The 57,671-nt window shown below is 63.1% G+C and carries 51 protein-coding genes (1 of these 51 running past the window's edge); 21 read left to right on the top strand and 30 right to left on the bottom strand.

Features of this window, described 5'->3' with window-relative positions; genetic code table 11:
• Positions 1-4,248 carry the beginning of an amino acid adenylation domain-containing protein gene (locus ACFQ6H_RS19235; RefSeq protein ID WP_378647936.1) on the bottom strand. 12,444 nt of this gene lie to the left of the window's left edge, so 4,248 of the gene's 16,692 nt are visible here — the first part of the coding sequence; it begins with the start codon at positions 4,246-4,248; its stop codon lies beyond the left edge, outside the window.
• 100 nt (positions 4,249-4,348) lie between these two features.
• Positions 4,349-4,933, bottom strand: coding sequence for a class I SAM-dependent methyltransferase (locus ACFQ6H_RS19230; RefSeq protein WP_378547747.1), 585 nt, complete (start codon positions 4,931-4,933; stop codon positions 4,349-4,351).
• Between the two features lie 159 nt (positions 4,934-5,092).
• Between ACFQ6H_RS19230 and ACFQ6H_RS19225 the strand changes: the two genes are divergently transcribed.
• From ACFQ6H_RS19225 to ACFQ6H_RS19215, 3 genes are all read left to right on the top strand, one after another.
• A complete protein-coding gene (locus ACFQ6H_RS19225) occupies positions 5,093-7,240 on the top strand; it encodes an MMPL family transporter (RefSeq protein WP_378647934.1) in 2,148 nt (715 codons plus the stop codon).
• 116 nt (positions 7,241-7,356) lie between these two features.
• Positions 7,357-7,767: a DUF302 domain-containing protein gene (locus ACFQ6H_RS19220; RefSeq protein ID WP_378647932.1), complete on the top strand. Its 411-nt coding sequence runs from the start codon at positions 7,357-7,359 to the stop codon at positions 7,765-7,767.
• Between the two features lie 90 nt (positions 7,768-7,857).
• Positions 7,858-8,127: a metal-sensitive transcriptional regulator gene (locus ACFQ6H_RS19215; protein ID WP_230814895.1), complete on the top strand. Its 270-nt coding sequence runs from the start codon at positions 7,858-7,860 to the stop codon at positions 8,125-8,127.
• Positions 8,128-8,199: 72 nt separating this feature from the next.
• Here ACFQ6H_RS19215 and ACFQ6H_RS19210 read toward each other — a convergent pair whose 3' ends face one another.
• A complete protein-coding gene (locus ACFQ6H_RS19210; protein ID WP_283306994.1) occupies positions 8,200-9,003 on the bottom strand; it encodes an alpha/beta fold hydrolase in 804 nt (267 codons plus the stop codon).
• A 111-nt stretch (positions 9,004-9,114) separates the two neighbouring features.
• On the opposite strand from ACFQ6H_RS19210, the gene ACFQ6H_RS19205 reads away from it, so the two are divergent.
• Positions 9,115-10,050, top strand: coding sequence for a methionyl-tRNA formyltransferase (locus ACFQ6H_RS19205; RefSeq protein WP_378647930.1), 936 nt, complete (start codon positions 9,115-9,117; stop codon positions 10,048-10,050).
• Positions 10,051-10,064: 14 nt separating this feature from the next.
• On the opposite strand, the gene ACFQ6H_RS19200 is transcribed toward ACFQ6H_RS19205, so the two are convergent.
• Together ACFQ6H_RS19200 and ACFQ6H_RS19195 are read right to left on the bottom strand one after the other, a co-directional pair.
• Positions 10,065-11,831 (bottom strand): ABC transporter ATP-binding protein, encoded by a 1,767-nt coding sequence (locus tag ACFQ6H_RS19200; RefSeq protein ID WP_378647957.1) that lies wholly within the window; start codon positions 11,829-11,831, stop codon positions 10,065-10,067.
• 23 nt (positions 11,832-11,854) lie between these two features.
• The gene (locus ACFQ6H_RS19195; RefSeq protein WP_378647928.1) at positions 11,855-13,609 is read right to left on the bottom strand and encodes an ABC transporter ATP-binding protein; all 1,755 of its coding nucleotides are present in this window, start codon (positions 13,607-13,609) and stop codon (positions 11,855-11,857) included.
• Between the two features lie 156 nt (positions 13,610-13,765).
• Here ACFQ6H_RS19195 and ACFQ6H_RS19190 point away from each other — a divergent pair, with 156 nt between their 5' ends.
• Both ACFQ6H_RS19190 and ACFQ6H_RS19185 read left to right on the top strand, forming a co-directional pair.
• Positions 13,766-13,939, top strand: coding sequence for a hypothetical protein (locus ACFQ6H_RS19190; protein ID WP_214886961.1), 174 nt, complete (start codon positions 13,766-13,768; stop codon positions 13,937-13,939).
• A 103-nt stretch (positions 13,940-14,042) separates the two neighbouring features.
• Positions 14,043-15,506: a trehalose-6-phosphate synthase gene (locus tag ACFQ6H_RS19185; protein ID WP_378647926.1), complete on the top strand. Its 1,464-nt coding sequence runs from the start codon at positions 14,043-14,045 to the stop codon at positions 15,504-15,506.
• An 87-nt stretch (positions 15,507-15,593) separates the two neighbouring features.
• On the opposite strand, the gene ACFQ6H_RS19180 is transcribed toward ACFQ6H_RS19185, so the two are convergent.
• The 12 genes from ACFQ6H_RS19180 to ACFQ6H_RS19125 form a co-directional block, all read right to left on the bottom strand.
• Complete coding sequence (locus ACFQ6H_RS19180) at positions 15,594-16,121, bottom strand: twin-arginine translocation pathway signal (RefSeq protein WP_378647924.1); 528 nt, start codon at positions 16,119-16,121, stop codon at positions 15,594-15,596.
• Positions 16,118-16,921, bottom strand: a complete 804-nt coding sequence (locus ACFQ6H_RS19175) for a hypothetical protein (RefSeq protein ID WP_378647922.1) — start codon at positions 16,919-16,921, stop codon at positions 16,118-16,120. The genes ACFQ6H_RS19180 and ACFQ6H_RS19175 overlap by 4 nt, the downstream gene beginning before the upstream one ends.
• Entirely contained in the window at positions 16,921-18,315 is a 1,395-nt protein-coding gene (locus ACFQ6H_RS19170; RefSeq protein WP_378535246.1) for an MCE family protein, read from the bottom strand. Before ACFQ6H_RS19170 ends, ACFQ6H_RS19175 begins: the two co-directional genes overlap by 1 nt.
• Positions 18,312-19,559, bottom strand: a complete 1,248-nt coding sequence (locus ACFQ6H_RS19165) for an MCE family protein (protein ID WP_378634454.1) — start codon at positions 19,557-19,559, stop codon at positions 18,312-18,314. The genes ACFQ6H_RS19170 and ACFQ6H_RS19165 overlap by 4 nt, the downstream gene beginning before the upstream one ends.
• On the bottom strand, positions 19,559-20,863 hold the full coding sequence (locus ACFQ6H_RS19160) for an MCE family protein (RefSeq protein WP_378448971.1): 1,305 nt from the start codon (positions 20,861-20,863) through the stop codon (positions 19,559-19,561). Before ACFQ6H_RS19160 ends, ACFQ6H_RS19165 begins: the two co-directional genes overlap by 1 nt.
• Positions 20,860-21,918, bottom strand: a complete 1,059-nt coding sequence (locus ACFQ6H_RS19155) for an MCE family protein (protein WP_378535244.1) — start codon at positions 21,916-21,918, stop codon at positions 20,860-20,862. Before ACFQ6H_RS19155 ends, ACFQ6H_RS19160 begins: the two co-directional genes overlap by 4 nt.
• Positions 21,915-22,934 carry an MCE family protein gene (locus tag ACFQ6H_RS19150; protein ID WP_283307096.1) on the bottom strand — a complete coding sequence of 340 codons (1,020 nt, stop codon included), beginning with the start codon at positions 22,932-22,934 and terminating at the stop codon, positions 21,915-21,917. Before ACFQ6H_RS19150 ends, ACFQ6H_RS19155 begins: the two co-directional genes overlap by 4 nt.
• A complete protein-coding gene (locus ACFQ6H_RS19145; protein WP_378448970.1) occupies positions 22,934-24,118 on the bottom strand; it encodes an MCE family protein in 1,185 nt (394 codons plus the stop codon). Before ACFQ6H_RS19145 ends, ACFQ6H_RS19150 begins: the two co-directional genes overlap by 1 nt.
• Before the next feature lie 11 nt (positions 24,119-24,129).
• Complete coding sequence (locus tag ACFQ6H_RS19140) at positions 24,130-24,981, bottom strand: ABC transporter permease (protein WP_283307006.1); 852 nt, start codon at positions 24,979-24,981, stop codon at positions 24,130-24,132.
• Positions 24,982-25,045: 64 nt separating this feature from the next.
• Entirely contained in the window at positions 25,046-25,810 is a 765-nt protein-coding gene (locus ACFQ6H_RS19135; protein WP_003945687.1) for an ABC transporter permease, read from the bottom strand.
• A 489-nt stretch (positions 25,811-26,299) separates the two neighbouring features.
• Complete coding sequence (locus tag ACFQ6H_RS19130; protein ID WP_378647920.1) at positions 26,300-27,217, bottom strand: 3-oxoacyl-ACP reductase; 918 nt, start codon at positions 27,215-27,217, stop codon at positions 26,300-26,302.
• A gap of 109 nt (positions 27,218-27,326) precedes the next feature.
• A complete protein-coding gene (locus ACFQ6H_RS19125) occupies positions 27,327-27,518 on the bottom strand; it encodes a ferredoxin (protein ID WP_007734330.1) in 192 nt (63 codons plus the stop codon).
• Positions 27,519-27,783: 265 nt separating this feature from the next.
• On the opposite strand from ACFQ6H_RS19125, the gene ACFQ6H_RS19120 reads away from it, so the two are divergent.
• From ACFQ6H_RS19120 to ACFQ6H_RS19110, 3 genes are all read left to right on the top strand, one after another.
• The gene (locus tag ACFQ6H_RS19120) at positions 27,784-28,965 is read left to right on the top strand and encodes an acyl-CoA dehydrogenase family protein (RefSeq protein WP_003945878.1); all 1,182 of its coding nucleotides are present in this window, start codon (positions 27,784-27,786) and stop codon (positions 28,963-28,965) included.
• Between the two features lie 12 nt (positions 28,966-28,977).
• Positions 28,978-30,099, top strand: a complete 1,122-nt coding sequence (locus ACFQ6H_RS19115) for an acyl-CoA dehydrogenase family protein (protein WP_378448969.1) — start codon at positions 28,978-28,980, stop codon at positions 30,097-30,099.
• 61 nt (positions 30,100-30,160) lie between these two features.
• A complete protein-coding gene (locus ACFQ6H_RS19110) occupies positions 30,161-31,792 on the top strand; it encodes a long-chain-fatty-acid--CoA ligase (RefSeq protein WP_378647918.1) in 1,632 nt (543 codons plus the stop codon).
• 9 nt (positions 31,793-31,801) lie between these two features.
• On the opposite strand, the gene nagB is transcribed toward ACFQ6H_RS19110, so the two are convergent.
• Genes nagB through ACFQ6H_RS19065 form a run of 9 tightly spaced genes read right to left on the bottom strand, consistent with a single transcriptional unit; the run spans position 31,802 to position 40,163 of the window.
• Positions 31,802-32,581: a glucosamine-6-phosphate deaminase gene (gene nagB, locus ACFQ6H_RS19105; RefSeq protein ID WP_378535238.1), complete on the bottom strand. Its 780-nt coding sequence runs from the start codon at positions 32,579-32,581 to the stop codon at positions 31,802-31,804.
• An 11-nt stretch (positions 32,582-32,592) separates the two neighbouring features.
• Positions 32,593-33,762, bottom strand: a complete 1,170-nt coding sequence (locus ACFQ6H_RS19100; RefSeq protein ID WP_378647916.1) for an N-acetylglucosamine-6-phosphate deacetylase — start codon at positions 33,760-33,762, stop codon at positions 32,593-32,595.
• Positions 33,759-34,442, bottom strand: coding sequence for an SGNH/GDSL hydrolase family protein (locus ACFQ6H_RS19095; RefSeq protein WP_378547784.1), 684 nt, complete (start codon positions 34,440-34,442; stop codon positions 33,759-33,761). Before ACFQ6H_RS19095 ends, ACFQ6H_RS19100 begins: the two co-directional genes overlap by 4 nt.
• A 5-nt stretch (positions 34,443-34,447) precedes the next feature.
• On the bottom strand, positions 34,448-35,155 hold the full coding sequence (locus ACFQ6H_RS19090) for an N-acetylmannosamine-6-phosphate 2-epimerase (RefSeq protein WP_378647914.1): 708 nt from the start codon (positions 35,153-35,155) through the stop codon (positions 34,448-34,450).
• On the bottom strand, positions 35,152-36,081 hold the full coding sequence (locus ACFQ6H_RS19085; protein ID WP_378647912.1) for an ROK family protein: 930 nt from the start codon (positions 36,079-36,081) through the stop codon (positions 35,152-35,154). The genes ACFQ6H_RS19090 and ACFQ6H_RS19085 overlap by 4 nt, the downstream gene beginning before the upstream one ends.
• Position 36,082: 1 nt before the next feature.
• Entirely contained in the window at positions 36,083-37,012 is a 930-nt protein-coding gene (locus tag ACFQ6H_RS19080; protein ID WP_378647910.1) for a dihydrodipicolinate synthase family protein, read from the bottom strand.
• A gap of 45 nt (positions 37,013-37,057) precedes the next feature.
• Positions 37,058-38,116, bottom strand: coding sequence for a Gfo/Idh/MocA family protein (locus tag ACFQ6H_RS19075; protein ID WP_378547796.1), 1,059 nt, complete (start codon positions 38,114-38,116; stop codon positions 37,058-37,060).
• Positions 38,113-39,108 carry a Gfo/Idh/MocA family protein gene (locus tag ACFQ6H_RS19070; RefSeq protein ID WP_378535223.1) on the bottom strand — a complete coding sequence of 332 codons (996 nt, stop codon included), beginning with the start codon at positions 39,106-39,108 and terminating at the stop codon, positions 38,113-38,115. The genes ACFQ6H_RS19075 and ACFQ6H_RS19070 overlap by 4 nt, the downstream gene beginning before the upstream one ends.
• The gene (locus ACFQ6H_RS19065; protein ID WP_378647908.1) at positions 39,105-40,163 is read right to left on the bottom strand and encodes a Gfo/Idh/MocA family protein; all 1,059 of its coding nucleotides are present in this window, start codon (positions 40,161-40,163) and stop codon (positions 39,105-39,107) included. Before ACFQ6H_RS19065 ends, ACFQ6H_RS19070 begins: the two co-directional genes overlap by 4 nt.
• Positions 40,164-40,438: 275 nt before the next feature.
• Here ACFQ6H_RS19065 and ACFQ6H_RS19060 point away from each other — a divergent pair, with 275 nt between their 5' ends.
• The 6 genes from ACFQ6H_RS19060 to ACFQ6H_RS19035 all read left to right on the top strand — a co-directional run bounded on the left by ACFQ6H_RS19060 (position 40,439) and on the right by ACFQ6H_RS19035 (position 46,981).
• Complete coding sequence (locus ACFQ6H_RS19060; protein ID WP_378647906.1) at positions 40,439-42,064, top strand: ABC transporter substrate-binding protein; 1,626 nt, start codon at positions 40,439-40,441, stop codon at positions 42,062-42,064.
• A 43-nt stretch (positions 42,065-42,107) separates the two neighbouring features.
• Positions 42,108-43,067, top strand: coding sequence for an ABC transporter permease (locus ACFQ6H_RS19055; RefSeq protein ID WP_020906304.1), 960 nt, complete (start codon positions 42,108-42,110; stop codon positions 43,065-43,067).
• On the top strand, positions 43,067-45,145 hold the full coding sequence (locus tag ACFQ6H_RS19050) for a dipeptide/oligopeptide/nickel ABC transporter permease/ATP-binding protein (RefSeq protein WP_378647954.1): 2,079 nt from the start codon (positions 43,067-43,069) through the stop codon (positions 45,143-45,145). The genes ACFQ6H_RS19055 and ACFQ6H_RS19050 overlap by 1 nt, the downstream gene beginning before the upstream one ends.
• Positions 45,142-45,960, top strand: a complete 819-nt coding sequence (locus ACFQ6H_RS19045) for an ABC transporter ATP-binding protein (RefSeq protein WP_378647902.1) — start codon at positions 45,142-45,144, stop codon at positions 45,958-45,960. The genes ACFQ6H_RS19050 and ACFQ6H_RS19045 overlap by 4 nt, the downstream gene beginning before the upstream one ends.
• A gap of 60 nt (positions 45,961-46,020) precedes the next feature.
• Complete coding sequence (locus ACFQ6H_RS19040) at positions 46,021-46,758, top strand: FadR/GntR family transcriptional regulator (protein WP_007734278.1); 738 nt, start codon at positions 46,021-46,023, stop codon at positions 46,756-46,758.
• Between the two features lie 67 nt (positions 46,759-46,825).
• Positions 46,826-46,981, top strand: a complete 156-nt coding sequence (locus ACFQ6H_RS19035) for a hypothetical protein (RefSeq protein WP_230814877.1) — start codon at positions 46,826-46,828, stop codon at positions 46,979-46,981.
• A gap of 55 nt (positions 46,982-47,036) precedes the next feature.
• Here ACFQ6H_RS19035 and ACFQ6H_RS19030 read toward each other — a convergent pair whose 3' ends face one another.
• Positions 47,037-48,152, bottom strand: coding sequence for a nitronate monooxygenase family protein (locus ACFQ6H_RS19030; protein WP_003945863.1), 1,116 nt, complete (start codon positions 48,150-48,152; stop codon positions 47,037-47,039).
• A complete protein-coding gene (locus ACFQ6H_RS19025) occupies positions 48,152-49,825 on the bottom strand; it encodes an acyl-CoA synthetase (protein ID WP_378647900.1) in 1,674 nt (557 codons plus the stop codon). Before ACFQ6H_RS19025 ends, ACFQ6H_RS19030 begins: the two co-directional genes overlap by 1 nt.
• 79 nt (positions 49,826-49,904) lie before the next feature.
• Between ACFQ6H_RS19025 and ACFQ6H_RS19020 the strand changes: the two genes are divergently transcribed.
• A complete protein-coding gene (locus ACFQ6H_RS19020) occupies positions 49,905-50,729 on the top strand; it encodes a crotonase/enoyl-CoA hydratase family protein (protein ID WP_378547803.1) in 825 nt (274 codons plus the stop codon).
• Positions 50,730-50,836: 107 nt separating this feature from the next.
• Here ACFQ6H_RS19020 and ACFQ6H_RS19015 read toward each other — a convergent pair whose 3' ends face one another.
• On the bottom strand, positions 50,837-51,811 hold the full coding sequence (locus ACFQ6H_RS19015; protein ID WP_378647898.1) for a hypothetical protein: 975 nt from the start codon (positions 51,809-51,811) through the stop codon (positions 50,837-50,839).
• A 172-nt stretch (positions 51,812-51,983) separates the two neighbouring features.
• The gene (locus tag ACFQ6H_RS19010; protein ID WP_378448954.1) at positions 51,984-53,021 is read right to left on the bottom strand and encodes an LLM class F420-dependent oxidoreductase; all 1,038 of its coding nucleotides are present in this window, start codon (positions 53,019-53,021) and stop codon (positions 51,984-51,986) included.
• A 73-nt stretch (positions 53,022-53,094) separates the two neighbouring features.
• Between ACFQ6H_RS19010 and ACFQ6H_RS19005 the strand changes: the two genes are divergently transcribed.
• From ACFQ6H_RS19005 to ACFQ6H_RS18985, 5 genes are read left to right on the top strand one after another with little or no spacing between them, the layout of a single operon-like run.
• Positions 53,095-54,072: a Zn-ribbon domain-containing OB-fold protein gene (locus ACFQ6H_RS19005; RefSeq protein ID WP_019746979.1), complete on the top strand. Its 978-nt coding sequence runs from the start codon at positions 53,095-53,097 to the stop codon at positions 54,070-54,072.
• Between the two features lie 10 nt (positions 54,073-54,082).
• Positions 54,083-55,153 (top strand): thiolase domain-containing protein, encoded by a 1,071-nt coding sequence (locus ACFQ6H_RS19000; RefSeq protein ID WP_317551508.1) that lies wholly within the window; start codon positions 54,083-54,085, stop codon positions 55,151-55,153.
• The gene (locus ACFQ6H_RS18995; protein ID WP_378535206.1) at positions 55,153-56,334 is read left to right on the top strand and encodes a thiolase domain-containing protein; all 1,182 of its coding nucleotides are present in this window, start codon (positions 55,153-55,155) and stop codon (positions 56,332-56,334) included. Before ACFQ6H_RS19000 ends, ACFQ6H_RS18995 begins: the two co-directional genes overlap by 1 nt.
• 35 nt (positions 56,335-56,369) lie before the next feature.
• Positions 56,370-57,233: a TIGR03619 family F420-dependent LLM class oxidoreductase gene (locus tag ACFQ6H_RS18990; protein ID WP_378535204.1), complete on the top strand. Its 864-nt coding sequence runs from the start codon at positions 56,370-56,372 to the stop codon at positions 57,231-57,233.
• Between the two features lie 9 nt (positions 57,234-57,242).
• Positions 57,243-57,653, top strand: a complete 411-nt coding sequence (locus ACFQ6H_RS18985) for a nuclear transport factor 2 family protein (RefSeq protein ID WP_378535202.1) — start codon at positions 57,243-57,245, stop codon at positions 57,651-57,653.
• The last annotated feature ends 18 nt before the right edge of the window (positions 57,654-57,671 follow it).

The following is a 57,671-nucleotide window of genomic DNA, read 5'->3' as shown; positions in this document are numbered from 1 at the left end:
TGCAAAACTACGCAACTGATCCGAGCCGCCGAGGTATCGCAATGCTCCGTACCCGAAGCCGGCGTTCGGAACCCGTCGAAGTTGCTCCTTGACGCTCTTGAGAACCCCCGCCAGATCGTCGGTCGCGTCGAGATCCGGAGCGGCTGTGCCGATCTCGAGCGCAACCGGGAACACCGTGGTGAACCAACCGACAGTTCGTGTCAGGTCAACGTGCGCAGCGCCGTCGCCGCGAACGATGTCTTCGTCGCGTCCGTGCCCCTCCAGGTCGATCGTCACCGATCCGGCCCCGCTCCAACGGGTCAGCGCCACGGCAAGTGCGGTGACCAGCACTTCGCTCACATCGGCCCCGAACGCCCTTGGGACACTGCCCAACAGCTGATCTGCAAATTCTGGAGGTAAGGTGATCGACCGCGCCGAAGCGGTGCGCGCGATGTCGATCGCCGGGTCGAGTGCCCGACGCCCGAGACGCGACTGTTGTGCGGCCGTCACCGAGTCCCAGAATTCGATCTCGGTGTCCAGTCGCCCTGCTCCAACCGCTTCTGTAACGAGTTCGGCGTATCTCCTCACCGACGTGCCGACCGGAGCAAGTTCGGGTTCGTCGCCATTCATCGCTGCGATGCCGGCGCGCGCGAGGTCCTCGAGAATGATGCGCCAGGAGACTCCGTCGACCACTGCGTGGTGGACGACCAGCAACAGTCGTCCGGGACCGGTCACGGTGCGGAACAGAACAGCACTGACCATCGTGCCGGCGGCCGGACTCAGACGACCGACGGCTCGCTCGGTCTCGGCGAGGATCAACGGTCCGCATTCTTCGAGAGGTGCCGGCAGTACACAGGTCTCGAAGACCACAGCCGCTTCGTTTGCCTCCGGAACAAGCAGCGTTCCTTCGGAAGTCAACGTCGCACGAAGTGCATCGTGGCGCGCCACCAGGGCGTCGAGCGCCGCCTGGACATGCTCGGACGTCAAGGCTGACGGGGTCTGAATCAGCGCACGCTGGTGGAAGGTTCGTACTGCGTCCGACACTCCGAGAACCCTGGCGGCAATCGGCGTCGTGGCTACGTGGCCGATCGGTTGGTCCGCGTGGTCGACGATCTCAGCCGTTCGGCCGGACTGGGCACGCGCCATGGCCTCTGCAGTGCGCAGTTGGAACACCTCGCGTGGACTGATCGACAAACCGGCCGCACGAGCTGCGGTCACGAGTGAGATCGCGACGATGCTGTCGCCGCCCAGTGCAAAGAAGTCGTCGGTCACGCCGACCGAATCGAGTCCGACTGCCGACGCGATCAACGTGCAGAATTGTTGTTCTACTTCGTTTCTCGCGGCGACATGCGCACTCAGTTCGGCGAGATCAGGCTCGGGAAGTGCGCGGCGGTCGAGTTTGCCGTTGGCCGTGAGCGGAAACTCGTCGAGGACGGTGACGGTGGTCGGGACCATGTAGTCGGGGAGCTTGCTCGCCGCCCACTCGCGAATGTCCCGTGAGTCGATCGCGAGGCTCGTCCCCGATGCTGCACTCACGTAAGCGGCGAGATACTTTGCGCCTGTGGGTGCTTGACGCACCAGAACTGCCACGTGACGCACTTGGGGGTGCGAGATCACGGCGGCTTCGACATCCTCGAGTTCCAGACGCATGCCACGGATCTTCACCTGGTTGTCCGTGCGTCCGAGGAAGTCGAGGGTGCCGTCCGCGGTCCATCGGGCCAAGTCACCGGTGCGATACATCCGGGATCCGGCCAGATCACCGGAAACAAAGGGATCCGCGACAAAACGAGACGCGGTCAATGCCGACGCACCCACGTATCCGCGGCCCAGCAGGAAGCCCGCCGCGTAGAGTTCGCCGCCGGTGCCGACCGGAACCGGTTGCAGGTCGCCGTCCAATACGTACAGGCGAGTGTTGGGGTTCGGGCGCCCGATGGATGTGGCGATTCGTTCCGCGTCCTCGCGGTAGATCACATGGGAGACACCGATGGTCGCTTCCGCCGGCCCGTAGCCGTGATACAGCGTCGTGGACAGTTGGGCGCGGAACCGATCGAAGAGTTCAGGCGTGAGAACCTCACCGCCGCACCACACGTGCTTCAACGAATCGAGCTGATCAGTCCCGTTCGCCAGGTCCAGAAGGATGTCGAGCATCGACGAAACGAGGTAGACGAAGGTGACCGATTCTCCGGCGATCAGGTCGAGCAGGTATTGCGGGTCGCGCTCCCCCTCGGGCTTCGCGATCACCAATCGACCGCCGGATACAAGCGGGAGCAGGATCTCGTTGATCGAGATGTCGAACGAGAGTGGAGCTTTGAACAGAGAGGCATCGCCGGACCCGAACCCGAGAATCCGCTCCCGCTGCCACAGCAACCTTGCACAGATTGCCTCGTGGCGGATCATGGCGCCCTTCGGACGACCGGTCGAACCGGACGTGAAGATGACATACGCCAGTTGGGCACCGTGAATACGGACGTCGGGTGTCATGACCTCGGACAGGCGCGAAGGCCCGTCCTCGTACGCCCACGCGGAGAGATCGACCGGAACGGAGTCGTCAGCGCCGTCAGAGGTGAGCACCAGTGTGGCACCGGCATCGGCGAGCACTGATTCGCGGCGCTCTGCGGGCCACGACGGATCCAGCGGCACGAAAGCGCCACCGGCGCACATGGCGGCCAACAACCCCACCACCATCTCGGCGGATCTCGGAAGCCCGATTGCCACAACGGTTTCGGATGCAGCACCGCGAGAGATCAAATGTGCGGCGAGCTGCGATACCCGAGATTCGAGTTCGCCGTACGTCAGCCGGACGTCGCCGTCGACCACGGCGACAGCGCCCCGATCGGCGGAGAAGCTGCTACGCAACAAATCCGGCACCGTCGTGACGGGCTGCGGCTCTGCAGTGTCGTTCCACCCGTGGAGCACGAGTTCTCGCTCGGCCGGCGCCATGGGGTCGAGTGCCGAGATCGGAAGCTGCGGCTCGGCTACGAACCGATCGAGGAACTGTTCGATTCTGGCGGTGTGATCAGCCAGTTCGCGGTCGAATCCGAACGGTGCGCGGACGTCGATTTCGATCGGTTCCCCGTCCTGTCCGCCGCGCACACTCAGATCCAGGTCGCCGACCCGCCCGGTTACCGAATTACGCACGTTCACCGGGCAACCGCCGAAGGTGAGAGTGTGCTCGAACATCATCGAGTTTATGCCGGGGCCGAAGACCTGACGGTCGGGATCGATCGCCCGAATGTCGCGAGCGAGATCCTCGCCCCGGTACCGCCCGTGTTTGAGAATCGAGATCAGGGCGGTGTCGAGACGAGTTGCCAACTGGCCGATGGTTTCCGAGCGCTCGACTCGGATACTCAGCGGCAGAATCGTCGACGCCATCGAGGGAGTGCGACGCATGTCGCGGCCAACCCGAGCGGCCATCGGAACCGAGACGACAACGTCGTGCTGTCCGGTGGTGCGTGCAATGTACGCGATCAGCGCGGCCATGGGCAGGCGAGTTCGTCGAATCCCGGCGTCGGCCGCATAGCGATAGAGCTTCGCTGCGCGATCGGCATCGAGCGTGAGCATCGCCGAGATCGGCGGCAGCGAATCATCCACCTGCCCATGCAGAATCCGCGTCGCTTCCGGTCCTGTTTCAACTCGCTCCACCCAGTACTGACGGTCGAGCAGGAACCGTGGAGAGTTTCGGTATTCCAGATCGGCTGCAACCACCGCATCGAGCGCCCACAGCGGGGCAGAAGTCTCGAGATTCGGATCGTCGTATCGTTCGGCGACGTCGGCGACGATGAGCGAGATTCCATACCCGTCGACCACGCTGTGGTGATAGCGCTGGTGCCAGATGACTCGGTCGTCGGCGGTCAGCAGAAGTACCTGGCGGAAAAGCAGATCGTCCGGACCGAAGACCCGAGCCATGTCGGTGTCCATCCACAATTGCGCAGCCGAATCGGGATCCGGCTCGCCTCGAAGGTCGAGTACTTCCACGTCCCAGTGCGCCTCCGGAATCGGCACCTGAATCAGCCGCTTGTCGGTATCCACCCGGAAGTGCACGAACAGCGCTTCGACGCGGCCGACGGTGGCCTTGATCGCCGCTGCCGCGCGCTCGACGTCGATCGTCCCGTCGACCTCGACGACCAGTCCGATGTTGTAGACCGGACTGCTCGGATCGACGTTCTGAGCAACCCACACCTCACGCTGAGCGGCCGTCGCCGGGAGCGCTGCGTCCAGATGGCCACCGCCCGATACAGCCGGGTGAGCTACCTGAGAGTGGTCAGACATCGAGAATCCGATCATCGTCGTTCATGCTCATCGAACGACGAACACCCTCGCCAGTTTAGGGTAGGCTACCCAGGAACGTGAAGGTGCACTCCCGCCCTGGTCAGACCTGTTCCCACGGACCGAATTCGAGCAGAACGTCGATTGCCGTCTTACCGTCCTGTGGCCGAACCACGTGTTCGAGTGCGTAGACCCTCGATCCCTCCGCTGCCCTGGCGAGATCGGAAATACCGGGCAGAATGGTCGGTTCGGGTGGGCCGCCCACCCCACGGTGGAAGTTCTCGATGGAATGCCCCAGATAGAGGACGCGTCCGCCTGGAGCAACCCACTGTCCGACGCGCTTCAGCGTTTCGGCCAACTCGTCGACCTCGAGGTGCATAAAGCTGACCAAGACCAGGTCGACCGAACCTTCTGGTTGCCACGTGGTCGCATCGCCGACCCGCCAGTCGACGGCCTTGTCCCGGTCACTCGCCCGTGCCAGATCGATCGCCACCGACGAATAGTCGACCGCGGTCACCGACCAACCCTGCCCGGCCATCCACCGCGCGTGACGGCCGTCGCCGCAGGCCAGATCGATCGCGGTGCCCGGCCTCAGGTCGGCAATTCTTGTCGCGACGGTTCCCGCCGGGTCCACTCCCCACGGCTCCGTCACCGCTCGGTATCGCTCGTCCCAGTCCTGTGCGTCCACGATCGCTCTCCCCATATCCGTATCACCGAAGTTCGTTCCACCGTCACTGATCAGACGGCGCCCCCAGCAGCATAGAGAACCTTCGGAAGTGACAATCGGATACCCCTAGGGGTATACAAGTGACAGTCAGGAATACCCCCACCCGTATCAGGAGTGAAGATGTCAGCGACCAGAACTGTCACCGCGGACCCACCCGACCAAGCCGACGGCATACTCGCGCGACTCGGTCGATCGATGGCGGCGCACACCCGTCTGGTCGTCGGCGTCTGGTTGATCGCGCTGGTTGCACTCGGCGCCGCAGCGCCCAGTGTCTTCACCTCCCTGGCCGGCGCGGGTTGGCAGGCAAACGGATCCGAGTCGGTGCAGGTTCGCGAGTTGGCCGAGCAGCATTTCGGCGGAAACTCCTCCGCCGCAGTGCAGGTGGTCGTTCACTCGAATTCTCTACCCATCACCGATCCGTCGATGCAGCAAACTCTGGCCACGGCAACCGAAATCTTTGCCACAGACCCTCGTTTCGGCGAAGTGATCGCCCCACAGCCCGGCATGACCATCAGCCCGGACGGACATACCGGCATCATGATCGCGGGCGCCAATGCGAATACCGACGACATGGTGCGCGCAGTAGACGAACTCGGCAAGAAACTCACGGCACTGTCCACGGACACGATCGAGGTGTACCCCACCGGCGCGTCGGCGTTGTGGAGCGATTTCAACAAGGCCAATCACGAAGCGATGATCAAGGCCGAAATGATGTCGTGGCCCGTCACTCTCGCGATCATGGTGTTGGCCTTCGGATCGCTGGTTGCCGCGGGACTCCCGCTACTGCTGACCCTTGCGGGCCTGGTCGCTTCGGCGGGCGGACTCGTGATCCTCAACGAGATCACGCCGATTTCCGTGTGGGCCATGAACTTCGCGATGATGTTCGCCCTCGCGCTCGGTATCGACTACGCACTCTTCCTCGTCGCCAGGTTCCGAGAAGCACTGCGAACCGATCCAGATCCGCGAGCTGCCGTGGCCCAGACGATGGACACCGCCGGCAAAGCAATTGTCCTCTCCGGCCTCACAGTTCTGGTCAGTTTGTCTGCGGTTCTTCTCGTTCCGGCTCCCGCCGTACGCACGATGGCTGTCGGCATCATGCTCGCCGTGATCTTCGTTCTCGCCGCAACCCTCACCCTGCTACCCGCCGTGCTCGGCAGGATCGGCGTCAAGGTCAACGGCGGTTCGCTACCGTACGCAAAGCGCCAGCAGCACCGCTCCCCGATGTTCGCAGCCTGGGCGTCGCTGCTGCACAAGCACCCGTGGCCCTTCGGCGTCGGCGCCCTGCTCATCCTGATCGCACTCGTCGTGCCGGTCTTCGGACTGAAGGTGGCAATGCCCTCCATCGCCGTGGTTCCCGAGGACGCCCCGGTTCGCCAGGGCTACGAACTGGTGCAGCAGCAATTCGGTGACGGCGCTCCCGGAATGTTGCAGATCGTCACATCCGCAGACGATGCAGCAGACACCTCGCGAGTTGCCATGAACGTCGACGGCGTGGCCATGGTCACTCCGGCGCAGCACGCAGCCGACGGATCTGATCTGGTTATGCTGCAAGCAGTTCCCACTGTCGACCCATCGGATCCTGCAATGGAAACCATCCTTGCGAACCTTCGGTCGCAGCTACCGGAATCAGCGCTCGTCGGCGGCGCTCCGGCCGAAAATCTCGACCTTCAGCAGGCGTTGAACGACTACCTGCCCATCGTCGTGGTCGTGATTCTGACGCTCGGATTCCTGTTGCTGCTGATCGCTCTTCAGGCACCTCTGATCGCCTTGATCGGCACGCTGGTCAGCCTACTGTCCACTGGGGCCGCGTTCGGAATCGCGAAGCTGATCTTCCAGGACGGTCACGGATCCGGCCTGCTCGGTTTCGATCCCCAGGGATTTCTGAACGGGTGGGGTCCGGTCTTCTTCTTCGCCATGATCTTTGCCATCGCGATGGACTACACCGTGTTCCTGCTCTCGAGCGCAAAGGAGCACTACGAACGGACGGGCGACCCCGAGATCGCACACATCGACGGCCTCGCGCATTCGGGCCGGGTCATCGCGGCGGCGGCAGCGGTGATGGTTGCGGTCTTCTTCACTTTCGCGCTCGCAGATCCGCTGCCGCCCAAGGAGATGGGAATCATCCTCGGTGTGGCTGTGCTCCTGGACGCGGTACTCGTCCGCTTGGTGCTCTTGCCCGTACTCCTGCGTCTCTCCGGCCGGGCAGCCTGGTGGGCACCGACATGGCTGAAACGCATCCTGCCGAACATCAGCTTCTCGCATGGCTGACCGTGTACCCGACATCACTGTTGAATTGATACCCCCAGGGGTATCATGGAGACAACAGAAATCGATGGCAGCGACACCGACAGCCACAACACCGACAGCCACAACGAGGAGCGGCAATGACAACCCCCACGGAACCGATAGCGATCGCAACCAGGGCCACCGGAACTTTCGACGACGTCGTCACCCGCACGCGTGCCGCGCTCGCCGAGCAGGGCTTCGGCATCCTTACCGAGATCGACATGCAGGCAACCCTCAAGGCGAAGCTGGACGAGGACATGGAAAAGTACCTGATCCTGGGTGCCTGTAATCCGCCGCTGGCCCATCGGGCAGTCTCGGTGGATCGTCAGATCGGCCTCCTGCTGCCGTGCAACGTCGTCGTCCGCGAAGATACGACCACCGAGAACTCGTTCTTCGTCGAAGCGATGAATCCCGCTCTCATGGTTCAGGTTTCCGGCGAACCAGGCCTGGAGTCCGTGGCGGCCGACGCAGCCGTCAAGTTGCGCGCGGCAGTCACCTCGATCATCTGACACCACAGTCGGATCGAGCACTGGATCAAACACAGACATGCCCCCAGGGGTACCCTCGGTCGCAGCACGAACACTCGAGAAGGGGCCACCATGACCGGCGACGAAGAGAGCATTTCGCTCGTATTGAACAGACTGCGGCGTGCTCACGGCCAACTTGCCGGGGTCATCTCGATGATCGAGAACGGCCGCGACTGCAAGGACGTCGTCACGCAGCTCGCAGCCGTGTCCAAGGCGCTGGACCGAGCAGGGTTCAAGATCGTCGCTTCGGGGCTGCGTGAATGCCTCACCGGCGAAAGCGCCGAAGGTCAGGAACCGATGACCGAGGCCGAACTCGAGAAGCTGTTCCTGGCACTGGCATGAAACAAGAGGAAGGGCCTGACCCGCAGGTAGCGGATCAGTCCCTTTCTCGCGTGCGAAAGAACTGCGAAAGAACTACTTCGCCAGGAAGTCGATCAGCACCTTGTTCACGGCCTCCGGACGCTCGAGGTATCCGTAGTGCCCGGCGTCGGGAATCTCTTCGTACGACGCCGTCGCGATGCAGTCCGCCACCTCGCGGGAAAGGTAAGGCGGGATCATGCGGTCGTCGGCGAACGCGACGGACAGGCACGGGCGCATGATCGACTTGTACTCGTTACGTCGATCGAAAGCACGGTCCATGCCGAGCTGCGCGCGAACACCCGGTGACGTTGCGCCGCCGGTGAACTCGAAGATGTCCATCCAGTCACGCGCGGAGTGATCGTCGGCCAGCGTGGCCGGCGAGAGGTTCATCACCGCCGTCACCGCGGCGCGGTACTTGGCCGGCAGGGCGACGCCGCTGTCGAACAACTGACGCTCACCCTCGGTCAGAACCTGCTGGAAATGATCCATCCGAGCGTGGCCGGCGAGGAACACTGCTTTGCGAACCAGATCCGGCCTGGCGAGCGTCAGTTCCTGCGCGACCCGGGCACCCATCGAGGTTCCGATGACATGGGCCGGGCCGCCGCCGAGATGCTCGATCAGTCCGGCGGTGTCCGCAACCATGTCGGGCATCGTGATGCCGCCGAGGCTCTCGCCGGACGGTGCGATTCCGCGGTTGTCGAAGGTGGCGACGCGATAGCCGGCGGCCACCAATGCCGGAGTCTGGTGCAGATCCCAGACGCGGCCGGGGCTACCGGTCCCCATGATGAGCACCACCAGATCTCCATCACCCTTGACCTGGTAATTGATGGGGATTCCGTTGATTGTGGCGACCGTCATGTCAGCCTTCCTCCTCGTACGTGTGATCAACAATTTTGGTTGGATAGCCTAAGCTGATGGGCGGTCGTGTGACCGCCAACCCCAGCCCATGCTCGTCCAGGAGGACCCCCGTTGAGAGTCGCTACGCTCGGATACCAAACCTGGGGCCACCGTACCCTGCAGGCCTTGATCGACTCCGATCACGAGGTCGTGCTGGCAATCACACACCCGAAGAGTGTGCACGTCTACGAACAGATGTGGGCGGACTCGGTTGCAGATCTGGCGGCCGAGAACGGTGTACCCGTTCACGTGGCGAACAAGCCTGACGACGCCTTCAATGCCGCGCTGGCCGAAGCTGCTCCCGACATCATCGTCGCCAACAACTGGCGCACCTGGCTACCGGCGGAAGTCTTCGACGCGCCCAAGTACGGCACCCTCAACATCCACGATTCGCTGCTGCCCAAGTACACGGGGTTCTCCCCGCTCATCTGGGCCTTGATCAACGGTGAAGAAGAAGTCGGCCTCACGGCGCACCTGATGGACGAGGAACTCGACGCGGGCGACATCGTCCTGCAGCGTTCGACGACGGTCGGCCCAGCGGACACCGTCACCGATCTGTTCCACCGCACGATCGACATGATCGGCCCCATCACACTCGACGCACTGGATCTGATCGCATCCGGGCGGACCGACTGGACGCCGCAAGACCGCTCGCAGGCCACCTTCTTCCACAAGCGTGCACCGCAGGACAGCCACGTCGACTGGTCCTGGCCGGCCGAGGTCATCGAGCGTTTCGTCCGGGCACAGTCCGATCCGTACCCCAACGCTTTCGCGGAGTTCAAAGGCCAGCGCATCCGCATACTGAAGGCGTCCGTCTCACGTGGGCACTACGGCGGAACCCCCGGCCGAGTCTTCATCCAGGAAGACGACGGCATGGTGATCGTCGCGGGCCCCGACGCGTGGTCGGGCAAGAACAAGGGACTGCGAATCGAGCGCATCCGACTCGACGACGGCAGTGAGTACACCGCCGCCGAGTTCTTCCCCCACGGCGGCGGGTACCTCACCTGATCGTCTGAACGCCCTCAGTCGCGACCCTCCCAGGCCGCCCACAGTTGCGCGTAACGCCCGCCCGCGGACACCAGTTCGCGGTGCGGGCCTTCTTCCACGATCTGCCCGTGCTCGAGCACGATCACTCGGTCGGCGCCCGCGGCTTGGGTAAGCCGGTGTGCGACAACCAGAGTGGTACGCCCCTCGGTAGCGGCTTCGGCAGTCGCTTCCAGTTCCCGTGCTCCGGCGCTACCGGCCTCCGCTGTCGCTTCGTCCAGTACAGCGACGGCAGGGTCGGCCAATACCAGTCTCGCCAAGGCCAACTGCTGCGCCTGCGCTGCCGTCATCTCGTGCCCGCCCTCGCCCACGACGGTCAGCATTCCCTCGTCGAAAGCCTCAACCCACTCGTGCGCGCCGACGGTCCGCAGCGCAGCGGCAACGTCCTCGTCCGAGGATTCGGGAGCGGCCAATCTCAGATCCTCGATCAGGGGCCCGGCAAAGACGTGGACCTCCTGACTCACGATCGCGATGTGGCGTCGTAGGTCGTCGAGGTCGGCAAGCGGGACACCGCCGATCGACACGCGCCCCGACGTCGGAGTGATCGAACCGGCAGCGATCGCAGCAAGCGTCGTCTTTCCGGCTCCGGTCGAACCGACGAGCGCCACCCGCTCCCCCGCTCGCAGGCTGAGCGTCACTCCGTGGAGTACCTCGTGACCGCCGTCGTAGCTGTGTCGGATGTCGTCCAGACGAAGGGAGCCGTCGGTCGGAACGGAACCCGTATCCGTCGAACGTTCCGTTTCGGGGATCTCGACAACGCCGACCAATCTCGCGAGGCTGGCGCCGGCGGACTGCACTTCGTCGAAGGTGTAGAGCAGTGAGCCGATCGGGTTGAACAGGCGATGGAACAGCAGTGCAGCCGTCGTCGTCTGACCGACTGTCACGACGTCCTCACGAACCAGCAGGAATCCGACGACGAGGATCATGGACAGACCCACGAATTCGGCGCGGTTACCGCGACCGGCGAATCTCGTGAACAGGCCGAACACTCCGACGGCCAGATCACGCGCTTTTGCCGACGCTGCATCGATCTGACCGAGATGTTCCTTCTCGAGGCTGTACGCGCGCACCGTCTTGGCACCCTGGAGGCTACTGATCAGCGCCTGTGAACGAGCGCCCATCGCAACTCGCTCGGCAGCGTAAATGGGAGCCGATCGCGGCAGGTACCACTTGAGCGCCAGCGCGTACATCGGCAGCGCGACCATTCCGGCGAGGCCGAGTCGCCAGTCGAGACCCAGCATGGTCACCATGCTCAGAGCCACGAGCAGAACGGCCGCGATCATGCCGGGAACCACGTCGGACACAGCCTTGGCGATCACCGACACGTCGTCGCCGACTCGTGAGAGCAGATCACCCTTTCCGACCTTCTCGACGGTCTGGATCGGCAGGCGCAACGCCCGGTCCACGGTTCGCTCGCGCAGATCCGCCAGGATCGTCTCGCCGAGTCGCTTGATCAGATAGGCAGCCACACCTGTGAACACACCGCCCACGATTGCGGCGGCGGCGATGATCACGACCACCCCGACGATCGTCGATGTGGGCGCGTTGTCCCGGACCCGGTCGACCAGGACACCGAAGACGTAAATCGGCACCAAGGCCATCGCCGACGCCGAAGCCGCGACGATCAGGACCAGCAGGCTCTGCATCCGGTGTTCGGCCAGCGCTGCCCGCAACCACTTCCAGGTCTGGCGACCACTCGCGATCGGCAGCAACTCGCGCTCTGTCACCTTCTCTGCGGCCGGCATATCGGTTGTCATGTCCGTGGCCGTCACCGCAGCACCGCTCCTCGGTAGTTCGCGTCGCCGCGAGAGAGTTCGGAATGTGTGCCGATCGAGGCAATCACTCCGTCGTTCAACACGATCACTCGATCCGTCACGGCCAGAAGAGCTGGGCTGCTGGTGATCAATACCGTCGTATGGATGCCACCGGCACCTTCGTGCCGCAGTTCCGCGATTCCTTCGGCGATCGACGCCTCGGTCACCGCGTCGACCGCCGTAGTCGGATCGTGCAGGACCATCACGGGCGCCTTTGCCACCAATGCGCGTGCAAGGGCGACGCGTTGACGCTGGCCTCCCGACAAACTCGCGCCTCGATCGGTCACCTCGAGGTCGAGGCCGTCCGGATGTGCGTCGACGACATCAGCCGCCGCAGAGGCGGTCAAAGCGCTCTGGATTTCGAGAGCAGCGGCATCACCGGCGCCCGCGGTGACATTCGACGCGAGGGACCCGGAGAACAGATCGGTGATGTGCGGCTCCACCAGCACTGTGCGACGCGCCAATCGCAAGTCCATGTCGGACAGGCTGATTCCACCCACTCGGACCACGCCGCGGTACGCATCCTGCGCCAGCTGACCGGACAGGACGGCGACAAGTGCGTCGGCGTCCTGCGGTTGATAAGCCACGACACCCAGCAGTTCTCCGGCAGGCAGGTGTAGATCGATGCCCTTGAGAGACTTGTACTCGACGGCGTCGAGGGTCAGGTCGGTACCTTCGAGCTCGGTCTGCGAACCCGCTCCCCGCAGCGGCTCCGCGTCCAAGACCAGTGCCAGACGATCCGACGACGCCCTCGCCACCGCGAAGTATCCGGGAATCGACGCGAGCAATCCGAGCGGTTCGATGATGAACTGCGCAAGCCCCACCACGGTGATCAGTTCACCGACCGTGATCCGGCCCTGCAGCGCGAAGTAACCCGCGAAGCCGGCAACACCGACTGCGAGCAACGCACTGATGGTCGCGGCAACACCGGTGTAGACACCGGTGGCCTTCGCCGTGCCGATCGTCGACGCGAGCGCCTGCCGGCTGACCGTGCGGTAGCGCGCCGACGCGGTCTTCTCACCGCCGATACCGCGCAGCGGACGCAGTCCACTGACCAGATCCGTAGCCATCGCCGACGCCCGAGCGATCGACGCCTGCTGACCGGTGGCCCGCGACGTGATGAGCGGCGCCGCCAGTTGCAGCAGACCGAGAATGACCGGAGTACCGATCAGAACGGCCAGTCCCAGCCACAGATCGATCCACACCAACGCCACCGCCGACGCCACCGCAGCGGTCAGGGCCGCCGCGGCACGGGGGACGATGTCCGCGATCCACGAAGTCTGTTCGGCGTCCGACGTAGAGACCGTCAGCAATTCGCCCGATCGCAAATCAGTACGCACCCCGCGTGGATCGAGGACGCGGTGCGCCACCTCGAGCCGGAGGCGATGGGCCTCCTGCTGCATCGCGGTGACGATGAACCGGGCGCCGAAACGCCACGCGGCCGTCAGAACGAGAAACAGAGCCGCGAGACCGAGGATCGAGACGATCAAGGCCGTGGTGTCCGAAGTCTCCACCGCACGGTCGATGATCACACCGATGGAGATCGGCACCGCCGTCTCGGTGAGTTGGTGCAGACAGACCAGGGCAGTGCCGATAGCGAGCGGGCCACGGTTGCGGACCAGGACGCGTCGCAAAATCGCAGCACCGCTGTGATTGCCACTCTCCGGCTCGTCCGAGTCGACGGTCACACTCGAGGGGGTCGAACTCATGGAACTCCAAGCATCGATGGAAGCGATAAAGTTGAGTACAGAGATAAGTAAGTCGACCCTAATACATGAGCAACTAGCGTCGACACGCCCAGTTCTCATAGAGTCGCGAGTAAGAATCATTGCTTGCGCCGTGCAGGCAAGCACGAGAGGAACATGATGGCTGAGAACACGACCGTCGAAACCGAGATCGCGGACGAGGAAATCGAGACCGTCGCCGAGGAAACAGCGCGCATGGCGCAGCGCGTTGTCGCTGCCTACGCGGAAGATGCCGACGAGTGCAGGATGCTGCTCTCGATGCTCGGTATCTCCCCCGCCGCCAAGCTCGACTGAATCTTTCCCTCACCGACCGAGAAGGAACCACGTGCCTGTCAGTCCGGATTCGACCAGTTCAACCCTTTCTGACAGCGCACCTGCTTCTTCGACCGGTGACACCGTGTCCGGGCAGGCCGAGTTCGTCGTCGTAGCGAACCGCCTGCCCGTCGACTTGGAACGACTTCCCGACGGCACCACCCGCTGGAAGCGGAGCCCCGGCGGACTGGTCACTGCCCTCGAGCCGATCCTGCGCAGCAATCAGGGCGCCTGGGTGGGCTGGGCCGGCGTCCCGGACGCAGACCTGGACCCGATCGTCGAAGACGGACTCGAGCTCTACCCCGTGCCGCTGAGCGCCGAGGAGATCAACGAGTACTACGAGGGATTCTCCAACGCCACCCTCTGGCCGCTCTATCACGACGTCATCGTCAAACCCGAGTATCACCGCGAATGGTGGAACGCCTACGTCGAGGTGAACCGGCGGTTCGCCGAAGCCACTTCCAAGGCAGCGGCACAGGGCGCGACCGTCTGGATCCAGGACTACCAGCTGCAGTTGGTACCGAAGATGCTGCGGATGCTTCGTCCCGACCTCACCATCGGTTTCTTCCTGCACATTCCGTTCCCCCCGGTCGAGCTGTTCATGCAGATGCCCTGGCGCACCGAGATCGTCGAAGGCCTCCTGGGCGCCGACCTCATCGGCTTCCATCTTCCCGGCGGCGCACAGAACTTCCTTTACCTGGCGAGACGCCTTGCCGGGCAGCAGACTTCACGCGGAACCGTCGGCGTGCGCTCCAAACTCGGTGTGGTGCAAGTAGGTTTCCGCAGCGTCCGCGTCGGCGCCTTCCCCATCTCCATCGACTCCGGCAAGCTCGACGAACTCTCGCGCACCAAGGCAATTCGGGACCGCGCCAAGCAGATTCGCAAAGAACTCGGAAACCCCAAGCACATCATGCTGGGTGTCGACCGCCTCGACTACACCAAGGGCATCGACGTCAGGCTCGCCGCACTCCACGAACTTCTCATGGAGAAGCGCATCGATCCCGCCGACACCGTCATGGTGCAGTTGGCGACCCCGAGCCGCGAACGCGTCGAAAGCTACGTACAGATGCGCGGAGACATCGAGCAGAAGGTCTCCCGAATCAACGGCGAGTTCAGCGAAGTCGGCCGCCCCGTCGTCCATTACATCCATCGGCCGATCCCACGCGACGAACTGGTCGCGTTCTTCGTCGCTGCCGATCTCATGCTCGTCACGCCGCTGCGTGACGGTATGAACCTGGTCGCGAAGGAATACGTCGCCTGCCGCAGTGATCTGGGTGGCGCTTTGCTGCTCAGCGAATTCACCGGTGCTGCAGCAGAACTCCGCCAGGCATTCCTGTGCAATCCCCACGACCTCGACGACGTCAAGGATTCGATGGAGAAGGCCCTCAATCAACCGCGAGAGGACGGCCGTCGCCACATGCGAGCATTGCGTCGTCAGGTCCTGACGCACGACGTCGACCGCTGGGCACGTTCGTTCCTCGATGCGCTCGCGCACGGCGGCGCGGCAGGCCCGGCGCTGATCGCCCCGGCCGAATCCGGAGAGCACTAGGCCAGTGCAAACAGGCTGGAGCCGAGGAGATCAAATCTCCTCGGCTCCAGCCTGTTTCATGTCCGGATCCAGCCTTCGTGTGTCTGATCAGAAGGGTTGGACGTTGTTCACGAGCCAACGCCCGTCCTGCTTCTCCAGACTCATCTTGACGCGACTGCCACTGGCGACGGCTTCGGGCGACTCCGAAGACGTGGTGATCTGATTGAGGAACAGCATCGTCGTCGCACTGTCGGCCTCGGCGTCGAGAACCGCGGCGCCCTGCACGACCACCTGAACGGTCAGCGACTTTTCCTTGGCGCCCGGAATGATCACCGATTCGATCAGATTGGTGAACGTGCCCTGGAAATCACCCGTCAAACCATCTGTGGCCGCATGCAACTGCTGGTCGACGTTGTTGTAATCGTACTGGAACATCGCTACCGCTTGATCGGAAGAAGCCTGCGCCACTTCGTCTCTGGTCTGGTCGATCGCTGCGGTGTCACGCGTTCCGTCCGGGCCGAAGTAGAGATACGCCGACACTGCCGCCAGCGCGATGGCCACTGCACTGATCACACACAGAACGATGGCGAGCAGTGAGACGCGCTTGGCCTTCTCTAGGACTACTTCTGGGGTCATGGCACAAACTCCACATTCGAGGCAAGCAACTGCCCGTCGACGTCGCACATGGTGATTCGGAGTCGGTAGTTGCGTTCGGCGGGCGCTTCGTCACCGTTCTTCTGCATTGCTCGCACCGCGACAAGGGAAGTCCCGCAATCGCCGTCAGACTTCTCGAACCCGGCCTCGAGCACCTCACCGTCGGTCTGAACTCCAGCCTGCCCGAGGACGTTGACAAACGAATCCTTACGACCGTCGAACTGCGACTTGAACTCGTCGGTGGTGCCGGCGAGGAACTTGTCGAGGTCGGCGGCCGCTGTATCCGCATGCAGCGTCGTCAGATTCAGTGCGGTGGTCCGGGCTCCGGCCACGTAGCGCGCTCGGTCCTCGTCGGCATTGGACGCCTTGTTTCGATCGACGAGGAGAAACACCGTCAGGGCAGCAAGAGCAATGGCGATCACCGAAGCTACGGCGATCCCGACTACCAGCCCGGCCTTGGGCTTGGACTTGGGCTTGGACTTGGGCTTGTGCTCGGAACGAGCAGGAGTGGTGAAACTTTCGCCGGCCGTGACGGTTTCCGAGCCACTGCTGACGACCTTCTCAGGTGGAGTATCGGTCTTGCCCAGAGAAACTGGGACCGCCGGCTTCTGTTCAGCCGGCTTCTGTTCGGCTGTCTTCTGTTCGGTCGGCTTCTGTTCGGCTGGTTTCTTTTCGGTGGGCACTACTACCGCGGCAGCGTCTGCATCCGCACCCGTGGGTCCGGCGCTGCGAGACGCGCGACGGCGCACCCGCTGCCCGGCCTGTGGATCTTCGTCTGTCATCAACCCTGCTGACCCTTCATGAACTGTTCGAGACTGACGTCGCCGCCACCGAGGTTCGGTTGCGAGTACGTCCTTCCGTCCGGCCCGATGTACTTGCCTGTAATCGGATCGTACCGACGCGCCGAGACCGAAGGCGTCGACGTGTACGAGCTCGGGGTCGCGGTTATCGGTTCCGGCGGCCCGGATTGCGGGTTGGTGCCCATCGGTACGTAGCCGGAACGGCACTGCTCGACCGTCGGCGCACGACGTCCCGGATACTCCTCGCAGGGAAGGTTTCTCGCGCCGCGCACCGCGATCGGCGAATCCTGGGCAACCTGGCAGAACAGATCCGACGGCGTCTCGATCGGTGATTCGTCCTTCGGACTACGCCACTGGTCTCCGGGTAGGAATCCCGTTGTGCACGGCGGCGGGTCGTTGACCTCCATGTGGAAGTCCACCAGCGCGCCGTCCGCAGCCGGACCGGAGCCTGCCACCGTGACCAGCGCTGCGGCCAGCGGCGGGTAGATGACCAGAATCTGCTCGATCGCGTTGTTGTAGATCACCCCGACCTGTCCGACGGACACCAGGTTCGCCAGCAGGATCGGCAATGTCGGCTGCAAGTCTTGCAGAAGAGTATTCGCCTCCGCGGCAGCTGCCGGGCCCTTCTGGATGACGGCACGCAGGTCTGGGTCGCTGGCTCGGAGCTGGTCGGTGAACGTCACCAGATTGCTTGTCCAGGAACGGATGGCGTCGCTGCTGACCACCTGAGTGTCCAGGAGTGGACCGGCTTGCTCGATCAACGTCTTGGTCGCGTCGGAGTTGTTGTTCGCCTCCTCGACGAACAGCCGAGCCGAGTCGATCAGCTTCTGCAGATCCGGGCCGGCACCGTTGAACGCCTTGAAGGATTCGTCGATGACGGTCTTGAGTTTGGTGTCGGAAATGCTCTGCAGCAACACATCTGCCTGGTCGAGCATCGCGCCGACATCCTGCGGGATGCTGGTTCGGTCTTCGGGAATCACCGATCCGTTCTCGAGATGACCGTCCACCACGATCGCACCGGAACTGTCGGTGTGCGGAATCAGATCGACAAACTGCTCGCCGATCGCCGACACACTCTTGACTGCTGCGTCGACGTCCGAGGGCACCTTGACGCCACTCTCGAGAGACAGACGCGCGTTCACTCCCGTCTCCGAGAGCTCCACCGCGTTCACGACGCCGATGGTCTGACCGCGGTAGGTGACGTTCGAGTTCTTGTACAGTCCACCGGTGGCGGGCAATTCGACGGTGACGTCGTACCGGCCGATACCGACCATCGCGGGAACACGCACGTACTGAGTGGCCATCACGATCAATCCGACGACCGTCAAGACGGCGAAGATGGTGAGCTGGATGCGGACGAACTTTGTGAGCATCATGGTGCCGGTGCCCCCTGAGGAAGTCCTGGAATGTTGATCGGCGGAAGTCCCGGAATCTGAATGGTATTCGGATCCGCTGCCGGAGTCTGTCCTGCGGGAGCCTGTCCGGCAGGGGCCTGTGCGGGCGGTGCGGCAGGCTTGAGCGGATCGCTCAACGGGTTGCCTGTCTGTCCGGCCAGCCCAGCCTGCTTGCCCAACACGCCTTCCGGTCCGGAGAGCGTTCCGGCCAAAGGAGTTCCGGTGAGGAAGTTCGCGTCCAGTCGGGGCAGCGAGATGTCGATGGTCATGGCCAGGTTGGCGTAGTCACCGCGAATGACGTTGTCGATTCCGTTCTGTGGGAACGGGAACGTCAGGAGGACTCCGAGAACCTGGGTGAGTGCATTACCCGAATCCGCCAACGCTTTCAGAGTCGGCGACAGCGCGCGAACGTTGGTCGCGAAATCGTCACCGCTCTCCTGGATGACGCGGCTCGCCACCTCGCTGAGACCACCGAGGGAGGTCAAGGCGTTGGTGATGTCCTGACGCTGAGCGACAAGAACCTCGAGTGCCGGCGGAATACCTTCGAGCGCTTTGTTCAGGGTGTCGTGCTGGGCCTGGACCGTCGAGGACAGTCGATCGAGTCCCTCCATCGCCGAAACGATGTCGCCTCGTTGCTTGTCCAGGCTGCCGACCAGCTGATCGAGCTGAGGCAGGAGGTCGCGAACGGAATCTTCACGCCCACCGAGAGCGGCGTTGAGTTCCTTCGTGATGTCCTGCACCTGAGCGAGACCACCGCCGTTGAGCACCACCGACAGCGACGACAGCGTCTGTTCCGTCGTCGGGTAAGCGCCTGCCCGCTCGATAGGAATCAGGTCACCGGCTTCGAGTCGCCCCTCGGGCTCCTCCCCTACCGGCGGCGCCAACTCGATGTGCTGAGAGCCGAGCAAGCTGGTCTGACCGATTTTTGCCGTCGCATTGGCCGGCAACTGGACCTCGGGGTTCAGCGACACCGTCACCAGAGCGTGCCAGCCTTGAACCTCGATGTTCGAGACGCTTCCCACTGCGACGTCATCCACCCTGACGGGCGAATTCTGCGACAGCGTAGTCACGTTCGGCATCTCGATCTGAACCTCGTACGCACCTTCGCCCCGGCCCTGAGTGCCTGGCATCGGCACCGAGTTGAGGCCGTTCCATTCACAACCGCTGGCGCCGAGAGCCACTGCTGTGGCCAACACGGCAACCGTGGTCTTGCGAGCTACCCGCATCAGTTCCCTCCGCCCATGTTGAAGAGTTCGGCGAGATCCTTGGGAACACTCGTCATGGGAGCACCTGACATCGGTCCTGCGACGGTTTCCGGCTGATTCTGACTTGCTGCTTGCAATCCCGGTTCGGTGTAGACGATCTGATCCGGGAAAGCCTGCACGCCCGCGACCGGGTTGAACAGGAATCCGGGGTAGTTGCCGATCATCGTGCTGAGGACCGGTCCGAGGTACTGCTTGCACAGATCGGCACTGTTCTGGGAGTTACCACTGTCGATGCCTTCGATGGAACCACAGATCCACTGGATCGGATTCTTGAAGTTACTCAGTGCAATTGCGCCGGTCATGCTGCCCTGCGCCGGCTTGTAGATCTGGTAGAAGTTGGCCAGCGAGGTCGGTCCGGAGTGCAGAACCTGCTCGATCTCGGGGCGCTTGTCCGTCAGTACCTGGGTGGCATCGGCCAGACGCGCGACCGATTCGCTCAGTCCCTCGCTGTTGTCCTTGACGAACCGCTGAACGTCGCCCACCGCCAAGTCGAGATCACTGAGTGCGGTGCCCAACTCGTCGGAGCTGCTCGCGAGAACGCTTGTCACCGAAGCGAGATGACCACTGAACTGCACGATCTGCTCGTTGCTCGAGGACAGAGCAGTGACGAACGCCTGCAGGTTCCGAATGGTGGAGAACAAATCGGTCCGGCCTTCGGACAGCGTGTGCATCGTGGCGGAAAGTTCGCGCAGCGTCGACCGAATGGACTCGCCGTTGCCGTCGAGATTCGTTCCGACGGTGTCGATGAATCGTCCGAGGGAGCCCTGATCGTCCAGCCCTTCCGGTCCGAGTGCGTCCGACAGTTTGGTGAGCTCGGTCTTGATCTCGTCCCACTCCACCGGTACGGCGGTGCGCTCGATCGGGATCTCGCCGCCGTTGGGCATCTGCTCCCCGCCGGAATACACCGGGGTCAATTGCACGAAACGTGCGGACACCAGGCTTTGAGCAACGATGAGCGCCTTGGCATCTGCCGGAACGTCCACGCCCGAGTCGATCTTCATCTCGACGTAGGTGTCCCGATCACGCGGTTCGATCTTGGTCACCTTGCCGACGTTGACACCGAGCACTCGCACGACGTCACCCTCGTAGAGACCGGTGGTCGAGACGAAGTGCGCGGAGATCTTGGTCTTGCCCAGGCCTGGGATGAAGAGGTATGCCGCTCCGGCCACGAGCAGAGCGACCAGCACACCCGCGCCGATCAGCACCCACTTCTTGCGTGAGTTGGTGGAGCCTTGCGAGTCCCGTGAATCCAATGTCTCGGTCATTCTCCCGGCCCCCTGATCGTCGGAGGAAGACCGGGGAAGAAGTCTTCCAGGTCGCCCGGGACCTGCTCGGGCGCGACGCTGGTGTCCACCAGGGTCTTCCACCAGTTACTCGGCAGAATGTTGATGATGAAGGCGTCGAAGAACGGGCCGCTGGCCACGGTCTCACCGAGCGCGGTGATGTACGGTCCGAGGCCGTCGAGCGCCCCGGCGATGTTGTCCTTGTTCTGCTGAAGAACCTCGGCGACGGAATTCAGTTTCTCGAGGGTCGGTCCCATCTGGGCTTCGTTCTCCTGCACCAGCGCTGAGAGTTGACGTGATACTGCGCCGGTGTTGACGATCAGTTCGCTGATCGCGTCACGCCGCAGGCTCAGTTCGGCAAACAGCTTGTTGCCGTCGACAAGCAACGAATCGATCTGACCGCTTCTGTCGGAGAGGATCTTGGTGACATCTTCGGCCCGCGAGAGCAATTGGAGCAGGCTCTCGTCGCGTGAGTTGATGCTCTGCGAAAGCCGCGTCATTCCGTCCAATGCGGTGCGCAGTTCGGGCGGAGTATCGGCCAGTGTGTCCGAGATCGCGTTGAGCGAATCGTTGATCTGTTCCGTGTCGAGTTCGGACACCGTGGTCCCGAGGTCGCCGAGCGCGTCGTTGAGCGAGTACGGGGAGTTGGTGCGTTCGATCGGAATCGGCGTATCCGTACGCAACAGTCCGGATCCTTCCGGCCGTACCGCCAAGGACTTTCGGCCGAGCACCGTGTTGGTCTTGATGTCGGCAGCCGTCTGTTCGCCCAGGGCGACACCGTCCTGAACGGTGAAAGTGACCAGTACCTTCTGGTCGTCGAGTTCGACGTCGCTGACCTTGCCGACGTTCACGCCGGCCATGGTCACGTTGTCGCCGGCGACCAGGCCGCCGGCATCTTGGAAGTACGCCGAGTAGCGAATGCCGCCGTTGATGAACTGGAGTTGATCGTATTGAAGTGCGGCACCGACGGTTGCCACCGCCAGGACGAGGCCGATGACACCGATCTGTACAGGATTGCGTTCACGGGTAGGGGTCATGAGACTTTTGCGCACCTTCCCGTGTCCTGGACTGCCGTGGGCAAGATGATCGTCGTTCCGTCAGGTCCGGAGAACTTGAAAGTGTTGGCGCACAGATAGAACTGGAAGAACGCTCCGTACGTGCCCACTCGGATCAGCTTCCGGTAGTCGGACGGCAGACGACCGAGAGCGGTGTTGATGTCGTCCTTGCCGAGGTCCAGCTGCGTCATCGTTCGGTTGGTCTCTCCGATCAGGGTCTGGATGTCCGGACGTGTCGCCTGCAACAACGACGCGAGATCTCCGGTAGCACCGGCGATCTCGGTGATCGAGTTACCGATCGGGCCACTGTCCTTCGCCAAGCCGCTGACCAACTGCTGGAGCTGATCGATCGTGGTGGAGAACTGATCACCCTTGTCGTTGATCGTGCCGAGTACGTCGTTGAGGTTGGTAATGACGTCCCCGATCAGCTGATCTCGGTCCGCCAGCGTATTGGTGAACGAACTGGTGTTTCCCAGAAGCGAAACCAACGTCCCGCCCTGGCCTTGGAGTACCTGGAGCAAAGCCCCGGAGAGGTCGTTGACCTGCTGGGGATCGAGTGAACGCAGCAGGGGCTTGAACCCCCCGAGCAGCAGGTCCAGATCGAGAGCGGGTGAGGTCTGGTCTACCGGAATGGATCCACCCGACGGCAGCGTCTCGGTGGAACCGGCGCCCTCGAGCAGTTCCATGTAGCGATCGCCCACCAGGTTCTCGTAGCGCACAGTCGCTTTGGTGCTCTTCATCAGCGAGTACTGGGTGTCGACGTCGAACTCGACCTCGGCCTGGTTGGAGTCACCGATGGACACTCCGGTCACCGACCCGACCGGAACACCGGCGATACGTACCTTGTCGCCGGACTTGAGTCCCGATACATCCGAGAAGGTGGCGTGAAATCCGTTGCTGCTGCTGAAGCGCACCTGACTGAAAACGATCGCCAGTCCGGCGAAGATGACCGCCATGACGACGGTGAAAATCAGCAGCTTGACCGTGGTCGGTCTCATCACTTCCCGTCTTCCTGCTCGTAGGAGTCACCGAAGAGGTACTGGAAAATGGTCGGCACGGTGACGCGCAGTTCGGTGTTGGGAACGAAGGGCACGTTGCCGGTGTTGGTGACTGCGAACGGGGCATGCCCGTCGACCTTCGGATCGAATTCGGGCAGACCGTAACAATTGGGTCCGCCGGAGGCCGCGACCTTGGGGAGAGATTGCGGGTTCTGGTACGCCTCGGCGCCGTACATGAAGCTCGCGCTGAGCATGAGCGCCGCTTTGTCGCCGGTGCCGGCCAGTGGCTCGAACTTGATCCGGCCGTCGTTCAAGCCGACGATGAAGCACGTCAGGCCCGACGAGTACTTGTCGAGGAGGGTCGTCGTCGCGGTCAGAGTGTCGAGGGCGGTGGTCAGGTTCTGCTCGTTGTCGGTCAACAAGGCGTTGCCGGTGTTCGCGAGGCCGGTGACGTTGAGCAGCAGCAGGTCGAGGTTCGCCTGTTCCGCCACGATCGATCCGCTTGTCGCGGTGGCGTTGTCGAGGATGCGCATCAGATCCGGTGCCACATCGGCGTACAGATTGGTGACATCGGCGGCTCCGACCAGGTCTTCCTGTAGCTGTGGCAGAACCGGATTCATCTTCTTCAGGTAGGTGTCACCGAGCTCGAGAACCTCGCCCAGCGACTCGCCGCGCCCGTTGAGAGCGGTGGAGATCGCGCCGAGTGTGGCGTTGAGCTTCTCCGGTTCGATCTTCGCGAGTACGTCCGAAAGATGTTCGAAGACACTGTTGAACTCGACGGTGACGCTGTCCGAAGCGATGACGGCACCCTCTTGGATCGGCTGGGTCGAGGGATCGTCGGGAATCACGATGTTGACGTACTTCGCACCGAACACCGTGGTGGTCTTGATTTCCACCCGGGCATTCGACGGAATCTTCGACATCTGTCCTGGATCCATCGCCAGCTTCAGGTTTGCCTGGTCGCCGACGAGTGAGATCGATTCGACGCGGCCGACCTGCACTCCGCGCAGCTTCACCTTGGCATTCGGTTCCATGACCAGGCCGGCGCGCGAGGACGTCACGGTGATGGGCGTGCTCTTGGTGAACCCACCCGAGAACATGGTCAGGGCAACGGCAACGATCGCCACGAGTCCGAGGACCAGGCCGGCTGCGGCCAACTTCTTGTGCCATCTGGGTACGGTCATCGCTTGCCCGCCTATCCCGACAGGTTGAAGTTGCCGGACCCGCCGTAGATGGCGAGTGAGATGAGCAGGGTGACCGTGACGACCGCGATCAACGAGGCGCGCACTGCGTTACCCACCGCGACGCCGACGCCCACCGGGCCACCGGTTGCGTTGAAGCCGTAGTAGGTGTGGATGAGCATGACGGCCAGCGCCATGACTATCGCCTGGGCGAACGACCACAGTATGTCCGTGGGTATCAGGAAGGTCGTGAAGTAGTGGTCGTACACACCGCCGGACTGGTTGTAGAGGAACACCGTCGCAAAGCGGCTGGCGACGAACGACGCGATCACCGCCAGTGAGTACAGCGGGATGATCGCGATCATGCCGGCCATGACGCGGGTGCTGACCAGATACGGAATCGACGGGATCGCCATCGTCTCCAGGGCGTCGATCTCTTCCGAGACGCGCATTGCACCGAGCTGCGCGGTGGAACCGGCGCCGATGGTCGCGGCGAGGCCGATTCCGGCGATGACCGGCGCCGCGATGCGAACGTTGATGAAGGCGGCGAAGAAGCCCGTCAGTGCTTCCACACCGATGTTGCCCAGGGAGCTGTAGCCCTGAACGGCGATGGTTCCACCGGTGAAAAGTGTCAGGAAGCCGACGATCACGACGGTGCCACCGATGACGGCGAGCGCGCCCGTACCCATGCTGATCTCGGCGATCAGTCGCAGAGTTTCACGCGGATAGCGCATCAGCGCTTTGGGAGCGTGACCGAGAGCCTTCGCGAAGAACAGCGCTTGATCACCGATGCTGTCGATACCGCGAGAGATCGATCCGATCTGTCGACGTGTGCGCGGGAAGCGTCCCGCTGCGGCCAACGCCATCAGATCTCCTCCCGTCCGTCGTTTGTCGTTCTGTCCACTTCGGTCTCTCCGACTGCCGTGTGCCTCATCCGGCCGTCAACTTGATACCGATGGTCGTGATGAGCACGTTGACGACGAAGAGCGCCATGAATGCGAACACGACGGTCTGGTTGACCGCGTCCCCGACGCTCTTGGCGCCACCCTTGACGTTGAGTCCGAGGTAGGCCGCAACCAGGCCGGCGATCATGCCGAACAGTCCGGCTTTGACCATGGAGAGCATGAGCTCACCGAATCCGGTGAGCAGCGTGATGCCGTTGACGAAGGCGCCGGGGTTAACGTCCTGGATGAACACGGAGAAGACGAAACCGCCGAGGATGCCGATGGTGCAGACAAGTCCGTTGAGGAGAAGTGCCACTCCTGTCGACGCGAGCACCCGGGGAACGACCAACCGGTGGATCGGATTGATACCGAGCACCTTCATGGCGTCGATCTCTTCGCGAATGGTTCGGGCCGAGAGGTCCGCGCAGATGGCGGTCGCTCCGGCGCCGGCGACGATCAGCACGGTGACGATGGGTCCGACCTGCGTGACGGTACCGAGCGCGGCTCCGGCACCACTGAGGTCGGCTGCACCGATCTCACGCAAGAGAATGTTGATGGTGAAGCTGACCAGCACCGTGAACGGGATTGCGACCAGCACCGTCGGCACCATCGAGACTCGGGCCACGAACCAGGCCTGATCGATGAACTCTTGACGTTGGAAGGGGCGGGAGAAGACTGCCCGCAAGGTTTGGGCGGACATCTGAAAAAAGCCACCGACCGCTCGTAATGGCACCTCGACGAGGTCTACCATTCGCCCTCCTCGTCCTTGGTTGCCGCAGTACTGTCTGTTCTCATAGTCCAGCCCCCGACAGCTTGTGACTCAGGTCATATTAACTAGAACGTGTTCACCTGTCAAAAACAAGTGTCCAACTCTAAGAAGTAGCCTCGCGGCGCCGAACCGAAACCCGAAGATTCAGAACGAGGAAAGCATCCCTTTTTGGTGGGATTGTCGCCGAAATATCCTGGAAATTAATACTTTTGACTGATCCGCACTTCTCGGTTCCTGGGCCGAAATTCGGCTTTCGATACTTGCCCCGGCCGTCGGGTCGATGCGATATCGCACCGCTCACGGGAATGCAAAATTGGAACACAGTCCAGTTTTTTCGAGACCGTTGGTCTCATTGCAGAACGCAGGCAGAGCGCCGCGCCCACCGACTCGTGAACACGCTATTTCTACCAAGAACTGGACACGTAGAGCCGTTTATGTGCGAACAACGGCTCTACGTGTCGCGGGCGCTGATCAGCCCAGCGCCCGCAGGGCCGCTGACGCCGAGAACATCTTTGCCGGGTCACGGTCTGCGAAGTAGTCACCCATCGCCGCGGACAGCGCTTCCGGAGACCAGGAATCTCCGTCTGCGTCGAACCTCTGCTCGACGACGGGCGCAGCCATCAGCGCAACCATCGGGCCGTACACCACGAATACCTGGCCGTTGACGGCGTCGGCCGCCGGTGACGCCAGGTACGAAACGAGCGACGCCACGTGCTCGGGTGAGAGCGGATCGATACCGTCGGTCGGTGCGTCACCGAACACGCCTTCGGTCATCGACGTCCTCGCCCGCGGGCAGATCGCGTTGGCACGAACGCCGTAGCGCGAGAGCCCACGTGCGGCCGACAACGTCAGCGCCGTGATTCCGGCTTTTGCAGCGCCGTAGTTGGGCTGCCCTTCCGGTCCGAGGAGGCCCGCCTCCGAAGAGGTGTTGACGATGCGCCCGTACACCGGCGCACCGGCTTCCTTGGATTTCGCCCGCCAGTAGGCAGCGGCGTTGCGGCACAAGAGGAAATGGCCTCGAAGGTGAACCTCGAGTACCAGATCCCAGTCTTCGTCGGACATGTTGAACAGCATCCGGTCACGCACGACGCCGGCATTGTTGACGACGATGTCGACGCTGCCGAACTGCCCCTGCGCTGCTTCCATCAGTGCATCCGCAGTAGAACGCTCACCGACGTTGCCTGCCACGAATTCGACCTTGGCGCCGAGGCCGCGGATCTCCTCGAGCGTTGCTTCGACGGCCTCGTTCGGTGCCAGGTCGTTGACGACCAACGACGCACCGGCCTTCGCCAGACCGATGGCCTCGAACTTTCCGAGCCCCGATCCGGCACCGGTCACGATGGCGACCTTGCCTTCGAGACTGGTTTCTGGGCTGTTCACAGCATTCATCGAAGCGCTCTCCCGGTTCTCTGCGGTCGTGTGTCGAGTTACCCGGCTCGATTGCCGTGACCCACGAGTTCGCAACTTTAGAACGTGTTCTTGTTTTGGGCAACCATCGTCACGGATGTTCGGTCAGCGCCGCACGCGGGCATTGAGCGATCGCGGAACGGACATCCTCCCAACGATCCTCCGGCGGACGTACGGAACTGATCACGAGCTCCTCGTTGTCGTCGAGGTCGAAAATATCGGGGGCGATCCCGACGCACACACCGTTTGCCTCGCAACGGTCCAGATCAACCCTGACCTCCATGGCGATTCCTCTTCTCTATTCACAACTACTGGCACGAACACGGATACGAAACGAGTGCCGCAGGGCTGTGCCGCACACCGTTCCTGGCGATAACACTAGAACCTGTTTCAGTCGTGTGCAATGATTCGAAAAAGTACCGAGAACGGACGTCGAACGATCCGCTGGACACAGCGAAGGCGCCCCTTGTCGCCGATGTACGCATCGATAGAACCTGTGTCAATCGAATGGTTGGCGCTTTGATTCGTATCTCTATGGAGAGGTAACCATGCACATCACCTACACCCCTGAGCAGCAACAGCTCCAGGAGGAGTTGCGTGCCTACTTCGCACAACTGATGACTCCCGAGCGGCGTGAAGCACTCGCCGCCACGACGGGTGAGTACGGCGAAGGCAATGTGTACCGCGAAGTCGTCGCGCAGATGGGCCAGGACGGCTGGCTCACCCTGGGTTGGCCGAAAGAGTACGGCGGACAGGAACGCTCCGCGATGGACCAGCTGATCTTCACCGACGAAGCTGCCATCGCCGGGGCGCCCGTGCCGTTCCTGACGATCAACTCCGTAGCACCCACAATCATGCATTTCGGTACGGACGAGCAGAAGGCCTTCTTCCTGCCCAAGATCTCCCGCGGTGAGCTGCACTTCGCGATCGGGTACTCCGAGCCCGAGGCCGGTACCGACCTGGCGTCGCTGCGCACGTCGGCCGTCCGCGACGGTGACGACTACGTCATCAACGGGCAGAAGATGTGGACCAGCCTGATCCAGTACGCCGACTACGTGTGGTTGGCGTGCCGAACCGATCCGGAAGCCAAGAAGCACAAGGGAATCAGCATGCTGATCGTCCCCACCACGGCAGAAGGCTTCTCCTACACCCCGGTGCACACCATGGCCGGTCCCGACACCAGCGCCACCTACTACCAGGACGTACGCGTCCCGGCGTCGTCGATAGTCGGTCAGGAACACGGCGGCTGGGCACTGATCACCAATCAGCTCAACCACGAGCGCGTTGCGCTCACCTCGGCGGGACCGATTCTCACCGCGCAGCGTGAGGTCCGCGAGTGGGCACAGAACACCAAACTGCCCGACGGCCGACGCATGATCGACCAGGAATGGGTGCAAATCAATCTGGCGCGTGTACATGCCAAGGCCGAGTACCTGAAGCTGATGAACTGGGAAATTGCCTCCGCAACCGACCACGCTCCCGGTCCGGAGGCGGCGTCGGCCAACAAGGTGTTCGGTACCGAATTCGCCACCGAGGCTTACCGCTTGCTGATGGAGATCCTCGGATCCTCCGCCACGATCAGGCAGAACTCCCCCGGCGCTCTTCTGCGCGGCCGCATCGAACGTATGCATCGTTCTTCGCTGATCCTGACGTTCGGCGGCGGTACCAACGAAGTGCAACGCGACATCATCGGAATGACAGCTCTGCGGCTTCCCGCATCGAAGCGATAAGGACCCACGATCATGGAATTCACCCTTACCGAGGCCCAGCAGGACCTGTCCGGACTGACACGATCCGTCGTCACCGAACTGGTGACCAACGACCGCCTTCGTGAACTCGACGCCGCCGAAGACCGTTTCGACGCCATCTTGTGGAACGCTCTGGCCTCGGCCGGCGTTCTCGGCGCGGCGCTGCCGGAGTCGGTCGGCGGAGACGGATTCGGTGTCCTCGAGCAGTGCAGCATCCTCGCCGAACTCGGACGCGGCGTCGCAGCCGTTCCGTTCCTGACGTCCATCGTCGGATCCGCCGCAGCGATAGCTGAATTCGGCTCGGACAAGCAGCGAGACGAATGGGCGAGCGCTGCCGCCGCCGGCGAGAAGATACTCACCGCGGCCCTCGCCGAGGAATACAACGACGACCCGGCCCACCCGATCACGCGTGCGGAGAAGACGGCCGACGGTTGGCGGATCGACGGTGCCAAGATCACCGTCGACAGTGCCCCGCTCGCAGATCTTTTCCTGGTCCCCGCGATCACCGAGGACGGTGTCGCGGTCTTCCTCGTCGAGCCGTCGGACGCAGGCGTGAGCGTCACCAGGCAGTCGACCACCGATTTCTCGAGTGCGGGTCTCGTCGAATTCGATTCGGTGCAGATCCCGGCCGATCGTGTTCTCGGCTCGGTTGCCCAGGGATCCGACATCGCAGCATGGATCGTCGAACGAATCCAGCTCGGTTCGAGCGCCTACCAGTACGGGGTGCTCGATCAAGCGCTGAAGCTGACCGCCGAATACGCCACCGAGCGTGTGCAGTTCGGTCGTCCGATCGGTAGTTTCCAGGCTGTCGCCCAGCGCCTCGCCGACGGGTACATCGACGTCAAGGGCGTTCGTCTGACGCTGTGGGCTGCCGCGTGGCGACTGAGCGAAGGACTTCCGTCCGACGGCGCTGTACAGACGGCCAAGTTCTGGGCCGCGGATGCGGGACACCGCGTCGGGCACACTGCGGTTCACGTTCACGGCGGTGTGGGTCTGGACGAGGACCACCCGGTTCACCGCTACTTCCTCGCTGCCAAGCATCACGAGTTCCTGCTCGGCAGCGCCACCGATCAGCTACGGGCACTGGGCAGGGAACTCGCCGCAGTCCCTGCCTGAACGAGTCCCACCGAGTGGAAATCCATGACCCGGTCCGAGACGAATCGATGATGATGCAGCTATGAGTCAGAGCCCCACTGTTTCCGATCTACTCCTCGGAGTCAGCGAGATCGACGACCGCGGCATCCGTTTCGAGGACCAGGTCATCTCCTGGCGCGAGCACGTTCAACGCTCGTTCGATCGAGCAGCGCTGCTGGACACGCTGCTCGATCGAACGCGACCCAGGCACTTCGGTCTTCTGATGGAGAACGTCCCGGAGTTCTCACTACTGCTCGGCGCGGCATCGTTCTCGGGTTCGGTTGCAGCCGGACTGAACACGACCAGGCGCGGACCGGCACTGGCGCGGGACATTGCGCTCTCCGACTGCCAGGTGATCTTCACCGAGAACAACCAGGCACACCTTCTCGACGACGTCGATCTCGGTGGCGTCCGGGTGATCAACGTGGATTCTCCGGCCTGGACGGAGTTGTTGGCACCCTTCGCCGATACGCCGGCCTACGCGTCGACGGCGCAGCCCGACGATCTGTTGATGCTCATCTTCACCTCCGGAACCAGCGGTGATCCCAAAGCGGTTCGCTGCACGCACCACAAGTTGGCCTCGCCTGGGGTCATGCTTGCCGATCGCTTCGGCCTCGGCGCCGACGACGTCGTCTACATGGCGATGCCCATGTTCCATTCCAACGCCATGATGGCGGCGTGGACGGTCGCGCTGCACGCTCGTGCGGGAATTGCCATGCGACGCAGGTTCTCCGCTTCAGGTTTTCTGCCCGACGTCCACAAGTACGGGATCACGTACTCCAACTACGTCGGAAAGCCGTTGTCCTTCATCGCGTCCACCCCCGAGGTGCCGAACGAGCGGGACAACACCTTGAAGATCATGTACGGCAACGAGGGTTCGGCTCCCGCCGTCGCCACCTTCGTCCGACGTTTCGACGCCCGCGTCATCGACGGATTCGGTTCCACCGAGGGCGGCATTTCGATCTCCGCCGCACCGGTTCCGCGGACCGGCGCCCTCGGACTGCTCCCGGACGGGGTCAAGATTCTTGATCCCGAGACCGGCGCACCCTGCCCGCCTGCAGTCTTCGACGCCGACGGCCGGATCACCAACGCCGACGAGGCAACCGGTGAACTGGTCAATGTCACCGGTCCAGGCACGTTCGCCGGGTACTACAAGAACCCGGAAGCCGACGCCGAGCGAATGCGCAACGGCCAGTACTGGAGTGGCGATCTGGCGTACACGGATGTCGACGGCTACGTCTACTTCGCGGGGCGCAGTTCCGGTTGGCTACGAGTGGACGGCGAGAACATCGGCGCCGCACCCATCGAACGCTCCCTGGTCGGTTACCCGGGCTTCGCGCAGGTTTCCGTGTACGCGGTCCCCGACAGCGACGTCGGCGACCGCGTCATGGCGTCGGTGATTCCGGTCGGCGACGTCGACAATTTCGACCCGGTCGCCGTGGCCGAATACATCGATTCCCGGCCGGAACTCGGGCCGAAGCAGAAGCCGACCTTGATCCGCGTCTGCAGTGAGTTTCCGCGGACGGCAACGTTCAAGGTGGTCACCCGAACGCAGAGCGCCGAACGCTGGAACACCTCCGATCCGGTGTGGATCCGCCGGCGCGGTGAAGCCGACTTCCAATTGCTCACTCCCGAACTGGCACTCGGCCTCGAGAAGACGCGAGAGTCGGTCTAGCCCGATCGGTCAGTAGTGCTGAGCAAGCGGTTTGTGCGCCGACACCGTTTTGTAGAACTCGGTGAGCCGAAGCTGTGATGCCGCTGCCTCGTCGATTACCACCGTCGCGTGTGGATGCAGTTGGAGGACCGATGCCGGGCACACTGCGGCCAGAGGCCCCTCGACGGCAGCGGCCATCGCAGCAGCCTTGTGCTCGCCGGTCGCGATCATCACCAGATGCCTTGCTTCGCAGATAGTTCCGAGACCCTGGGTGATCACGTGCCGTGGGACGTCGCCCGGGCTGTCGAAGAACCGGGCGTTGTCGGTTCGAGTCTGTTCGGTCAGCGTCTTGACCCGGGTCCTCGAATTCAGCGAGGACGTCGGTTCGTTGAAACCGATGTGACCGTTGCCGCCGATACCGAGAAGTTGAACGTCTACCGGACCATTCGACGCAATCGCACGGTCGTAAGCTGCCGCGGCGGCAAACGGATCCGCCGCAGTGCCGTCCGGGCTGAATACTCTTGCCGCGTCCAGGTCCAGGTGATTCACCAGCTCGGTGCGGATCACCTGGGCATACGACTCCGGGTGGCCTTCCGGCAGGCCGACGTATTCGTCCAAGAGGAACGCCTGCAAGGCGGCAAAACTCAAACCGTCGTCGCGGTGTCGACGCGCGAGTTCGCGGTACACCGAGAGCGGTGACGATCCTGTCGCCAGGCCCAAAGTCCTTGCGCCTGAATGCACCGCGTGCTCGAAGATGTCGGCAACAACAGTGCCGGCCGCCTCTGCACTGTCGACAATGACAATTTCCATCGGTTGATTCCTCAGCTTTCGGTGTAGTTCGTGAGCCAGGTTCCAGCGGCCATGACGGCGCGGGTTTCGAGTTCGGGACCGGTGACGATCAGATCGGCGCGGCAACCCGGCACGAGATCGCCGACAATTCCGGCCAGCCCCACCAGCGAAGCAGGCGTTGATGTCGCTGCGATGACAGCCGAAAGCAGATCGACGCCTGCGTGATTGACCGCCCGGCGGACTATGTCCATCAACCGACTCGTCCCGCCGGCGATGGCCGTCTCACCCTGGCCGGCCAGCCGCGCCACGCCACCGACAACGTCGACGTCGAGGGGTCCGAGTGGGTAGCGTCCGTCGGGCATTCCCGCCGCAGCCATCGCGTCGGAGACCAACGCGATCTGATGCGGACCGACCAGGTCGAACACCGTCGCCACCGTCTCGTCGGCCAGATGTACTCCGTCCCCGACCAACTCGACCACCATCTGTCCTTTCGCGGCCGCGGCAACACATGCCGCCACGGCGCCGGGAGCGCGATGATGCATCGGAGCCATACCGTTGAACAGGTGAGTGGCACTGAGCGGTGCATGCGCCGAGTGCGCGATCGAACGTGTCGCGATCGGGTTGGACGCATCCGTGTGTCCGATACTCACGACGGCCCCGTGACGCTCCAGCAACGAGGCAAGTTCGTCGAAGTGTGCTGTCTCGGGAGCGATCGTCATCGAGCGGATGTGCCCGCGGCCGGCTTCGAGCAGCGACTCCAGCAAGGCAGGGTCGCCATCGAGGATGCTGTCGGGATCCTGGGCGCCGCAGCGCAGTACCGAGAGGAACGGACCTTCCAGGTGAATCCCGGCCAACGTGCCCTTGTCCACCAGTGTCGCCAGGAGTTCGATGCGACTGCGCAGAATCTGCGGCGGCGCGGAGACGAGAGAGCCGATCACCGAGGTTGTGCCGTTCGTCCGATGATGATCGGCGGCCACGGTTGATCCGACCTCGTCCGCCTCGGGGAAACCGAAACCGCCGGCGCCGTGGCAGTGAACGTCCACGAGTCCCGGGATGATCGTTGTTCCCGGCGCTGCTCGCTCGGGTATCGGGTCGGTTCGCTGTGAAGCTGGTCCGGCCCACACCACACGATCACCGGAGATCTCGACGACTCCGTCCGAAAGAAGTCGACCACCGGTCACCAACTGTCCACGAAGAATCACGACATCACCTGCGGTACCACGGGGACCTCGGTATCCGCGATCGACAACTCGCGAAGCACTGCGTCCGCAAGCACGTAGTGCCCGTGCTCGTTCGGATGGAACGCGTCGGCCAGGAGTGCCGGTGGTGGACCCTCGGGAGAATGGGCCGACCACTGTGCGTAGTGGTCGACGAACACCACGCGCGTCGAGACTGCTACTTGCCGCGCGACCTCGACGTACCGAACCAACCCCGCTCGGGTGGGAGCGTTCTCGACGTCGATCGGTGGCGGCGTCTGCAGAATCGGCACCGCACCGATCGCTCGCGTCCGGAAGATCGTGTCCGAGAGATCGTCTCGAAACCGATCCAGTCCTTCTTCTCCGTCCAAGGCGTCATTCGTTCCGAGCATGATCAACACTACCGAGGGTTCGAACACTTCGATGCGGTGCGCGAAACCCGCACGCACATCGGAGGATCGGTTGCCGCTGACTCCGGTGTTGACCAGGATGTGGTTGAACAAGGAGAGTTCACCGCGGATGCGCTCGGCGCAGTGTTCGACGTAGCTTCGGTGGCCGTCGGTGTGCGTCAATCCCTGAGTGATGCTGTCGCCGGTGAAGACCCATCGGATCGGCGTCGAGGAGTCGCCGAGCAAAGCCTCGAGTCGAATCCGTTCAGCAGTCGTGGACTTCAGAGCCTTCGACATCGGGGTCATCCCCTCTGCCTTTCAGCGCCCGATACTGCCGCTGCGAACTTCGACGTGATGAACGCCGGATCCGTGATTGCAGTTCCGACAACCACCGAGTCGGCACCCAGGGCGATGGCGCGTGCCGCATCCTCCGGGCTGTGGTAGCGCCCTTCGGCGATGAGGATCGCATCTGGAAGTGACTGCCGCAGTTCGGAGATCAGCTCCAGGTCCGGACCTGCCAGCCGTCTGCTGTTCTCCGTGTATCCAGCCAGTGTGCTGGAGATGATGTCGGCGCCCGCCGCGGCGGCAGCGATGCCGTCCTCGAGTGTTCCACAGTCGGCCATGACGAGGCCGCCGCGATCATGGACCGCGGCGACGGTGTCGGCAAACGTCAGCCCGTCCGGACGTGGCCGCAGTGTGGCATCGGCAGCCACGATCTGCGCACCCGAGTCCACGACTTCGAGAGCTGATTCCCTTGTCGGCGTGATGAATACACCTTCCGTGCCGATCTTCGTCAAACCGATCACCGGCACTTTCACTGCCGACACGACTGCGGCTACATCCGGGGTTCCACCCACACCGCCGCAGCGGATCGCCACTGCTCCGCCGTCGACCGCGGCGCGGGCCATCCTCTCGATGGTCCCGGTGTCACGCAAGGCATGGCCGTGTCCGGCCTGACAGGACACGATCAGCTTTCCGCTGATGATCGTGAGCAACTCTTCGACAGTCACGGTGTTACCTCGATTCGTGTTGCGGCGGCCAGGAGCGCAGCTCCGACGAGCGGCGCATCGGTCCCCAAACGTGCAGGAAGAATGGCGGTTTCGGCTATGGGACCCATCGCTTCCACCCGGAAAGCGGACGTCAGAGGCGACAAGAAGTCGGCTCCGATCTGAGCTGCGCCGCCGCCGACGACGATCACCTCGGGATCGAATGCGGTGGCGACCCCGGCCAGAACGCGACCCAGCAGAGTACCGGCGTCGGAGACCACGGCACGGGCGATCGGATCGCCCGAATGCATGAGCGCCACCACTGCCTGTAACGGTTGAGTGGGCACACCCGCCCGCGCTGCGTACTCGGCTGCCATCGCCGGGCCGGACGCGACTGCCTCGAGGTGATCGGTTCTGCCGCAACCGCAACCTATCGCCCCGGAGACCGGAACCAGCAGATGCGCAAGCTCTCCGGCTGTTCCGTGGGCACCGTGGTACAGCTGCCCGCCCACGGTCAACGCGCCACCGATTCCGGTACCGATCGAGACGAACAGTGCAGAGGTTCGACCGCGACCGGCGCCGATCATGTTCTCGCCGTGTGCCATCGCGCGCACGTCGTTGTCCACCGTCACCGGTAGGCCTGAGTGTGCCTCGAGTTCTCCGCGAACCTCGGCGCCACTCCATCCGGACAGAATGTCGGAGGCGAAGACGACGCGGCCACGCACCCGATCGATGATTCCCGGTGCACCGACTCCGATTCCGGCTACCGTGTGATTCGCCCTCAGACGGTCGATCAACGCGGTAGCGGTCCCGAGAACGGCTTCCCTACCCGCCGTCGGTGTTGCCGCACGAACGGTGTCGATCACGTCTCCGTCGGACGTCACCACCGCAGCAGCCACTTTGGTGCCGCCGATGTCGATACCGATCCATCGCTTCTGCCCAGATGTCATGTCAGAGGAGCCCGGCCTGTTCCAGAACGACCTTGATCGTTGCGGTCTCGGACTCGTCGAGCGAGAGCATCGGGGCGCACATCGTATTGCCGGTGATGACGCCGCGCAGGGCCAGAGCCGTCTTGAACGCGCCCAGACCCGCGGCACCGGCGCTGACGCGACCCGGCGTCGTCGCCTCGACGATGGAGAACAGATCGGTGAGTCGATCCTGTTCGGCCTTCGCCGCGGCCCAGTCTCCTGCCTGCGCAGCGCGCCACAGTCGCACGTAGCCGTGTGGGTCCACGTTGGCCAGGCCGGGCACTGCGCCCGAGGCACCCATCAGCAGGCATCCGTCGACGACTACCTCGTGCCCGGTGAAGACGGCGAAGTTCTCGAGCCCGGCCGACTGACGAAGCAACATACGGAAACTGACGTCGTCGCCGCTCGAGTCCTTCACGCCGGCGATGACTCCCTCGCGGCCGAGCTCGACCAGCATGGCCGGGTTGAGCTTGCTGTGGACGCGAACCGGAACGTCGTAGGCGAACAGCGGAAGATCCACTGCGGCATGGATGGAGCGGAAATGTGTTGCTGTCTCGGCTGCGTCGGTGATCGCGTAGAAGGGCGCCGTCGCGACGATGGCATCCGCGCCCGCTTCACGCGCCTGCTCTGCAACGGCGATGACCCGGTTGGTGGTCATGTCGTTCACTCCGACGAGGACCGGTACCTGGCCGCCGACATGCCCGATCGCCGTCTGCACCACCTGGGCACGCTGAGCGTCGGTGAGGTAACCGACCTCGCCCGAGGAACCGAGGACGAACAAGCCGTCGACTCCGGCCTCGATCTGCAGTGAGAGCAGACGTTCGAGGGACTTGGTGTCGACCTCGCCCTCGAGCGTCAGGGGTGTGACGATCGGCGGGACGATTCCGCTGAAGGTAGTGGTTTCCGTGCTCATGGGGTCTCCATATGTTGGTTGTCGGATTGAGTTGTGGTGCGGCTGTCAGGGAGAAACGGAGACCGGCTGACCGCTCGAGGCGGACAGATAGGCAGCATCGATCACGCGCATCGACGCGCGGGCGTCTGCCACGGTGTAGTCGGGTGCGGTCCGTGTGGGAAGTCGATCGAGCAGGTGAGAGAGAAAGCTCGACACCGCGTTGTCGGAACCGAAGCCGCCGATGGGTAGTGCGGTCACGTCTCCCGAGGATGCGAAGTGGGTCACCGCGGGTTTGTCGTCGTCGGAACTCGCGTATCCGTGGGAGCCGAGGACCCGAACCGTCGCGGTATTCGCGCCGAAACCCGGTGCTGCGGGAATTCTTCCGACGGTCACCGTCGCGGTGACGCCGTTTTCCAGGGCGAGCGAGATCAACGCCGTGTCTTCGACGCCGAACTGCTCGTGGGCCCCGCCGTAGAGAGTGCTCGTTTCGGCATATACCTCGGTGACGTCCAAGCCGGTGAGGTACCTGAGGTAGTCGGCAGCGTAACCGGCGAAGTTCACTACTTCTCCCCCGCCGGACAGCGCGGGATCCACCACCAGTTCGGGACGCTCCACCGAGGTGGCGAAATGTGTTCCGCTTGCGAGGAACTCGATGTCCACGTGGCGCGGCAGCCCGAGGTTCCCGGCATCGATCCAGCGGCGCAGTCGCCGTAACGCAGGTGAATGAGTGCGGTTCACCACCGTACAGATTCGACCGTTCGACCGTGCGGCTTGCTGAACCGCCGCTGCCTCCGCCTCGTCGATGCCCACCGGCTTGTCCACGAGGACGTCGAGTCCCGCGTTCAATGCGGCAATCGCAAGCCGTGCATGCCTGGTCGGCTCACTGCAGATGATCGCCAGGTCTATCCGTTCGGGGTCGAGCAGCTCGCCTAGTTCGTCGATCCACTCGATGTCTGCGGCCTTTGCCATCGCGATTCCGTCCTCACGAATCCAATCGGGGACCGAGGATTCGTCGGAGGCCCCGACCAGGCTCACTCGAGGATCGGAACGCAACAGGTCCGCATAGGAGCCGGCATGCCTGACGCCGCTGACAAATCCGACGCGGATCGAACCGGTGCCGGTCATTGGTTTTCTCCGATCGAGACAGCGCGGCCGGTGTCGAGCGATTGCTGGGCAGCGACGGCAGTCGCGAGAGCTGCACGCACCTGCCAGTTCTCGACTATCGGGGTCGCGGAACCGTCGAGAGTGGCGATCCAGTGGCGCATCTGATGCGCCATCGCATCTTCGATCGACGACGGCGGCGCGTTGGTCGTGTCCGTCATCAGTCCCGGGTCGTCTCCGGTGTCGTGCGCGAGTGTGCCGGAAGTCCCGGACACCACGATCCGGCGCACCATCTTTCCCGATTGTGGTAGTGCGTATGCCAATTCGATGAGCGCCAGTGATCCGTCCTCGAAGCGGACAGTCAGATGGAAGCTGTCGTGCACGGGCATCCCAGCCGCGAAAGTCGGGAAACTACGAGCGAACACGCGGATCGGACGACGACCGATCAGCCACGTCACCAAGTCGAGTGCGTGAGTTCCGTTGTGAACGGGGTGACCACCCGAGCGTGCCTTGTCGTGTTGCCAGCCTCGCCAACCTCCGGGCCAGACGTGGCCGGTGTACCAACTGAGGTGGATCAACCGGGGGTCGCCGATAGCGCCTCGAGCAACCGAGTTTCCGATCGAGGTGATCGACGGCTGGAATCGTACGGTCTGTCCGACCATCAGTGAGGTGCCGCCACCTTCGGTGGCCTCGACCATGGCGTCGAAGTCCGCGACTGTCAGCGCGGCCGGTTTCTCCACGTGTACATGCTTTCCCGCGCGACCGGCGGCGATCGTCACCGGCGCGTGGTCGGGAGTGGCCCCGACGACGTTGACCGCGTGGACCGTCGGGTCTGCAAGAATCTTCGCCAGATCGGTACTGGCCTTCGCGCCTGGAGCCAACGCCGCGACCGATGCCGCCCGGTCCATGTCACTGCCGAATACGTAGGCGAGCTCGACCGACGGGATGCGCGCCAGAGCGCTGACGTGGTCCCGCGCGATTCCTCCGCTCCCGATGACGGCTACGCGCACGGTCACTTCGCACGTCCCGACAACGCTGCCGGTTGGCCGCCACCGAGTCGTACCTGTTCGGCGACGACGAGTGCGCGTTCGCGTGCGTATGTCAACGGTGAGTGGGGATCAGCCTTGCCGTCGAGAACTGCTGCCATCTCGTCGATTTCGTGGCGAATCGCAGCCTGCATCCACAACGAGGATCCTCCGTTGCCCGAGTTGTACTTCTGCGCCCTGCTGGCGGAGTCGATCAAGGATTGGTTCTCGGCGTCGACGTCGAAGATCGGCCACGACTCTCCGACCTGTCCCCCGCGCAGTCGGCTAACCCGGCCGGTGTGGAAGTCCGCGTGGACCGAGCCTTCGGCGGCATTGACCGTCAGCTCCCAGGACGAGGTGTGTGAACGCGTGGAGATGGTGTGTCTGCCGATCGCGCCGCCGGCAAACGAGACCACAGTGTTGCGGAAGCCGTCATCCGCGGTGGCGATGCTCGACACGGCAGTCACCTCGCCGCCGAGCCAGCACATCAGGTCCAGTTCGTGAATCTCGTGAGTCAGTTCTCCACCTGTTCGACTCTTGTCGAGCTTCCACCACTGTGGATCTGCGCCGCCGGTGTCGATCCATCGTGAGCGCGACGTTTCGATGGCAGCGACCTCCCCGAGTTCCCCCGAAGTCAGCAGGTCCGCCAGCCGTCGTACACCCGGCATCATCCGCATGATGTGCCCGACCATCAACGGTGAACCGCTCGCGTCGGCGCTCGCGATCATGTTGTGCGCATCGACCAGTTCGACGGCGAGTGGCTTTTCGACAAAAACTGCCTTGCCGTGTTCGAGTGCTGCGATGGCAGGTTCTGCGTGCGCGTGATTGGGCGTTGCGACGACAACGAGGTCCACGTCCGGGTGGGCAGCCACCGCGTCGTGATCGTCTGTCGGGATTGCCGAGAACTCCGCGGCGACGTCCCTTGCCCGCTCGAAGTCGCGGTCACACAGCATCGCCAGTTCGAAACGTGGATGGGCAGCAAGCTCGCGAGCGAGGGAACTACCGAAGAATCCGCAACCGACCACACCGACTTTGTATCGGGTCATGAAGTCTCCAAAGATTGGATGAGGGATGTCCTATGTTATACGGCCAGCGCCATCGGCCGTCAATTCGAGGTCGGTAACACAGTCTTCATCTATGCAGGTAGAGGCAGTATTTCCGCGTCGAAACCCGCCGAGAGGCGAAGTTGGGCGACGCGAGTTCAGAAGATTCTCTAGACGCTTTCTGATCCACAATGTAAGTTACGCAACATCGGACGTCGAACATAGGACATCCCCTATCCACTCGCCTTGATGTCCCGCTCCCCGCCTTGGAGGCCGCCTTGAAGAACGAACGACCGCTGAGCTCCGCGTTCACCCGCCGAGACCTGTTCCGGTACACCGGGCTGTTGGGAGCTGCAGCAGGTATCACCGCGACTCTCGCAGCCTGTGGCGGCGGCCCGTCGTCGACCTCGGTTGTCGGCGGTTCCGCGAGCACCGGCGATCTGACCACCGCCATCGGATACGGAAACGACCAGAGCTTCGACCCGATGCAGACTGCATCCGGTTTCCTCATGGCAGCCGTCAACCACGTCTACGAGGGCTTGCTCGAAAACGATCCCGGCACCGGTGAGACGTATGCGGCGCTCGCACAGGCTGTCCCGACCGACGCCACCGCCTCGAGCTGGACCATGAAGATCCGCGAAGGCGCAACCTGGCACGACGGCACTCCCGTCACCTCGGACGACGTCGTCTTCACCTTCGATCGCATCCTCGATCCGCAGCAGAATGTACTGATCCGCTCCTTCTTCTCCTCCTGGTTGCAGTCCGTCACCAAGGTCGACGACCAGACGGTGACCCTGAACTTCAACTACCCGTTCAGCGCTGCCGCGCAGCGTCTCTCGATCGCCAAGATCATGCCCAAGCACGTCTTCGACGGGCATTGGGACGAGGCCAAGTCCGGGGCGCTCGTCGTCGGTTCCGGTCCGTACAAGCTCAAGAGCCATACTCCCAAGAGCAACACCGCTTTCGAGGCTTTCGAGGCGTACAACGGGCAGCGTCCGGCCAACTTCGCGACCATGAACTGGCTGTCCATCGTCGACACCTCCTCACGCATCGCACGAGTCTCGGGCAATAACGCCGGTGCACAACTCGCCGACAACATTCCTGTCGCCAACGTCCCCACCCTCACCTCCGGTGGGCGCACAGTCGAGGGCAACCCGGGCATGAACCTCATGTACCTGCTCTTCGACACCACCCAGGCACCGTTCGACGACGTTCGCGTTCGCCAGGCGATGTTCTACGCGATCAACACCCCGAAGATGATCGAGATCGCCCTCGGCGGCAAGGCAGCACCGGCCTCGAGCTACCTGTACGAGCGCAACCCCGACTACGCGCGAGCGTCGACGGTCTACTCCTACGATCCGGACAAGGCGCGCTCGCTCCTCGCTGCCGCCGGCGTCAGTGGTCTCGACCTGACACTGCTCTCCACCAACGTCAGCTGGCTGGCCGACTGCTTGCCGACCATCAAAGAGTCTTGGGACGCAGTCGGATTCAACACGACACTCGAACCGCAGGACACCAGCGCCATGGTCAGCAAGCTCAACAGCGGCCAGAAGTTCCAGATCGCCGCCGGTACGTCCAACCCGCAGGCATTCGGCAGCGACGTCGACCTGCTGGTCCGCTACACGTACAGCAAGGGCGGCCTGTGGACGAAGACCTACGCCAAGTGGGACGACACCCCCGAGGCGCAGAAGATCTACGCCACCATGGACGAGGCCACCCGCGAGACCGACCCGGCCAAGCGCAGCACCCTCGTGCAGTCGTACCTGAACCAGATCGCCGAAAACGCCGTCTACTACCCGGTTCTCCATCAGGAACTCCTGACGGCGTGGGATCCGAAGAAGATCGCCGACGTCACTCCGCTGCCGTACCCCGGCGTCAACTTGCTTCAGGCGAAGCCGGCCTGACACCCGTGCGCTCGGCCGTTTCCCACAACTGAGAGATCCCCCGATGGCAAGAGTCCTCCCTATGCTGATCAGGCGATTACTGATACTGATCCCCCTGATCCTCGGCATCATCGCTTTCGTCTTCATCGTGATGCAGTTCGCGCCTACCGATCCCGCAACCGCGGCGTTCAACGGCGGCAACCCGACTGCGGAGCAGTTGCAGCAGTTCAAAGAAGAGAACGGACTGCTCGATCCGCTTCCGCTGCAATACGTTCACTTCGTGACCGATCTGGTCAGCGGCAACATGGGTGACAGTCTGATTTCCGGTACCCCGGTGTTGGATTCGATCTCCACCGCTCTGCCACTGACCATTCAGCTCACGGTTCTCGGACTGGTGATCGCCATCGTGCTCTCACTGATCTTCGGCGTCACCAGTGCACTGTTCCGCGATCGTTGGCCGGATCAGGTCATCCGAGTGATCTCACTCGGTGGTGTGGCTGCACCGTCATTCTGGTTGGCACTGCTGATGATTCAGTATCTTGCCGTCCAGCTCGGATGGTTCCCCACCGGTGGATACGTCAATCCGAGCGACTCCGTCACCGACTGGCTCTGGTACATGGCACTCCCCGCTCTGTCCCTGTCACTGCCCGTCGCAGCACAACTCACGCGCATCATCCGTACGTCCATGGTCGAGGAGTTGGACAAGGACTACGTCCGAACCGCGATCGGCAGCGGCCTGCCCTATCACGTGGTGATCGGCCGAAACGTGTTGCGTAACGCGCTGATCAACCCGCTCACCGTCCTGGGTCTACGAGTCGGTTATCTCCTCGGTGGCGCTGTGGTCATCGAGCAGATCTTCGGCCTGCCCGGCATGGGTCAGCTGATGATCAACGGCGTCACCAACGGTGACCCCGCAGTCGTTCAGGGTGTTGTCATCGTCATCGCGGTCGGCTTCGTCGTCGTCAACCTCGCCGTCGACATCCTCTACCTGCTCGTCAATCCACGACTTCGGAGCGCAGCATGATGAGAAGAAAACTCACCGAGAAGCTTTCGCGACCCGGCATCACCTTTTCTCGCTTCCCCCTCTCGGCTTGGCTCTCGATGGCCGTTCTCGCGATCATCGTGCTCGCCTGCCTGTTCGCGCCGCTGATCACGCAGTACACGCCGCTCGAACAGGCGGTCGGTACCTCCGGCCCCAGCTCCGCACACTGGTTCGGACAGGACAGTCTCGGCCGAGATCTGTTCAGCCGCTTGCTCTACGGCGGACGCTGGTCACTGACCATCGGTCTCGGTTCCACCTTCCTCGCACTGTGCGCCGGCGCTCTCATCGGATCGGTGGCCGCAACGAGCCGAAAAGGCGTCGACGAGACCATCATGCGTGTGCTCGACGTGGTCATGGCGTTCCCGGGCATCGCGCTCGCTGCCGTACTCGTCGCAGCATTCGGTGGTTCCATCCCGGTTCTGATCGTCACTATCGCGTTCCTCTACACACCGATGGTTGCCCGCGTCGTTCGGGCGAACGTTCTCGCTCAGTACGGCGAGGATTACGTCGCGGCCGAAAAGGTCATCGGCGCAAGAACTTCGCACATCGTCGTCAAGCACGTCGTGGCCAACTGTGCTGCGCCCGTTCTCGTCTTCTGCACTGTCATGGTCGCCGACGCCATCGTGCTCGAGGCCAGCCTGTCGTTCATCGGCGCCGGTGTCCGTCCCCCGGATCCGTCTTGGGGATCGGTGATCGCCGACGGCAAGAACATGGTCCTTCTCGGTGGTTGGTGGGCAACGGTGTTCCCCGGACTGCTCATTCTGCTGACGGTGCTCTCCCTCAACGTGCTCGCCGAGGGCCTCACCGACGCGATGGCCGACCCGAGCCTGAAGAAGACCAAGAAGACGCCCTCTGCACTGGAAGCAGCGCAGACCGCCGCAGCGGAGGAGACCTCCAACGAACTCATTCTGGAGGACGAAGCGGCACTGAGCGCCGACACTCCGGAGTTGTCCGACGACTTCGCCGACCCGAGCGTCGTGAAAGATGCTCTCGAGCCGGCCGCGGAGCCGACGCCTCTCGAAACTCACCTGAAGATCCTGGCGGAAACCGAGCAATCTCGCTCCGATCGTCTTGTGTACGAGGGCGATGCAGCGCCACTCCTCGAGGTCCGCAATCTCACGATCCGGTTCCCGGAACGCTACGGAGACACGGCGATCGTCGACAACGTGAGCTTCACCGTCCGCCCGAACGAGACGATGGCGCTCGTCGGCGAGTCCGGTTGCGGAAAGTCGCTCACCTCGCTGGCGATCATGGGCCTGCTACCCAAGACGGCAGTGGTGAGCGGCGAGATCCTGTTCGACGGAGTCAACGTCCTCGAGCTGAACAACCGGGAGCGAAACAAGCTGCGCGGGCACGACATGGCCATGATCTACCAGGATGCGCTGAGCTCACTGAATCCGGCGATGCTGATCCGCGCCCAGTTCAAACAGCTCACCAAGCGTGGCGGTACCCGCACAGCCGAGGAACTGCTCGAACTCGTCGGACTCGATCCGGTACGCACTCTCGCCAGCTACCCGCACGAGTTGTCCGGCGGTCAGCGTCAGCGCGTCCTGATCGCCATGTCGCTCACCCGTAGTCCGCGGTTGATCGTCGCGGACGAGCCCACCACTGCTCTCGACGTCACCGTCCAGGCTCAGGTCGTGGACTTGCTCAACGACCTTCGGGAAAAGCTGGGTTTTGCGATGGTCTTCGTCAGCCACGACTTGGCACTGGTTGCCTCGCTGGCCCACAAGATCACGGTGATGTATGCCGGTCAGGTCGTCGAGTCGGCCCCGACAAGCGATCTGCTCGTCGATCCCCGCCACGAATACACCCAGGGCCTTCTCGGTGCCGTTCTCTCGATCGAGGACGAAGCGCCGCGACTGCATCAGATTCAGGGAACTGTGCCCTCACCCGGAAACTTCGCGCCGGGAGACCGTTTCGCCGAGCGTTCCACTCGCCCGGACTCCGATCCCCTGCGAAAGCCGGAGATGGTCCGTATCGACGGGACCGAGCATTGGTTCGCCAACCAGTCCGCGACTCCCGCACATGCAGAATCGGAATTGGAGAGCGTGCGATGACTACAGCTGAAGCACCCATCCTGGAACTGAAGAACATTCACGTCGTCCACAAGACCCGTTCGGGATCACTTTTCAAACCCGGCACGGTTCACGCGGTCAACGATGTCAGTATCGACGTACGACGAGGGACGACGATCGGCATCGTGGGCGAGTCGGGTTGTGGCAAGTCCACTCTGGCGAAAGTCATGGTCGGACTGCAGAAACCGACGTCGGGCGACGTGGTCTTCCGCGGCCGAAGCGCTCTGACCCGGTCGGCGGGCGTTCGCAAGGAGTTCGGGCGGGCGATCTCGATTGTCTTCCAAGATCCGGCTACCGCACTCAATCCGCGAATGACGGTGGCCGACATCCTCACCGATCCACTCGACGTCCACGGCATCGGGAACCGCGCGAGCCGGACCGCCCGAGTTCGCGAGCTGGTCGGTTTGGTCGGGCTCCCCCAATCTGCACTCGAAGTCATCCCGAGCCAGATCTCCGGCGGTCAGCGTCAACGTGTCGCGATCGCACGTGCACTCGCGCTCGAACCCGACGTCATCGTGGCCGACGAGCCGACGTCGGCTCTCGACGTCTCGGTGCGCGCGCAGATCCTGAACCTGCTCAGCGACATCAAGGCTCGGTTGGGGCTCGGCATGGTGTTCATCTCGCACGACATACAGACGGTGCGGTACGTCTCCGACACCATCGTCGTCATGAACGCCGGGCGGATCGTCGAGCAGAGAACGGCGCAGGAAGTATTCGACAACCCGTCGGATGCGTATACGGCCAAACTGCTGGGTGCGGCGCCCAGTCTCCTGCAACGCACCGTTGACGTGGGTTGACCAATGGAGCGGATGACCGGACATAGGATGAAGGACGTTCGTATCAGAAAAGGGGAATCGATGTCTGTCCGGAGTGGCACACAGGGCGCTCGTTTCAGCGCGCAAAACCGCATGCGCGCACTTCAGACGGACATCATGAACTTGATCCTCGAACGCAGACTCTCCCCCGGCGACCCGATGCCCACCGAGGCCGAACTGTCCGAGGAATTGGGAATCGGCCGGAACACGCTCCGGGAGGCGCTCAAGGTTCTGCAGGCCTTGGGCGTCGTCGAAATCCGTCATGGCTTCGGAATGTTCGTCGCCCCGAGCAACTTCGACGCTCTCGCCGACGGTCTGACCTTCCGTGGCCGGTTGTCCTTGCAGGGCACCGGGCACGAGGCGATGGAATTGGTCGACATTCGTCAAGCACTCGAGACCGGACTGATCGGTGCGGCGATGGCCGAGATGACGTCGGCCGACCATGCTGACCTCGACGAACTCGTCACCGGTATGGAGGTCCGTGCCGCCGCCGGGAAGAACTTCTCCGACATCGACGCGACCTTTCACTCCCGCCTGTACTCCCCGCTCGACAACCAGGTCCTCGCTCAGTTGATGGACGTCTTCTGGCAGGTGTACAGCGAGATCCAGCAGGCCATCGGGCATTCGGATACGCCACTGATCGACATCGCGTCGAAGCATCGTGCGATTCTCGACGCGATCCGTACGGGTGATGCAGTCGAGGCGGCGCACACTCTCGATGTGCACTTCGGTGGCCTGCGCGAGCGGATCGCCAGTCTTCATGCGTCCGAAGCGCAGTAATCTCGAAACACGTAATTTTGCTCCGCTGTCTCACCATCGCGCCCGTTCTTCCGGCAAAATTACGGGTATGAAGAACCCGAACCTGACGCCTTCGCGCGTTCTCGCAGTTGTCCTCGCTGCCGCCTTGGTCATTTTCGTGATCGCACGTCGCCGCGACGACGGCGTTCTCAGCCGCGGAGAATGGTTGTCGGACAGCGTCGGACCGGACGACCTCGCCGGCTGAAACGACGTATGCCCTCGACCGAAACTCGGCCGAGGGCATACGTACGTGTCATCTACTACTTCATCGAATCCAGTCGGGTTCGCGCGTCCTCGAACCCTGACACCAGCTCGGCCATGACCTCGGCGACCGGGCGGATTTCGTTCATCCGTCCCACGATCTGACCGACAGGCATTGCCACAACTTCCGGGTTCTCCGATGCAGCGATTCTCTGATGAGCGTCGCTGACCAGTAGGTTCTGCAGCGGCATCGGCAAGGGCGCCGGTGCTCCCGGGTTCGACCAGGCTTCCGTCCACTTGGTCTTGAGCAACCGAGCGGGCTTACCCGAGTAGATGCGCGAACGTACGGTGTCGGCCGACGTCGCGCCCAACAGTGCACGCTGAATAGCGGACGGGCCTTCGCCCGATGCACTGCCGAGTTTGTATTCGGACGTGGTGAGCCAGTACGAGCCCATCCACACTCCGGACGCACCGAGCGCGAGTGCAGCAGCCACCTGACGGCCGCTGCCGATACCGCCGGCAGCCAGCACGGCAGCCGAATCGCCGAGTGCATCAACGATTTCCGGAACCAGAACCATCGACGCAATCTCGCCGGTGTGACCGCCGGCCTCGTAGCCCTGCGCAATCACGATGTCGACGCCGTTCTCGACGTGACGACGTGCATGCTCGACGGCGCCGGCCAGTGCTGCCACTGGCACGCCCTTCTCGTGTGCCTGATCGATCACGTCTTTCGGGGGCGATCCCAGTGCATTCGCGATCAACGCAATCCGATGTCCCAGAGCAACATCGACGTGAGATCGCGCCACCGAGTGAAGCCATCCCAGTACGCCGGTCGCATGCTCGACGTCGTCGGAAAGTGGCGGCACACCCAACTCGTCGAGTGTGCGATTGACGAAGGCGCGGTGCTCCTCCGGAATGAGCTTGTCGAGGTCGACGGCGCCGCCCTCGGTCGGCACCTTGGCCGGCATGACGATGTCGACGCCGTACGGCTTACCGTCGGTGTTCTCGTCCATCCACGTCAGTGCGGCTTCGAGCTCTTCCGGGTCGTTGAACCGGACGCAACCGAGAACACCAAGACCGCCCGCGCGACTGATGGCGGCCGCGACGTGCTCGGAGGGAGTGAATCCGAAGATCGGGTATTCGATGCCGAACTTGTCGGCGAGATCCGAACGCATCAGGCTTCCACGCTTTCTGCCGGTGACGCCACAGGAGCGCCGTTTCCGTTGTGATCGTCAGCCTCGCGCGATTCCGTCTCGGCTTTCGCCCAGCGGTAGTCGGGCTTGCCTGCCGGGTTGCGCTTGATCTGGTCCACGAACCACACGCTGCGCGGAACCTTGTATCCGGCAATCTCTTTGCGTGCTGCGGTGGCGATGTCGTGCAGCGTCGGCGACGTGCCTTCGCGTACCTGAACCACTGCGGCAACGCGCTGACCGAACCGGTCGTCGGGGATACCGACCACCAGCACGTCGAAGATGTCCGGGTGCGCCTTCAAAGCGCCCTCGACCTCTTCCGGGTACACCTTCTCGCCGCCGCTGTTGATGGACACCGAACCGCGGCCGAGCATCGTGACTGTGCCGTCGGCTTCGACCTGCGCGTAGTCGCCGGGGATCGAGTAACGAACACCGTTGATCGTGCGGAAGGTTTCGGCCGTCTTGACCTCGTCCTTGTAGTAACCGAGCGGGATGTTGCCCCTGCGAGCGAGCATGCCGCGCTTGCCCGAACCGGGCTCGACCTCGTTACCGTCGTCGTCGAGAACCGTTGTGGAGGCGTCGATCTTGACTGTCGGACCGCCAGTGTGCTTCTGCCCCTTGCTCAATACTGCCAGTCCGCCGAAGCCGGTCTCGGACGCGCCGATGGAGTCGGTCAGCAGACGGTTGGGCAGCAGTTCGAGGAACTGCTCCTGAATGCTCGGCGAGAAGAGGGCAGCACTGCTGGCCATCACGTAGAGCGTCGAAAGATCGTACGGCTCACCGGTCTCCGGGTTTCCGGCGATCAGTGCGTCGAGCATCGGGCGGCCCATTGCATCGCCCGTGATGAAGATCAGGTTGACCTTGTGCTTGTCGATGTTCTGCCACACCTCGTGGGCGTCGAACTCCGGGTGCATCAAACAGGTTCCGCCGCCGAAGAGGCTGTGGAACACCGCCGACTGGGAGCCGCCGTGAATCATCGGGGGGATCGGGTAGCGGATCATGCTCGGGTTGGCAGCGCCGACCTTTGCCATCTCGTACTCGTCCTCGACCGGGACTCCGGTGACGAAGTTGATGCCGCCGCCGAGCACACGCCACCAGTCCTCGTGACGCCACATGACGCCCTTGGGGCTACCGGTCGTGCCGCCGGTGTAGAGCATGAAGATGTCGTCGTTGCTGCGCTCTTCGAAATCGCGCTCACCCGAACTCTGCGCGAGTGCGTCCTCATAGCCGATGCCGAAGGCACTGAAGTCCAGATCGGTGCCGTCCTCGACCACGATGACGGATTTGACCTTGGGAGTGTTCGGCAGGACGTTCGCGACCTTGTCCGAGTAGCGGCGCTCGTGAATGAGCGCAACCATGTCGGAGTTGTCGAAGATGTACTGCAACTCGTTCTCGACGTACCGGTAGTTGATGTTGACCATCACGGCCCGGATTTTGAAAACGGCGACCATGGCCTCGATCGCCTCGATGACGTTCCGGCAGTAGATGCCGACCTTGTCACCCGGCTGAACGCCATGTTCACGCAGGTAGTGACCGAGGCGATTCGCCCGGTCCTCCAACTGCGCATAAGTCGACTCGCGATTGTCCGAGACCAGCGCAACGCGGTCCGGAACGAGGTCGATTGCGTGCTCTACGAAGTCTGCGATGTTAAGGGCCACGAGATCAAAGTAGAACGTGTTACCGTTTCTGGCAAGACCCAATTTGAGAGCCAGCTCACAGACCCGCCAGGAGCCATCAGTGTCCACTTCGACGACCGAAAAATCAGACATTTCGGAAACCGCGCCGCATTGCCTCGTGGAGAAGCGCGGTCACGTCCTCATCGTGACCATGAACCGCCCCGAGCGTAAGAACGCCATCACCGGCGAGATGATGGCGATCATGGTCGATGCCTGGGACCAGGTCGACAACGACCCCGAGATCCGCGTCGCCGTCCTCACCGGGGCGGGCGGCGACTTCTGCGCCGGCGCCGACCTCAAGAACATGTCCGCCAAGCCGCCGGGAGATTCCTTCGCGGGCGGTGGCGTCGACATGTCCAAGATCGAAGGCCTTCTCAAGGGTCGTCGGTTGACCAAGCCGCTGATCGCCGCCGTCGAGGGTGCAGCCATCGCCGGCGGAACCGAAATCCTGCAGGGTACCGACATTCGCGTCGCGGGTGAGAGCGCCAAGTTCGGCGTCTCCGAGGCCAAGTGGGGACTCTTCCCGCTCGGTGGATCCGCAGTGCGTCTGGTGCGCCAGATTCCGTACACGATCGCAGCCGACATCCTGCTCACCGGCCGTCACATCAAGGCTCCGGAGGCCAAGGAGATCGGACTCATCGGCCACGTCGTCCCGGACGGCCAAGCACTCGACAAGGCACTCGAGCTCGCCGACCTGATTAGTGCCAACGGCCCTCTCGCCGTCCAGGCGATCCTCAAGACCATCCGCGACACCGAGGGCATGCACGAGGAAGAGGCCTTCCAGATCGACGCGCAGCTGGGCATGAAGGTGTTCATGAGCGCGGACGCCAAGGAGGGCCCGCGGGCGTTCGGCGAGAAGCGAGCGCCCCAGTTCAAGGGCGTCTAAGCCTCCCCTTCCCTCCCCCTTCTCGGTGCACCCTCTCGGTCCCACCCACCCCCTTTCCGAGCGAACGTACCTTTCGGCGCCTTCAGTGCGCCGAAAGGCACTTTCACTCAGCCGGTTTCGTCCAATTTCACCCATCTCGACCTCGCGAACACCTGCGGCCGGGGACGTGACTGCGCCAATCTGTAGTGCGCACGCAGGTCCTCGATCACGCGATCGGGGTCCGTTCGAAGTGAACTGGGCACCGTCGGTAACACGATGATTCCCGCATTCTGCATACGCGTCCGGCGTTCCACCGTGCGCTTGTAGTCCGTCGGCGCTGCATGCCATTCCAACGAGTCGATGTCCCACGCGAAGGCAACCGAATCGATCCATCCGTCCGGAATTGCGATGAAGTCTCCCTTCGCATCCCGGATCTCATGGTTGAACAACATTTCCGGCAGTCCACTCCGCTGCCAGAGTTTTCGCGCGTGGACCTCAGGCACCGAATGGACGTTCGCGTTCACTTCGCGCAACACGACGCGAGGTAGCGCGGAACCCCGACTGCTACCGGCGTCGAGTTCCTTCGCAAGTTCGCGCACCGAGACGTCGCCGCGCTGAACAGCCTCAGCGATGAGTGCCCGTGTGGGGTCGAGGGCCTTGCACCGCCTCGCAGCGTCGAGTAGCGCTCGCGGCAGCGGCGCACAGCGCAGACCGTTCCGAATCTCCGGCTCAGGCAATCGAACAGTGCGCTCTACCGTGACGAACCCGACCGATTGAACTCGACGGTCGATGGGGATGAGCACCTGCACATCCCCCGAGTGCGTTCGATATCCGTACTCCGACATGGCAGATCGCCCAGTCAGCAGGGACTCGTCACCGCTCAACATGAGCGCAGCGATCGAGCGTTGACGTGGCGTCGGTTGACCGTTCCTGAGCAGGATGACCCCCGGCAATATGCGCTGCCACGGTCCACCCACCCGACACCGGGTGTGCACTGCGGAGTTGGATACGCCCAATCGCGCCAACTCCGCTGTTCGGATCACTCCGCTTCGACTGACGCGGTAAATCGCGTCCAGATCATCGCCCCACGTTCCACGCCGCATGGTTGCAGCATGACTCGAGCAGCAGCGCGGGCCCCCGCGCCGACCTGGGGTTTCGGTGTGCCTGTGGATAACTTTGGGCGAGCGAAAGGTACGTTGAGCGCCTCAGATGCGCTGAACGTGCCGTTCGCTCGAAAAAAAAGGGGGGTACCGCTCGAGAAAGGGCAGGCCCCGCTCAACCACCCACCGCGGCCGCGAGCTCACGCACATGGTCGGCGTCGCGGCAGGTCACCAGCAGCATCGTGACTCCGGCTTCCTCCCAACGCTTCACGTCGGCGCGCACCTCGTCGACGTTGCCGATGATCATGGTCTCGGTGACCATCTCGTCGGGGACGACGGCGGCAGCTTCGTCCTTGCGGCCCGACATGAAGAGCCGGCCGATCTCGTCGACCTCCTTCTCGTAGCCCATCCGCTTGTAGACCTGCGCGTGAAAGTTCAACTCCGGGGCGCCCATTCCGCCGACGTAGAGGGCGGTCATCGGCTTGAGAGCGGCGATGGCAGCGGCGCGATCGTCGGTCACGATGACCTGGCACGTGGCGGCCACCTCGAAGTCTTCGCGACTGCGACGGGCCCCGGCGCGCGCGAACCCTTCGTCGAGCCACTTGTTGTACATCGGGGCCAGGCGCGGGGTGTAGTAGATCGCCAGCCAGCCGTCGGCGATTTCACCGGCGAGCGCGACGTTCTTCGGCCCTTCGGCGCCGAGCCAGATCGGGATGTCCGCACGCAACGGGTGCGTAATGGCCTTGAGCGGCTTGCCAAGTCCCGAACTGCCCGGTCCCGCATACGGCAGAGGGTAGTGCGGTCCGGGACTGGTGACGGGCGCTTCACGGGCAAGAACCTGGCGCACGATCGAGACGTACTCACGAGTGCGAGCCAGCGGCTTCTCGAAAGGCTGGCCGTACCAACCTTCGACGACCTGGGGTCCGGATACGCCGAGTCCGAGGATCGTTCGCCCGCCGTTCAGGTGATCGAGAGTGAGCGCGTGCATGGCGCAACTGGTCGGTGTTCGCGCGGAAATCTGAACGACGGACGTACCGAGCCGAACCTTCTCGGTGCGCGATCCCCACCAGGCGAGCGGGGTGAATGCGTCCGAGCCCCACGACTCCGCCGCGAAGACCGCGTCGAATCCCGCACCTTCGGCGGCTTCGATCAGTTCCGGGGCGTTTGCCGGCGGCTGTGCGCCCCAGTATCCGAGTTGCAACCCAAGCTTCATCGCACGCCTCCACATTGCCGGTGATCAGAAGTGACTCTTGCCACAATCTCTAGAACCTGTTCTACTCGATCTTGTGACCATCGGAAAGAGCGGGGTGGCCGACAAGCCCCTGAGCGCACCATTGAATCTCCATTTCGACTACACCAGATCGACGGGACCGACCATCGGCGCGTTTGTGACTGCCCTGCGTGATCGCAAGGTAATCGGCGCCCGTGGGTCGAACGGTCGTGTCTTCGTGCCGCCACCGGAATTCGATCCGGACACGGCCGAACCACTGACCGACTTCGTCGGGGTCTCCGACGGCGGAACGGTCGTGAGTTGGACGTGGATGCCCGAACCCATCGAGGGGCAACCCCTGACGAAGCCCTTCGCGTGGGCCCTGATCAAGCTCGACGGCGCGGACACGTCCATGCTCCACGCAGTCGACGTCGACTCCCCCGACGACATCAGCACCGGCCTGCGGGTCCGTGCTCGCTGGGCGTCGGAGCGGATCGGGCAGATCAAGGACATCGAGTGCTTCGAACCAGGTGAGAGCGAAAATGGAATCGCGACAGTCGATTCCAGCGCCGATCCTGTCACCATGATCACGACGCCCGTCGACCTGCACTTCATGCATTCCGCTTCAGCCGAGGAGAGCTTCTACCTCCGTGGTCTAGCAGAGGGCAAGCTGATCGGTGGTCGCAGCGGACCCGAAGACAAGATCTACATCCCCCCACGCGGCGCGAATCCCACCAACGGGAAGCCGACGAGCGAGCAGATCGAACTGCCGGACAAGGGAATTGTCACCACCTTCTGCATCGTCAACGTCCCGTTCCTCGGGCAGCGAATCAAACCGCCCTACGTGGCCGCGTACGTGCTTCTCGACGGGGCCGACATTCCGTTCCTGCACTTGATTCTCGAATGTGATGCCGCGGACGTACGGATGGGCATGCGCGTCGAAGCCAAGTGGAAGCCTCGCGAAGAGTGGGGTTACACCCTCGAGAACATCGAATACTTCCGGCCGACAGGTGAACCCGACGCCGAGTACTCCACCTTCCAACACCACCTGTGAGGCTCCTGAAATGACTTCTGCAGACATCGCAGTCGTGGGCTTTGCTCAGGCACCCCACGTCCGCGAAACCAACGGCACCACCAACGGCGTCGAGATGCTCGTCCCGTGCTTCCAGCAGCTCTACAGCGATCTGGGAATTACCAAGTCAGACATCGGCTTCTGGTGCTCCGGATCTTCCGACTACCTGGCCGGGCGAGCGTTTTCCTTCATCTCGGCCATCGACTCCATCGGAGCGGTACCGCCGATCAACGAATCTCACGTCGAGATGGACGCTGCGTGGGCGTTCTACGAAGCGTGGATCAAGATCTTGACCGGCGAGGTCGAGACCGCGCTGGTGTACGGCTTCGGCAAATCCTCCGCCGGGCACCTGCGCAAGATCCTGTCCATGCAGCTCGATCCGTACCTCGTCACTCCGCTGTGGCCGGACTCCGTCTCGATCGCCGGACTTCAAGCCCGGCTCGGACTCGACGCGGGTAAGTGGACGCAAGAGGACATGGCGGAGGTTGCCGCTCGTAGCCGTCGTCACGCGCTGAGCAATCCGAAGGCTCAGCTCGCGGGCGAGGTAGACATCGAGGCCCTGCTCGCCAGTCCATTCCTTGCAGATCCGTTGCGCGCACACGATTGTGCGCCCATCACCGACGGCGCGGCAGCAATCGTCCTGGCCTCGGGCACCCGTGCACGAGACCTGTGCGAGCGGCCGGCGTGGATCACCGGACTCGAGCACCGCATCGACTCGCCCAACCTGGGCGCACGTGACCTGACGACGTCGCCGTCCACTACGTCGGCAGCCAAGGCGGCAACGGGCGGCGAGGTCGGCAACATCGACGTCGCCGAACTGCACGCACCGTTCACTCACCAGGAATTGATCCTGAAGGAAGCGATCGGTCTGACCGACGCCACCACGATCAACCCGTCCGGCGGTCCACTCAGCGGCAACCCACTATTCGCCGGTGGTCTGGAACGAATCGGCCACGCCGCCAAGGCAATCTTCGACGGTCAGGCGAATCGCGCTCTGGCCCATGCAACAAGCGGCCCTGTGCTGCAGCAGAACCTGGTAGCAGTCTTGGAGGGACGGAACTGATGGCCGGAACGCCTCAACTCGCGGCCGTGCTCGGCACCGGCCAAACTCACTACGTCGCAAAGCGTCACGACGTCTCGATGGCGGGCATGGTCCGAGAAGCCATCGACGCCGCCATGGTCGACGCCAACGTCGGTTGGGACGACATCGACGCCGTCGTGATCGGAAAAGCCCCCGACTTGTTCGAGGGTTCGATGATGCCGGAACTCGCCATGTCGGATGCCCTGGGCGCCAACGGAAAGCCGTTGCTGCGTGTTCACACTGCCGGCTCGGTAGGCGGTTCGACGGCTATCGTTGCCTCCAGCCTGGTCAAATCCGGTGTCCACAAGCGGGTTCTGACGGTTTCCTGGGAGAAGCAGTCCGAGTCGAACGCGATGTGGGCCCTGTCCGTACCTGTTCCGTTCAATATGCCCGTCGGCGCCGGTGCCGGTGGATACTTCGCCCCGCACGTCCGTTCGTACATTCGTCGATCGAACGCACCGGAGCACATCGGCTACCTCGTCGCGGTGAAGGATCGGCTCAACGGCAGCCTCAATCCCTATGCGCATCTGCGACAGCCGGACATCACTTTCGAATCGGTGCAGGCATCTCAGATGCTCTGGGACCCTATCCGCTACGACGAAACCTGCCCGTCCTCGGACGGCGCTTGCGCGCTGGTGATCGGCAACGAAGAAGCCGCCGCACAGGTGGAGGCCGAGGGTCGTTCCGTCGCCTGGATCCACGCGACAGCCATGCGCACCGAGCCGACGTTCTACGCCGGACGCGATCAGGTCAATCCGCAGGCCGGACGCGATGCCGCGGCCGCGCTGTGGAAGTCCGCGGGAATCACCGATCCGCTGAACGAGATCGACTGCGCCGAAATCTATGTCCCCTTCTCGTGGTTCGAGCCGATGTGGCTCGAGAACCTCGGCTTCGCGGAGGAAGGCCAGGGCTGGAAACTGACCGAGGCCGGCGAAACCGCGATCGGCGGAAAGCTCCCGGTCAATGCCTCTGGCGGTGTTCTCTCCTCCAACCCGATCGGCGCCTCGGGCATGATCCGTTTCGCCGAGTCCGCGATGCAGGTCATGCGACGCGCCGGTGACCACCAGGTGGCCGACGCTCGCAAGGCTCTCGGCCATGCGTACGGCGGTGGCTCGCAGTACTTCTCGATGTGGGTCGTCGGTTCCGAACGTCCCACCACGTAACAGCAGCACATACGCCGATCAGGAAGAGGCCGAAGATGAAGTACACCGTCGGGGTTGCCATGAACCCCTTGGACCAGTTAGCCGGTATTGCTAAAACTGCCGAGGAATGCGGCTTTTCGTCGATCGCTCTCCCCGATTCACTGTTCTTCATGGAAACGCAGGCGGCGGATTACCCGTACACCCCGGACGGGTCTCGGATGTGGAATGCCGAGACCCCCTGGGTCGATCCGCTGATCGCCGCGGCCGCAATGGGCGCGGTGACCGAGAAGATCGAGTTCTACACCCAGGTACTCAAGCTCGGTAGCCGCAATCCGGTCCTGCTCGCGCGGCAGGTCGGATCGGTAGCGGCACTGACGAACAACCGCTTCGGCTTCGGTGTCGGAATCGGTTGGGCTCCGGAAGAGTTCGAGTGGTGCGGCGCGCCGTACAAGCGTCGCGGCGCCCGCGTGGACGAGATGATCGACGTCCTCAAACTGATTCTCGGCGGCGGCATGGTCGAGTATCACGGCGAGTTCTTCGATTTCGATCGCCTGCAGATGAGTCCGGCTCCCACCAAGCCGGTTCCGTTCTACGTCGGCGGCCACACCGAGGTCGCACTCAAACGGGCTGCGCGCGTGAGCGACGGTTGGACGTCGGCAATGATCAAGTTCGACGATCTGGTCGGTGTCATCGCAAGACTGCGTGAACTGCGCGCCGAGTACGGACGCGAGAACGAGCCGTTCGAAATCCAGACGGTATGCATCGACCGTTTCGGCAAGGACGGATACGCCGAACTCGAAGACGCCGGCGTCACGGACATCATCACCGTGCCTTGGGTTTTCGACGGAATCGGATTCGATGCCCCACTGGAGGCAAAGCAGGATTCGATGCGCAAGTTCGCCGAGCAGTACATCAACTGAGGAGCCGCGATGAGTGACGAACACCCCGCCCGCGTCGCGGGTAACGCTTCGCGCGCCGCAGCGAGTGGCAAGAACAAGGAAGCCTGGCTGGACCTCTTCGCCGAGGACGGTTGGGTGGAGGATCCGGTCGGGCCGTCGGGCTTCGATCCCGAAGGCAAAGGGCATCACGGGCGCGAAGCGATCTCCAAGTTCTACGACATGACGATCGCGAACGCGGACAAGCTCGAATTTCTGATCGACGATTCCCTGGTGTGCGGCAACGAGAACGTCAACATCGGCAAGATCCGGACCACCATCGGCGGCTCGATCATCGACGCCGAAGGCGTGTTCGTCTACCGGGTGAACGACGCCGGCCAGATCGCGTCGCTTCGAGCATTCTGGGAAGTGGATCGTGCGATGAAGACGGCACGCAAAGCCTGAGAACCCACAGTACGAGCG

The sequence above is a fragment of the Rhodococcus sp. NPDC056506 genome (assembly GCF_042794945.1).
Lineage (GTDB): Bacteria > Actinomycetota > Actinomycetes > Mycobacteriales > Mycobacteriaceae > Rhodococcus_F.
This window is presented reverse-complemented; position numbering and strand designations above follow the sequence as displayed.

Coding starts and splice junctions, on each gene's coding strand:
- ACFQ6H_RS19225 (WP_378647934.1), top strand. CDS start 5,093: ATGTCAGCGACCAGAACTGTCACCGCGGACCCACCCGACCAAGCCGAC.
- ACFQ6H_RS19220 (WP_378647932.1), top strand. CDS start 7,357: ATGACAACCCCCACGGAACCGATAGCGATCGCAACCAGGGCCACCGGA.
- ACFQ6H_RS19215 (WP_230814895.1), top strand. CDS start 7,858: ATGACCGGCGACGAAGAGAGCATTTCGCTCGTATTGAACAGACTGCGG.
- ACFQ6H_RS19210 (WP_283306994.1), bottom strand. CDS start 9,003: ATGACGGTCGCCACAATCAACGGAATCCCCATCAATTACCAGGTCAAG.
- ACFQ6H_RS19200 (WP_378647957.1), bottom strand. CDS start 11,831: ATGCCGGCCGCAGAGAAGGTGACAGAGCGCGAGTTGCTGCCGATCGCG.
- ACFQ6H_RS19195 (WP_378647928.1), bottom strand. CDS start 13,609: ATGAGTTCGACCCCCTCGAGTGTGACCGTCGACTCGGACGAGCCGGAG.
- ACFQ6H_RS19190 (WP_214886961.1), top strand. CDS start 13,766: ATGGCTGAGAACACGACCGTCGAAACCGAGATCGCGGACGAGGAAATC.
- ACFQ6H_RS19180 (WP_378647924.1), bottom strand. CDS start 16,121: ATGACCCCAGAAGTAGTCCTAGAGAAGGCCAAGCGCGTCTCACTGCTC.
- ACFQ6H_RS19175 (WP_378647922.1), bottom strand. CDS start 16,921: ATGACAGACGAAGATCCACAGGCCGGGCAGCGGGTGCGCCGTCGCGCG.
- ACFQ6H_RS19170 (WP_378535246.1), bottom strand. CDS start 18,315: ATGATGCTCACAAAGTTCGTCCGCATCCAGCTCACCATCTTCGCCGTC.
- ACFQ6H_RS19165 (WP_378634454.1), bottom strand. CDS start 19,559: ATGCGGGTAGCTCGCAAGACCACGGTTGCCGTGTTGGCCACAGCAGTG.
- ACFQ6H_RS19160 (WP_378448971.1), bottom strand. CDS start 20,863: ATGACCGAGACATTGGATTCACGGGACTCGCAAGGCTCCACCAACTCA.
- ACFQ6H_RS19155 (WP_378535244.1), bottom strand. CDS start 21,918: ATGACCCCTACCCGTGAACGCAATCCTGTACAGATCGGTGTCATCGGC.
- ACFQ6H_RS19150 (WP_283307096.1), bottom strand. CDS start 22,934: ATGAGACCGACCACGGTCAAGCTGCTGATTTTCACCGTCGTCATGGCG.
- ACFQ6H_RS19145 (WP_378448970.1), bottom strand. CDS start 24,118: ATGACCGTACCCAGATGGCACAAGAAGTTGGCCGCAGCCGGCCTGGTC.
- ACFQ6H_RS19140 (WP_283307006.1), bottom strand. CDS start 24,981: ATGGCGTTGGCCGCAGCGGGACGCTTCCCGCGCACACGTCGACAGATC.
- ACFQ6H_RS19135 (WP_003945687.1), bottom strand. CDS start 25,810: ATGGTAGACCTCGTCGAGGTGCCATTACGAGCGGTCGGTGGCTTTTTT.
- ACFQ6H_RS19130 (WP_378647920.1), bottom strand. CDS start 27,217: ATGAATGCTGTGAACAGCCCAGAAACCAGTCTCGAAGGCAAGGTCGCC.
- ACFQ6H_RS19125 (WP_007734330.1), bottom strand. CDS start 27,518: ATGGAGGTCAGGGTTGATCTGGACCGTTGCGAGGCAAACGGTGTGTGC.
- ACFQ6H_RS19120 (WP_003945878.1), top strand. CDS start 27,784: ATGCACATCACCTACACCCCTGAGCAGCAACAGCTCCAGGAGGAGTTG.
- ACFQ6H_RS19115 (WP_378448969.1), top strand. CDS start 28,978: ATGGAATTCACCCTTACCGAGGCCCAGCAGGACCTGTCCGGACTGACA.
- ACFQ6H_RS19110 (WP_378647918.1), top strand. CDS start 30,161: ATGAGTCAGAGCCCCACTGTTTCCGATCTACTCCTCGGAGTCAGCGAG.
- nagB (WP_378535238.1), bottom strand. CDS start 32,581: ATGGAAATTGTCATTGTCGACAGTGCAGAGGCGGCCGGCACTGTTGTT.
- ACFQ6H_RS19095 (WP_378547784.1), bottom strand. CDS start 34,442: ATGTCGAAGGCTCTGAAGTCCACGACTGCTGAACGGATTCGACTCGAG.
- ACFQ6H_RS19085 (WP_378647912.1), bottom strand. CDS start 36,081: ATGACATCTGGGCAGAAGCGATGGATCGGTATCGACATCGGCGGCACC.
- ACFQ6H_RS19080 (WP_378647910.1), bottom strand. CDS start 37,012: ATGAGCACGGAAACCACTACCTTCAGCGGAATCGTCCCGCCGATCGTC.
- ACFQ6H_RS19075 (WP_378547796.1), bottom strand. CDS start 38,116: ATGACCGGCACCGGTTCGATCCGCGTCGGATTTGTCAGCGGCGTCAGG.
- ACFQ6H_RS19065 (WP_378647908.1), bottom strand. CDS start 40,163: ATGACCCGATACAAAGTCGGTGTGGTCGGTTGCGGATTCTTCGGTAGT.
- ACFQ6H_RS19055 (WP_020906304.1), top strand. CDS start 42,108: ATGGCAAGAGTCCTCCCTATGCTGATCAGGCGATTACTGATACTGATC.
- ACFQ6H_RS19050 (WP_378647954.1), top strand. CDS start 43,067: ATGAGAAGAAAACTCACCGAGAAGCTTTCGCGACCCGGCATCACCTTT.
- ACFQ6H_RS19045 (WP_378647902.1), top strand. CDS start 45,142: ATGACTACAGCTGAAGCACCCATCCTGGAACTGAAGAACATTCACGTC.
- ACFQ6H_RS19040 (WP_007734278.1), top strand. CDS start 46,021: ATGTCTGTCCGGAGTGGCACACAGGGCGCTCGTTTCAGCGCGCAAAAC.
- ACFQ6H_RS19035 (WP_230814877.1), top strand. CDS start 46,826: ATGAAGAACCCGAACCTGACGCCTTCGCGCGTTCTCGCAGTTGTCCTC.
- ACFQ6H_RS19030 (WP_003945863.1), bottom strand. CDS start 48,152: ATGCGTTCGGATCTCGCCGACAAGTTCGGCATCGAATACCCGATCTTC.
- ACFQ6H_RS19015 (WP_378647898.1), bottom strand. CDS start 51,811: ATGCGGCGTGGAACGTGGGGCGATGATCTGGACGCGATTTACCGCGTC.
- ACFQ6H_RS19010 (WP_378448954.1), bottom strand. CDS start 53,021: ATGAAGCTTGGGTTGCAACTCGGATACTGGGGCGCACAGCCGCCGGCA.
- ACFQ6H_RS19000 (WP_317551508.1), top strand. CDS start 54,083: ATGACTTCTGCAGACATCGCAGTCGTGGGCTTTGCTCAGGCACCCCAC.
- ACFQ6H_RS18995 (WP_378535206.1), top strand. CDS start 55,153: ATGGCCGGAACGCCTCAACTCGCGGCCGTGCTCGGCACCGGCCAAACT.
- ACFQ6H_RS18990 (WP_378535204.1), top strand. CDS start 56,370: ATGAAGTACACCGTCGGGGTTGCCATGAACCCCTTGGACCAGTTAGCC.
- ACFQ6H_RS18985 (WP_378535202.1), top strand. CDS start 57,243: ATGAGTGACGAACACCCCGCCCGCGTCGCGGGTAACGCTTCGCGCGCC.